This is a genomic window from Streptacidiphilus cavernicola (genome assembly GCF_042510955.1).
In the GTDB taxonomy this organism is placed as follows: Bacteria; Actinomycetota; Actinomycetes; order Streptomycetales; family Streptomycetaceae; genus Streptacidiphilus; species Streptacidiphilus cavernicola.
Map to the genome: position 1 here is coordinate 173,571 of NZ_JBHFAB010000008.1, position 56,374 is coordinate 229,944.

Genomic DNA, 56,374 nt, shown 5'->3' on the forward strand with positions numbered 1-56,374 from the left:
CCCCGCTGCTGGGCACTCCGGCCACGCCCGCGACGGTGAGTTTGACGGTCTTGCGTGCGCCGACCCGGGCCTTGGCCGCACCCAGCCCGGACCGGGTGTCCAGGATCCGCGACGGGCCGACCGGAACGAAGCGGCTGTCCGGCTTGGCCGGGGCGGCCGCGGTGACCGTATAGGCGTTGGGCAGGTACCCCTGCGAGGGGACTCCGGAGGTGTAGCCGACCGTGTCCAGGGCCAGGTCGTAGTGGCCGGGCGCGAGCCCGTAGGTGTTCAGCGGAACGGTGATCGAGGCGCCGTCGGCGGAGGCGGACTCGGCCACCCCGGAGGACACCCGGCTACCGTCGCTGGCGAGGATCAGTCCGGTGCCGAGGTTCAGGCCCTTTCCGTGCACGACCACCTGGTTCACCGTCCCGGCCGGGCCGGAGGCCGGGGTGACCGAGGTGATGTCCGGGATCACCGGGGGAGTGGCGCAGTTGTTCTCGCACACCCCCTGCACGGTGTAGGTGACCGGCGTCGGCGACGCCCCCGGCGTGACCAGCATGACCGCCTGGTCCGTGCTGCTGGACGGCGTCTTGCACTCGACCGTGAAGTGCGATCCTCCGCCGTAGGGGCAGAGCCCGAGCTGGCTGGTCCAGTCGGCGCTGTCGTACATGTTCAGCGCCGGCGCGCCGGTGCCCGTCGGTTCGACGATGCCGAAGCCGAGCATCTCCTGGGGCGGCATCGGGACCACCGCGCAGTAGGCGGTGGTGGTGTCGGTCAGCGAGCCGGTCTGCGGGCCGAAGCCGTTCGCGGACAGCTGGTGCGCCGTGCACTGGGAGGCCCAGCCCGCGGCGGTGCCCACGCGCCAGGTGTCCACCCGGGCCGGGATGGCGATCCCGGCGTAGTTGCTGGCGATGACGATCACCTGGTACGAGGTCGATCCGGTGAGCCGGCAGGCGACCCCCTGCCGGTAGCAGACGATGTGCCCGGTGGCGTCGGTGACCTCGACCACCGTCCCGGCCGGTGCCGGGACGTTCGCCCTGGCGGTGGTCCAGATCTTGTCGGTGGCCGCCGCTGTGATCCGCACGCACGCCGCGCTCAGCGACGAGGTCAGCGCGACGTTCGTGGAGGGGCCGCCCACCGTCGTCGAGGCCGGGGCGGAGCAGCTCGCCGTCTTCGACACGTCGCGCCGCACGATCCGGTAGGTGTCCGGGCCGTTCAGTTCGACGCCCTGCACCAGGGCGGTGTAGGCGACGCCGGCGGTGTAGGAGCAGACGGTGCTGCTGGCGCCGGTGCAGACCTGGGTGCCGGTCGCGTCGTTGACGGTGATGTTCCCGTTGACCTTGTTGGCGTCGTTCGTGTAGTCGATCATCTCCCCGGTGGAGTGCTGGTTCGCGGGGATGCTCAGGCACTTGACGTTGGAGCTGGGGGTGAGCGGGACCTGTGCTCCCGGTGATCCGCCGAACCCGGACTGCGGCCAGACCGCGCAGCCGGCCGAGGAGTCGGTGCGCTGCACCAGCAGCTGGTAGTCGGCGACGGCGGCCTGGGCCGACAGGACCGCGTGGAACGGAGCAGTCCCGGCGAGCGGGCAGACCTCCGTCATGACGTCGATGTCGGCGCACTGCTGGGTCCCGGTCGCGTCCAGGACCTTCACGGACGGGCTGCTGCCGTCGGCGGTCGGCTGGTCGAAGACGTAGTCGGACTTCCCGGAGGCGGTCGGCAGGGTCAGGCAGACCTCCTCGCCGATCCCGCCGAAGTGGCCCTTCGCGGGGCCGGTGGCGAAGTCGGTGTCACCCGTGGCGGTGCAGCCGCGGCTCTCGTCCGCCGCGATGAAGACCACGCCGAACGGCAGCAGGTCCGGCGGGTACAGGGTCGCCACGTAGTCGTAGGCGCCCGGGTCCAGTTGGCAGGTGGGGCCGGAGTTGGTGCAGGCCGCCGTGCCGTCCGGGTGGTACAGCGAGCCGGTGACGCCGCCGAAGCCCGCGGTCGCCGCGTACACCTGGTACTGCCCGGCGGTGGTCACGGTCAGGGTCCGGCAGCCCACGGTGGAGCCGGCGTCCGGCACGGTGCCATAGGTCTGCTGAGCCACCGTCAGGCACCCCTGCGGCCGGGTGATGCTGTTCAGCAGCAGGTCGTAGCTTGCCGCCCGCCCGTACTGGTCGGTGGCCAGCACCCGGTAGGGGGCGGTGCCGGTGAGGGTGCAGTTCCCCAGGTTGTCGACGCAGACCTGGGCGCCGGTCGCGTCGTAGACGACGACGGACGTCTCCTGGTACGGGTCGGAGGACAGGCCGACGTGCAGCACGTCGCCGGAGGCCATGGCCAGCGTGTAGCAGTTGCCGGTGGCGCCCGCGGCGACGGAGCCGTGGATCTCCGGCGTGCTGAACGAGGGGTCGGCGGCGGCGCAGGAGGTGTCGGACAGCAGCGCGGTGTAGTCCAGGGTGAAGGCGCTGCCGTTGTCCTGGACCTGCACGGTGTAGCCGCCGGCCTGGGTGGTCGCGCACTGCGGGACCTGGAACCAGTAGGGCTGCTGGCAGCTGACCTGGCTGCTGTCGGGCGCGGTGACGGTGATCGGCAGCTGGGAGCCGTCGGTCGTCTCGGCCCGCACCAGGAGCAGGTCCGCCGGGTCGGGCAGGGTCAGCGTGTAGCTGTCGGTGCCCGCGGGCGCGGTGCAGGGGTAGACCGTGTCCGCCACGACGGCGCCGGAGCAGGTGCTCGGCACGTCGCTGTGCGCGATGGCGCTGCGGACCGCGGCGGCGCGGAGGGTGGTGGCCGTGCCCGCCTCGGGCGCGGCGGGGACCTTCGGCTTGACCGGAGCAACCGGCTTGGTGACCGGCTTCGCGGCGGCCTTCGGCTTCGCCGCGGCGGACGCGCTCGCGGACCCGGTGGTGGACGAGCTGTGCGCCGGGCTCGGCTTCGCCGCGGCTCCCGCGGGCCGGGACGTGGCCGCGTAGGCGGCGCCGGTCGGGCCGATGAGCGCGGCCAGGACGGCGACGAGCAGGGTGAGTATCCCCCACGCCCGTCTGTGCCTGGACCTGGATATGGCAATTGCTGGCATTTGGCCTTTTCCCCCTCTGATTCTGCTGCTGCCCCCCGGGGCAGCCGGAGCATAGCAAGCCCAGTGAGCCAAAAGAGGGGTCGTCAGAATGCCGGAATTAATATGATATGGGAGGGTCAATCGGGTAGCTGTTGTCAAGAGCTGACCGGTCGACCATCCCCCGGGGGGCGGTGTCCGCAGCGGTCTGGAGGCGGGCGGGCGTGGCCAGGACTCCTCGGGGTGCGGCGGCGGTGCTGCTTCTGCTGGGCCCGGTGATCCCGCTCGGGACCGGCCTGGTCCTCGAAGCGGCCGGTCCGGCGCAGGCCGCGCCGGTGGCGAAGTGGTCCCCTTACGGGAACGGCGGGTTGCTGGTGCACCTGCCGGACGGCGGGGTGCTGCGGCTGGTGCTGCCGAGCGGACAGCCGTCCGAACAGCCGTCCGCGGCGGACCCGTCGAGCGGGCCGCCGTCGGCCGCGTCGTCGGGCGACCCGGTGTCGCCCGCGGACCCGGCGTCACCTGCGGACCCGACGCCCGCGCCCTCGTCCCCGGCCCCCGCGGACAGCAGCGCCGCGGCGAGCCCGGCCCCCGACCGCAGCCCCTCGGGCGCGCCCACCACCCCGCCGGTGTCCGTGTCCGACCTGCCGATACCCGTGCTCGACCAGCTCTACCCCACGCCCGCGGCGGGCTCCTCCAGCGGGCCGGCCGCCGCGCCGGTGGCCGGGTCGGCGGGGGGCGGGTCGGGCAGCGGGTCCGCGCCCTGGCAGTCCCAGAACCAGGACTGGCTGCCGGTCGGTGACGGACCGCCACCGCTCGGGCCGCAGGCGCTGGCCGGGCCGAGGCCCGGGTCGAAGGCCGCGCCGCTGCCGTTGGCCGGGGCGGGAGGCGGGGCCGGGCCTGGGGGCGGGACGCAGTCGCAGGCGGCGCGCTGGGAGCAGAAGCAGCGGCTGCTGCCGCTGGGGGTCGGCCTGGCGCTGATCGGCAGCGGCGCCGCCCTCTACGGCTGGCGGCTGCGCCGCCCCTAGGGCCGGACGGCGGACACCGCGGCGCGCGGCGCACAGCTGTTCTCCGGGGTGGCGCTCCGAATTCCCTCGCTTGGGGCAGAATGACGACCATGAACAGCCCGAACGCGCGGCCCGAAGAAGGCCCCCAGGTCCTGATCGTCGGTCCCGACGGGATGCCCGTCGGGGGCCTGCCCGGTGGCGCCCGGCGCTCCTCGCTGGGCGAAGGCGGACAGGGGGGCGACGGCGAGCCCCGTGAGCTCCCGATCACCGAGATGGTCGAGCAGCCCGCGAAGGTGATGCGGATCGGCAGCATGATCAAGCAGCTGCTGGAGGAGGTCCGCCAGGCGCCGCTGGACGAGGCCAGCCGGGTCCGCCTCAAGGAGATCCACGCCAGCTCGGTCAAGGAGCTGGAGGCCGGGCTCGCGCCCGAGCTGGTGGAGGAGCTGGAGCGGCTCTCGCTCCCGTTCACCGAGGAGACCATCCCCAGCGAGGCCGAACTGCGGATCGCCCAGGCCCAGTTGGTGGGCTGGCTGGAGGGCCTGTTCCACGGTATCCAGACCGCGCTGTTCGCCCAGCAGATGGCGGCCAGGGCCCAGTTGGAGCAGATGCGGCGGGCGCTGCCGCCCGGTTCCGGCGGCGCGGGGCCGGACGAGCCGGACGACGGCCACGACATCCGCTCCGGGCCGTACCTCTGAACCCCTGAGGCTCCGCCACCAGCGGTGCGGCGGTCACAGAGCGGGATCGGAACGGGTGTGCGGGGACACCCGTCCGTGTGGCCCGCTAGCCTAGCTCCTGATGGCTCACCGTAAGGCTCACCGACAGGCGGCGCCGGTGTGCGCTTCGGTGTGCCGTGGCCGTGGGGGAGAAGAGATCTGATGACTGAGCAGGGCGCGACCGGGCAGGACGGCGGGGGAACGGGGCAGACGGTCGGGCACGGCCGCTACCTGCTGCGCGATCTGCTCGGGCAGGGCGGCATGGCGACGGTCCACCTCGCCGACGACACGGTGCTGGACCGCCCGGTGGCGGTCAAGAGCATGCTCGGCGACATGAGCAGGGAGCCCTCGTTCCGCGAGCGCTTCCGCCGTGAGGCGCAGGCCGTGGCGCGGCTGAACCACACCAACATCGTCGCCGTGTACGACAGCGGCGAGGACGTCGACGGCGACGGCGTGCACGTCCCCTTCATCGTGATGGAGTACGTCGAGGGCGGTTCGCTCAGCTCGGTGCTGCGCGAGGACATCGCCGCGCACGGGGCGATGCCGACCGACAAGGCGCTGAAGATCACTGCCGATGTGCTGGCCGCGCTGTCCGCCTCGCACGAACAGGGCCTGGTGCACCGCGACATCAAGCCGGCCAACGTGATGCTGACCCGGCGCGGCGTGGTCAAGGTGATGGACTTCGGCATCGCGCGGGCGATGCAGTCCGGCGTCACCTCGATGACGCAGACCGGGATGGTCGTCGGCACCCCGCAGTACCTCTCCCCTGAGCAGGCGCTCGGGAAGTCGGTGGACGCCCGCTCCGACCTCTACTCGGTCGGCTGCCTGCTGTTCGAACTGCTTACCGGGCGGCTGCCGTTCGAGTCCGACTCGGCCCTCGGCATGGCCTACCAGCACGTCCAGGAGACGCCCCCGGCGCCGTCCACGCTGAACGCGGCCGTTCCCCCGGCGGTGGACGCGCTGGTGGCCCGCGCGCTGCGGAAGGACCCGGCGCACCGGTTCCAGACCGCGGACGAGATGCGCGAGGAGTGCGAGCGGCTGGCCGGAACCGGCGGCACCGGCGCCAACACCCCGCTGATCATCGGCGGCGGACCGCGGGTCGAGGGCGGCGGCGGGTGGCGGGTGGGAGGTTCTGGCGCCAACGCGGTGTTCCCGCAGGCGCAGGGGCAGTTGGGGACGATGCCGCCGCAGCAGCAGCCGGGTCCCTACCAGCAGCCGTACCCGCAGCAGCAGCGCCCGGGGGTGCCGGGGCCTGGAGTACCGCAGACGCCGCGCCCGTACCAGCCGGTGGGGACGCCGCCGCCGGGGCCGCAGGCGTTCCAGCCGCGCCGCCCGGGGACCCCGCCGCCGGGACCGCGTCCGTACCAGCCGGTCAGGACCGGCGCGCCGACCCCGCCGCCCCGGCCCACCCCGCGGCCGACGCCCCGGCCCGCGCCGGTGCCGCCGCGGCCCACCCCGCCGCCGCGGCCGACCCCGCCGCGCCCCTACGTCCCGGCGCAGGCCGGGCCCGGCGCGCGGCCCAACAAGGGCTGCGGGACGGCGGCGGCGATCATCGGCGTGGTGGTCGGCCTGGTGGTGCTGGGCATCCTGATCCTGGTGCTGGTGGTGGAGAACCAGGCGAACAAGGACAACAGCAGTTACAACGGCTCGGCCGGCGCCGGTCCGGTTGCCACCGGACTGCGCTGACCGGTCGTCACGGCTACCCGGCGTGATGATCGACCGGCACATCACCGCCGCGAAACCGGTAGCGTGCACCTGCTGGGCCGCACCCTCCCGCACGCGGGTCGGTAATCGACCGGGTGAGAGCGGGTACACGTCCGGACCCGGGCAGGACCGGGGAGCGGCGCACAGGCGAAGGACCGACGGCGGAGAGTAATGGCAGACAACGAGCATGCCGACGGCGGGAACGGCGCGGGGTTCGGCGCCGGGGACGTCACCCCGGCGGACGGGAACCCCACCGTCGCCCGGCCCTCTGTCGGCGGGACGCCGGACGGCGGGGCGTACGGTACCGGCGCGACGCCGTACCAGGGCGGCCACCAGGGCCCGGAGGAGCCCCCGTTCGAGCCTGCCGTGGTCTCCACCAGCGGCTTGGCGGTGTTCGGCGAGGGCCGCTACCGCCTGACCGGGCGGCTCGGCCGCGGCGGCATGGCCGAGGTCTTCGCCGCCCGCGACGTCCGGCTCGGCCGCACCGTCGCAATCAAGGTGCTCCGGCCCGAGCTGGCCGAGGACGGCACCGCGCGGGTCCGGTTCACCCGCGAGGCGCACTCGGTGGCCTCGCTGAACCACCACGCCGTGGTCGCGGTCTACGACACCGGCGAGGAGGCGCACGCCGGGGAGACCGTCCCCTACATCGTGATGGAGCTGGTCGAGGGCCACACCGTCCGGGAACTGCTGCAGGGCGACGAGCCGCCGCCGGTGGACCAGGCGCTGATCATCACCGCCGGGATCCTGGAGGCGCTGGCCTACAGCCACCGGCACGGCATCGTGCACCGCGACATCAAGCCGGCCAACGTCATCATCACCAGCACCGGTGCGGTCAAGGTGATGGACTTCGGCATCGCCCGCGCGCTGACCGGCGCGTCCAGCACGATGACCCAGACCGGCATGGTGATGGGCACCCCGCAGTACCTCTCCCCCGAGCAGGCGCTGGGCAAGGCGGTGGACCACCGCTCCGACCTCTACGCCACCGGCTGCATGCTCTACGAGCTGCTGACGCTGCGTCCGCCGTTCACCGGCGACACCCCGCTCTCGGTGGTCTACCAGCACGTCCAGGACCCGCCGGTGCCGCCGTCGCAGGCCAACTCGCGGGTGCCGGCCGGTCTTGACCCGCTGGTGCTGCGCTCGCTGGCGAAGGACCCGGACGACCGGTTCCAGAGCGCCGACGAGTTCCGGGCGCACCTGCAGCACGCGCTGCGGACCATGCACCAGGCGACCGGCCCGACCGAGCTGCTGCCCAGCGCCGCCGCGGCGGCGGCGATGGCCGCGCCGACCGTGCTCACCCCGGCGGTCACCCCGCCGATGGGCACCCAGGTGATGCCGCCCAACCCGGGCAGCGCAGTCCCGCCCCGCTACGACGACCCGAACGACCAGTACGACCGGACCGACGACGAGCGGCCCGGCGGGCGGCGGGCGGTCTTCGCGGTGATCGCGGTGCTGGTGGCCATCGCGGCGATCACGGTCGGGGTGACCCTGGCCCTGCGCGGGCAGCACGGGACCACCACGCCCCCGCCGGTGACCAGCAGCGCCCCGGCGCCGACGCTGACCACGGACCAGCCGACGCCGACCCCGACCACGGAGTCGCCGACGCCCACGCCGACCACGCAGTCGCCGACGCCGAGCTTCAGCCCCACACCGACCCCCACGCCGACGCCGACCGCGACGCCGACCCCCACCGAGACCCCGACGCCGACCGCGACCCCGACGCCGACCGCGACCGCCACGCCGACCGCGAGCGCCACGGCCAGCGCCCCCGGCGACACCGGCGGCCAGCCGGGCACCTGACGCCCCGTCGGCTCCGACGGGCGGGTGCTCAGTCGACGCAGGCGTCGAGCACCCGCCCGTACTCCGCGCACCACCAGACCGTCTGCGCCGCCGCGGCCGGGAACAGCGGGTCGGCCCGCTCGTCCCGGCGCTGGTAGCGCCAGCGGAGCATCCAGAAGTCGTTCAGCCGCTCCCACCAGACCCGGTGCACCCCGGCGGCGAGCTCCTCCGGGCTGCTGCCGGAGGCCTCCCGGTAGCCGCGGGCGTAGTGCCGCAGCCGGGTCAGGTCGAGCACCCCGGTCTCCGGGTGGTGGAAGAACAGCGTGGCGGCCCGGACCGCCTCCTCGGCGCGCGGCTTCAGCCCGAGCCGGTCCCAGTCCAGCACCGCGACCGGGGCGGCGCCCCGGTAGAGCAGGTTCAGCGGGTGGAAGTCGCCGTGCACCCAGCCGGTCGGCGGTGCGTCGGCGGGCCCGGGACGGCGGTGCCGGTGCGCGGCGAGCAGGGTCCGGCGCTCCCGCAGCCGCTGCCGGGCCAGGGTGTCGAAGGGCTGCTGCGGATCCCGTCTGCGGGAGCGTTCCAGCAGGTCGGCGATGGTGCGCTCGGTGTCGTCCGGATCCGCGCTGGGCACCGCGGCGGGCTGCTCGACCGGCGGGTGCAGCGCGGCCAGGACGCTGTGGATCCGTCCCAGCAGGGCGCCCAGGTCGGCGCACTGGGCGTGGTCCAGCGAGCGGCCGGTCCGGTGCGCCCCCTCGACCCAGGGGAACAGCGCGTAGCGCCGTCCGCGCAGCAGCACCGAGCTGCGGCCGTCCCGGGCGGCCAGCGGCGGGGTGGTCGGCAGGCCGTGCTCGCGCAGTGCGGCGATGACCCGGTGCTGGGCGGCTATGGCCGAGCCCGAGGCGTGGCCGACGTCGTCCAGGTACTGCTTGAGGAACCAGCTGCCGTGCGGGCCGGTCAGCCGCAGGCCCCGGTTCAGCAGGCCCTGGCTGACCGGTTCGACGTGGAGCGCGTCGAAGGGGTCGGCCAGCGGGTAGCGCTCCAGCACTCCGGCGACCGGGATTCCGCGCACCCGCCGCTCGACCGGCAGCTGACTCTGCGTCATGGGGCTGATGGTACTGGTGTTTCAGGGGTGTTCCCGGATCGCTTGACTCAGCGATCCTCGGCGTGCATCCGGGCCACATAGGCGGCGGCCTGGGTGCGCCGCTCCATGCCGAGCTTGGCGAGCAGGCTGGAGACGTAGTTCTTCACGGTCTTCTCGGCGAGGTGCAGTTCGCCGCCGATCTGGCGGTTGGTCATCCCCTCGCCGATCAGGTCGAGGATCTTCCGCTCCTGCGGGGTCAGTCCCGACAGCCGCTCGTCCTCCTCCCGGCCGCCGCCGTCGCGCAGCCGGGCCAGCACCCGTCCGGTCGCGGCCGGGTCGAGCAGCGACTTCCCCGCGGCGACGTCGCGGACCGCGGAGACCAGGTCCGTCCCCCGGATGGCCTTGAGCACATAGCCGGACGCACCAGCCATGATCGCGTCGAACAGCGCCTCGTCGTCCGAGTAGGAGGTGAGCATCAGGCAGCGCAGCGCGGGGTCGTTCGAGCGGACCTCCCGGCAGACCTCCACCCCGCTTCCGTCCGGCAGGCGTACATCAAGGACGGCCACATCGGGTCGGACGGCGGGGATCCGGGCGAGCGCTTCGGCGACCGTCCCGGCCTCGCCGACCACCTCGATGTCCGGTTCCAGGGACAGCAGCTCGTGCACCCCGCGACGGACGACCTCATGGTCGTCGAGGAGAAATACTCTGATGTGTCCGCTCTGCACCATGGATCAAGATTGGCACGCGGAAGCCCCGCGGACGCGGCAGATTGTCCGTGAATATCCCGTTTTATGGCAGCTATGGGTACGTGGACGTCCTACGACAGAAGCGGTAAGCCCTTCCGCTGGGTAACGTTCTCCTGCAGGATCAGGGCACATCCACCGCCGATCCGCATGACGCGCACACCCCGCGCTACGAGTGAGGATCGGCGACCGGACCGGTGGCCGGCAATCCCGGAGCCCGGACAGACCGAGGAGTGAACGTGACCGTCACAAGCGCGGCGGGGGCACCTACAGCTGCCCCGGAACTGGTGCAACTGCTCACCCCCGAGGGAGAGCGGGTCGAGCACCCGGACTACTCCCTGGAGACGACGCCGGAGGAGCTCCGCTCCATCTACCGCGACCTGGTCCTGGTCCGGCGCTTCGACGCGGAGGCGACCTCGCTGCAGCGCCAGGGCGAGCTGGGCCTGTGGGCCTCGCTGCTGGGCCAGGAGGCGGCCCAGGTGGGGTCCGGGCGGGCGATGCGCCCCGGTGACTACGCCTTCCCGACCTACCGCGAGCACGGTGTGGCCTGGTGCAAGGGCGTGGACCCGCTGAACCTGCTGGGGATGTTCCGGGGGGTGAACCACGGCGGCTGGGACCCCAACGAGAAGAACTTCCACCTCTACACGATCGTGATCGGCTCGCAGACGCTGCACGCGACCGGCTACGCCATGGGCATCACCAAGGACGGCGCGGACGACGCGGTGATCGCGTACTTCGGTGACGGCGCCTCCAGCCAGGGCGACGTGGCCGAGGCCTTCACCTTCGCCTCGGTCTACCAGGCCCCAGTGGTGTTCTTCTGCCAGAACAACCAGTGGGCGATCTCCGAGCCGACCGAGAAGCAGACCCGGGTGCCGCTCTACCAGCGCGCCTCGGGCTTCGGCTTCCCGGGCGTCCGGGTGGACGGCAACGACGTGCTGGCCTGCCTGGCGGTCACCCGGTGGGCCCTGGACCGGGCCCGCAACGGGGAGGGCCCGGTGCTGATCGAGGCGTTCACCTACCGGATGGGCGCGCACACCACCTCGGACGACCCTTCCCGCTACCGGATCGCGGAGGAGCTGGAGTCCTGGAAGCTCAAGGACCCGCTGGAGCGGCTGAAGGCGCACCTGGTCCGCGAGGGCTGGGCGGACGGCGAGTTCTTCGACGCGCTGGAGGCCGAGAGCGAGCAGCTGGCGCGGCGGATCCGCGAGGGCGTGCGGACCATGCCCGACCCGGACCCCTCGTCGATCTTCGACCATGTGTACGCCGAGGACCACGCCCTGGTGGCCGAGGAGCAGGCGGGCTACCTCGCCTACGCCGCCTCGTTCGCCACGGGTGACGCGGACGGGTTCGACGAGGACGGGGACGAGGGCTGATGGCCGCCGAACATGCTTTTGACCGCCCCAGCACCATGGTGCAGGCGCTCAACGAGGCGCTCCGGCGCTCGCTGGACGAGGACCCGAAGACCCTGGTGATGGGCGAGGACGTGGGCCGTCTGGGCGGCGTCTTCCGGGTCACCGACGGGCTGCACAAGGACTTCGGCGAGGCCCGGGTGATCGACACCCCGCTGGCCGAGTCCGGCATCGTCGGCACCGCGATCGGACTGGCCCTGCGCGGCTACCGGCCGGTGCTGGAGATCCAGTTCGACGGGTTCGTCTACCCGGCGTTCGACCAGATCGTCACCCAGCTGGCCAAGATGCACGCCCGTGCGCTGGGCCACGTCAAGCTGCCGATCACCATCCGGATCCCGTTCGCCGGCGGTATCGGCGCGGTGGAGCACCACAGCGAGTCGCACGAGGCCTACTTCGCGCACACCGCCGGGCTGAAGGTGGTGGCGCCGTCCAACCCGGTCGACGCCTACACGATGCTGCGCCAGGCGGTCGCCTCGGACGACCCGGTGGTCTTCCTGGAGCCCAAGCGGCGCTACTGGGACAAGGCCCTGCTGGACCCGGACGCGGCCCCCGAGCTCGGCCTGCACCAGGCCAGGATCGCCCGCCCCGGCCGGGACCTGACGCTGATCGCGTACGGCCCGATGGTCAAGGTCTGCCTGGAGGCCGCCGAGGCCGCCGCCGAGGACGGGCTGAACCTGGAGGTGGTGGACCTGCGGTCGCTGTCCCCGGTCGACTTCGACACCCTGGAGCAGTCGGTCAAGCGGACCGGCCGCGCCGTGGTGGTGCACGAGGCCCCGGTCTTCCTGGGCATGGGCGCGGAACTGGCGGCGCGGATCACCGAGCGCTGCTTCTACTCGCTGGAGGCGCCGGTGCTGCGCGTCGGCGGCTACTTCGCCCCCTACCCGCCGTCGCGGGTCGAGGACGCCTTCCTGCCGGATCTCGACCGGGTGCTCGACGCTGTCGACCGCGCCCTGGCCTTCTGAGGGTGTGAGGAGACGTCATGAGTACCGCAGTGGAGACTGTGCGTCAGTTCAAGATGCCCGACGTGGGCGAGGGCCTGACCGAGGCCGAGATCCTCACCTGGTACGTCCAGCCGGGGGACACGGTCGAGGACGGGCAGGTGGTCTGCGAGGTCGAGACCGCGAAGGCGGCGGTGGAGCTGCCGATCCCGTTCGACGGGGTGGTCCGCGAGCTGTTCTTCGACGCCGGGACGACGGTGGACGTCGGCCAGGTGATCATCAGTGTGGCCGTGTCCGGCGGCGCGGGTGCGGCCGAGCCGGAGGAGGTGGCCCCGGCGGCCGGCGCCGCCGCGGGTGAGGCCGAGCCCGAGCGCCGCGAGGTGCTGGTCGGTTACGGCCCGCGCAGCGGCTCGGCCAAGCGCCGCCCGAGGAAGGTCGCGGTCACCCCGCCGCCCGCGGCGTCCCCGTCGCTCACGGCAGCCGGGCCGGGCGCCGTCGCCGTGGCCGCCCCCGCCGCTACCCCGGCCGGGTCCGGGGCACCCGCGGGGCTGCCCTACGGCCCGGCGGGCGGGGCCCGTGGGCCGGTGGCCGCCCCGGCTGCTTCGGCCGCCCCCGCGGCGTCCCCGGCCGCCGCGGAGGCCGCCAGGCCGCTGGCCAAGCCGCCGGTGCGGAAGCTGGCCAAGGACCTGGGCATCGACCTCGCCACGGTCACCCCGACCGGCCCGCACGGCACGGTCACCCGGGAGGACCTGCACGCCAGCGTCGCCGCCCCGGCCGCGCCCGCCGCCCCGGCGGCCCTGGCCGAGCCGGTCGCCGCCGCCGAGGCCGTTGCCGCCGCCGCGCTGTCCGCCGAAGGCGACCTGCGGATCCCGGTCAAGGGCGTGCGGAAGATGACCGCGCAGGCCATGGTGGCCTCCGCGTTCACCGCCCCGCACGTCACCGAGTGGGTCCAGGTCGACGTCACCCGCACCATGAAGCTGGTGGCCCGGCTCAAGGAGACCGGCGAGCTGGGCGAGGGCGTACGGGTCAGCCCGCTGCTGCTGGTCGCCAAGGCGCTGCTGGCCGCGATCCACCGGCACCCGGAGGCCAATTCCAGCTGGGACGAGGCCGCCCAGGAGATCGTGGTGCACCGCCGGGTCAACCTCGGCATCGCCGCGGCCACCCCGCGCGGCCTGCTGGTGCCCAACATCAAGGACGCGGGCGCCAAGTCGCTGGCCGAGCTGGCGGCGGCGATGACCTCGCTGATCGCCACCGCCCGGGAGGGCAGGACCGCCCCGGCCGACATGCAGGGCGGCACGGTCACCATCACCAACGTCGGCGTCTTCGGCGTCGACTCGGGCACCCCGATCCTCAACCCGGGCGAGGCCGCCATCCTGGCCTTCGGCCAGGTCCGGGCGATGCCCTGGGTGCACAAGGGCAAGGTCGTCCCGCGCCAGGTCACCACGCTGGCGCTGTCCTTCGACCACCGCATGATCGACGGGGAGCTCGGCTCCAAGCTGCTCGCGGACACCGCGGCGATCCTCGAACAGCCCAAGCGGCTGATCAGCTGGGGCTGACCGAGGGCCGTCCCCGTTCGGGTGAAGCCGTCGGGGTGACGACTGGCGGTGCGGAACGGGTGGGTACTCCTTCGCGGACGTGAGTTCCCGAGGGGCGGAGGAGTACCCCGTGCGGCGCAGGCTGTGTGTGTCCTTGCTGATGGCAGCGGTGCTGACGGTGGCGCTGATGCTGTCGCCGTCCCGTCCGGCCACCGTCCAGGCGGCCGAGGTCCGGTCGGCCGGCGCGCTGCTGGCCGACAACGGCGACGCCGCCGACAGGATCACCCTGGTGCTGCTCGGCGACGGCTACACCGCCGCCGAGCTGCCCCGGTTCCACGCCCAGGCGGCGGCGGCCTGGACGGCGCTGACCTCGGTCGAGCCGTTCCGGACCTACCAGCACTTCTTCGACGTCCGCCGGGTGGACGTGGTCTCGGCCAGGCCGGGGCTGCGGTCCGGGTCGCCGCTGGGGATGCACTTCGGCTGCGACGGCCTGTCCCGGCTGCTCTGCGCCGACGACGGCGCGGTGGACCGGCTGGCGGGCGGCTCCGGCGGCCCGCAGTACACCATCGCCCTGGCCAACTCCAGCCAGTACGGCGGCGAGGGCGGCACCGGCACGACCACCCTCGCGGCGGGCTCGCCGGACGCGGGCCGGATCATCCAGCACGAGATGGGCCACACCGTCGGCGGCCTCGGCGACGAGTACGACGCCGCGCCCGCCGACGCCGACTACCCCAACCTCGCCTCCGTCAGCGCGGCGCAGATGCGGGCGTCGCAGCAGAAGTGGTGGCGCTGGCTCGGCGCGGCCGACCCGACCGGCGGCACGGTCGGCGCGTACCGGAGCGCCAACGGGCTCTACCGGCCGACCAGGGACTCGATCATGCGGACCCTGGGCGGGGTCTACAACCTGCCCTCGCGGGAGGCGATCATCGAGTCGGTCTACCGCCAGGTCCGCCCGGTCGACCGGACCGTCCCGGCGGCGGGCCCGGTGGACGGGCAGCCGGTGCTCCGGGTCTTCCCGGTCCCGCTGGCGGGGCCCCGGCAGCTCCGGGTCAGCTGGACCGTGGACGGCCGCCGGGCGCCGTACGGCGCGGTCCGCGGCGACAGCCTGGACACCGGGAGGCTGGGCCTCGCGCCCGGCAGCCGGAGCACGGTCTCGGCGACCGTCGAGGACACCACGCCCTGGGTGCGGGACGAGGCGTTCCGGCAGTCCCGGATGACCGAGACGGTCAGCTGGACCCTGGGCGGGTGAGCGGCGGTGGCGGCCGCGGTCGCGGGGGCCGCCCGGTGCTGTGGTCCGCCACGACGGCGCTGGTCCTCGCGGCGGCGCTGACCCCGCTCGCGGCACCGCGGGCGGCGGCGCGGCCCGCGGTCCGGCCCGCAGCCCGGTTCGCGGCTCGGCCTGCCGCCGACAGCGAGGCCGCGGTCCGGCGGGAGCCCTCGCCGGGGGCGGCGGCGGTGGCGGAGTACTGGACGGCGGCGCGGATGGCCGCGGCGACCGCCGAGGACGTGGGCGGCAAGGACCTGCCGCTGCCGCGGAGTCCCGCGCCGTCCGCGGTGTCCCCCTCGGTCGCCGGGATCCCCAGCGCCTACCCCAACGGCCGCCCGTCGATCGGCGTGCTGTTCTTCCGGGGACGGGACCTGCGGGCGCACTTCTGCACCGCCTTCGTGGTGGCCAGCCGGACCAGGAACCTGGTGATGACCGCCGCGCACTGCGGCCCCGGCAGCTCGCAGGCCTTCGTCCCCGGGTACCGGATCCACGGCCGCACCCCCGCGCCGTACGGGATCTGGCCGGTGCTCAGGTCGTTCACCGACCGTCGCTTCCGGCGGACCGGCGGCGGCACCGACTTCGACTACGCCTTCGCCAAGGTCGCCCGCAGCGCGGCCGGGCGCCAGGTCGAGGACCTCACCCACGGCAACACCCTGACCGTCACCCCGGCCTTCGCCAACCGCAGGGTCGGCGTGACCGGCTACCCCCGGGCCTCCGCGGCGCCGCTGAACCGGCCGGTCACCTGCTGGGCCCCGACCCGGCGGCTGGGCGCCCGGCGGCAGATGGTGTTCCTCTGCGACGGCTACTACGGGGGCACCTCCGGCAGCCCGTGGCTGATCGGCTACCGGGCCGGGACCAACACCGGCCGGGTGATCGGCCTGATCGGCGGGGTCGGCGGCGGCGGGCCCAACGCCTGGACCAGCTACAGCCCGATGTTCGACAAGAACACACTCAGGCTCTACGCCTTCGCCGTCGCCCACTGAGCGGCGCGAGGGGCGCGCGAGGGGGCCGCTGTCGGGGCTGAATTCATCCCACCATAGGATGGCCTCACCATGACTGCCGACCCGGCCGCCGCTCCCGTCCAGCCCGTCAGCCCTGACAGCGTCGTCAGCCGAGTCCCCGCGCCACGCGACGGCACCGCCGTGCCCGCGTCCGCACCCATGCCCACCCCCGCGTCCGCCCCCGTCTCCGGCTTCGACCTGCCCGCCGCGGCGACCATCGCCGCCTCGACCACCCCGCCGACCGCCGGGACGACCGCGGCCACTCCGCCGCCGTCCTCGGCCGAGGCGCTCCTCGGGGGCCGCGGCGCCTGGTTCGCCTGGGGCATCGGGGTCACCGTCTACGTCCTCGCCGTGGTCCACCGGACCAGCCTCGGCGTCGCCGGGCTGGACGCCGCGGCCCGGTTCGGCATCGGCGCGTCCGCGCTGTCGACCTTCTCGATCCTCCAGGTCCTGGTCTACGCCGGGATGCAGGTCCCGGTCGGCCTGCTGGTCGACCGCCTCGGCCCGCGCCGGGTGCTCAGCACCGGCCTGGTGCTGCTCACCCTCGGCCAGCTCGGCTTCGCCTTCTCCACCGCGTTCACCCCCGCGCTGGTCTCCCGGGCCGTCCTCGGCTGCGGTGACGCGATGACCTTCGTCAGCGTGCTGCGGCTCGGCGTGCGCTGGTTCCCGGCCCGGCGCAACCCCTTCATCGCGCAGCTCACCGGCCTGGTCGGCACCCTGGGGAACCTGGTCAGCACCGCCGTGCTGTCGCGGGTGCTGCACAGCGCGGGCTGGACCGCGACCTTCGGCACCACCGCGCTGTTCGGCGTCGCGGTGCTGGCCCTGGTGCTGCTGTTCCTCCGCGACTCCCCGGACACCCCGGCCCGTGCGCCGGTCTTCCGCCGCGCCCCGCTCACCGCCGCCGCCCCCGGCGGCGCCCCGCTGCCGCCGCGGCTGCCGCTGCGGGCGCAGATCAGCGCCGCCTGGGCGCAGCCGGGCACCCGGCTCGGCCTGTGGGTGCACTTCACCTCGGCCTGTCCCGCGTCGGCCTTCCTGCTGCTCTGGGGGATGCCGTTCCTGATGGCGGGTCAGGGGCTGTCCCGGGGGACCGCGAGCGGGCTGCTCAGCCTGCTGATCGTCAGCAACTGCGGCTTCGCGCTGCTGTTCGGCCAGCTGGTGTCGCGCCGCCCCGGGCTCCGGATGCCGCTGGTGTTCACCGTGGTGCTCGGCACCGGGGCGCTGTGGGGCGCGGTGCTGGCCTGGCCGGGCGCGCGGGTGCCGATGTGGCTGCTGCTGGTGCTGGTCCTGGTGATGGGCAGCAACGGGCCCGCGTCCCTGGTCGGCCTGGACTTCGCCCGCCCGGCGAACCCGCCGGAGCGGATCGGGACGGCCTCCGGGATCGTCAACATGGGCGGCTTCATCGCGACCGTGCTGGCGCTGTTCGGCATCGGCCTGGTGCTGGACCTGCTGACTCCCGGCGGCGGCCCCGACTACACCCCGCACGCCTTCCGGCTGGCCTTCTGCGTGCTCTACCTGCCGATGGCGCTGGGGATCAGCCAGATCCTCCGGCTGCGCCCGCAGGCCGCCCGCCGCGAGGCGGAACTGCGCGCCGCGGCGGGGTGAACCCGGGCGGCCCGGTCCGGGGTTGCAGCCGGGTCCGGGGTCAGGGCTGGGCTCAGCTCCAGGGTCGGGCTCAGGGCGTCACCGAGAAGTTGTCGAGGATCCGCCTGGCCAGCGCCTCGTCGCCCTCGACCTTGATGTCGATCGCGCCCGCCGGGCTCCGTCCCGGGACCAGCCGGCCGCAGGCCAGCCGGGCGTAGGTCTCCCAGTCCGTGGTCAGCTGCACGTCCGGGGCCAACGGGACGTGGGCGTCCACGCTGCCGCGCCCGTTCTCGTCCACCCGCACCGTCCGCATGAACTCCAGCGGGCCGTGCACCTCCAGCACCACGGTCGAGCCGGCCGGGGCGCCGGCCAGCTTGGCGACGGCCCGGGGGAGCATCTCGACCAGGTAGTCGCGGGTGATCTGCGCGGCCGGGGTGTCTAGGTTGCCGGGCCTGCGCAGGGCCCGGCGCAGGTCCTGCTCATGGGTCCAGACGTCGAACACCCGGCTGCGCAGCAGCTGGTGGTACGGCACGTCCCGGCTGTACGGGCCCATCGGCCAGCGGATCTCGTCGTTCGGGCCGTAGCGGCTGTTGTCCCGCAGCGCGCGCGAGCGGCGGATGACGGTGTACTCCAGCTCGGCGGTCATCTCCGGCGCGGTGTGGCAGCGCCGCTTGTCGACCGGGACCTCGCAGTAGCGGGTGAACTCGTCGACCACGTGGTGCAGGTCGCGCGGCAGGGTGTGGATCGGGCGGGGGTCGCCGAGCAGTTCCAGCTCCATGGCTATGACATGCGAGACGACGTCGCGGACCGACCACCTGGGGCATTCGGTGGGCCGGTTCCACTCGCCCTCGGTGAGCGGCGCCACCAGTTCGGAGACGGCCTCGATGGACTGGGTCCAGGCGTCGGTGTACGCCTGGACGATCTGCGTGTCGGTCACGTTTTCGACCCCTTGGCCCATGCGCGGGCTGACTCACGGTGTGGTCGCACCGGCACCGTCCGCCGGATGCGCTAATGGCACGTTACGCTCACCCGTGTCAGCCGGTCAGGGCTTTCACGGGCTTGACCGTAATGATCACAGAGATCCACGGGCCCTTGTCCAGGGAGGTCGGCACCATGCGAGTCTCGCTCATCCAGCTCGACGTCGATCCGGCGGAGTCGCCGGACGCCCGCCGCTCCCGCGCGGCTGCCCTGGTCCGCCGGCAGCACGGCTCCGACCTGGTGGTCCTGCCGGAGTTGTGGCTGCTCGGCGGCTTCGCCTACGACGCCTGGTCGGACGGCGCCGAGCCGTTGGACGGGCCGACCGCCGAGGCCATGTCCGAGGCGGCGAAGGACGCCGGGGTCTGGCTGCACGCCGGTTCGATCGTCGAGCGCGACCCGGACGGCCCGATCTACAACACCTCGATGCTGTACTCCCCCACCGGCGAGCTGACCCGCAGCTACCGCAAGATCCACCGCTTCGGCTTCGACCAGGGCGAGGCCGCGGTGATGGGCGCCGGCACCGAACTGGTCACCGCCGGAACCGAGTTCGGCACGCTGGGTCTGGCCACCTGCTACGACCTGCGCTTCCCGGAGCTGTTCCGGGCACTGCTGGACGCCGGGACCGAGATCTTCGTGGTCCCGGCCGCCTGGCCGGCCCGCCGCCGTGAGCACTGGACCCTGTTCGCCAGGGCCCGCGCGGTGGAGGAGCAGGCCTTCGTACTGGCCTGCAACACCGCGGGGACCCACGGCGGGGTCGAACAGGGCGGCCGCAGCCTGGTGGTGGACCCGTGGGGGGCGGTGCTGGCCGAGGCGGGAGCGGGGGAGGAGGTCCTGACGGTGGAGTTCGACCCGGCCGAGGCGGCCCGCGCCCGGCAGGAGTTCCCGGTGCTCAGGGACCGGGTGATGGGCATCCGGGCCCCGGCCGAACGCGGCTGATTCACACCAGGTTTGACGGCTCGTCAACTACGGGTCAGGGAAAGCAGTTCGCGGGCCGGACCGGCCGGGTGGGTGCCGGTCGGCCAGACCGCCCGCAGTGGGCGGCTCAGGTCCAGGTCGGCCAGCGGGACCGAGACCAGCTGCCCCCGGGCCAGCTCGTCCGCGACCGTCAACTCGCTGAGCACGGCCGGGCCCGCGCTCAGCGCCGCCGCCTTGAGCGCGGTGGTGGAGGCCAGCACCAGCAGCGGTGTGGTCGGCCCCCCGTACGGGGCGAGGGCGCGGTCCAGCACCTCCCGGGTGCCGGAGCCCTCCTCGCGCAGCACCAGCGGGGTTGCGGCCAGTTCGGCGCCGGTGACCGGGGCGCGGCGGCGGGCCCAGGGGTGGCCGGTGCCGACCACCAGCCGCAGCCGGTCCGAGGCGATCCGCACCTCGTCCAGGCCGGACGGGGTCCGCAGCCCCTCCACGAAGCCGAGGTCGGCCTCGCCCGCGAGCACCTGCCGGGCCACGTCGGCGGAGTTCGCGGTGCGCAGGGTGACCGCGGTGCCCGGCAGGGCCTGGTGCAGGGCCATCAGCCAGCGCGGCATCAGGTACTCGGCGACCGTCATGCTGGCCGAGACCCGCAGCCGGGCGTCCCTGCGGTCGCGCAGCGCGGCGATGCCCGCGTCCAGCGCCTGGGCGGCGGCGAGGACCGGGGCGGCCCACTCGGCGACCAGCGAGCCGGCCTCGGTGGGGCGCGAGCCGCGCGGTGAGCGCTCCAGCAGCGGCACCCCGATGTTCCGCTCCATGCCCGCGATCCGGGACGAGGCGGCGGGCTGGGTGATCCCCAGCTCGGCGGCGGCCCGGCCGAGGCTGCCCAGCCGGATCACCGCCAGCAGCAGCTCCAGCGCCCCGAGGTCCGGCAGGCGCGGGGAGAGGGCGCTGGGTGCCGCCGACGGTGCTGCGGTGTGCGGTGCTGCGGGGTGCGGGGCGGTGCTCATGGGTCCAGCCTAAGGCCTGCTCATAGAGCGTGCTTATGAGCTCACAGCCCGGCACCCGCTACCGGCCGACCCCGGCTCCGGCGAACGTGGAGGCATGACCACCCTCGGCCCCGCCCTCGCCCCCGCCCGGACGGACATCCGAACGATCGGCCGTCCGGGTGTCCGTCCGAACGTCGTCCGGGCCTCCCGCCGCTCGCCGCTGCCCGGCCGCTTCGGCCCGAACTGGTACGCGGCGGTGATGGGCACCGCCATCGTCGCCAACGGTGCCCGAGGCCTGCTGAACGGCGAACTCACGTCCGCCTGACGGGGTCTGGTCCGACGTCAGGCCGACTCGGCGGTCTCCGGGTAGATGACCGAGGTGTCGGCCCAGTCCAGCGCGGTGATCACGGCGTGCCGCAGGGCCTGGGCGTTCCAGCCGGCGTCGAAGTGGATCGGCAGCACCGGGGAGACCTCCTCCAGGGTGGAGATCATCGGGCTGTGCGCCACGGTCTCGTCCACCAGCAGCACCACCGGCTTGCGCAGGGCGGTGGCCCAGCCCAGCTCCATGCCGACGCCGGCCGAGAGCGGCGAGCCGATGTAGGCGAAGGCCAGGTCGGCCGACTGCATGCCGCGGAAGGCGGAGGGCACGCGGTAGCCGGTGCCGAGGCCGCGGGTGGTCCAGCAGTCGTCGTGGTGCTGGCTGTAGACGGTGACGCCGGCGTCCAGCAGCGCCTCGCGCAGGGCGGTCACCCGTCCGCGCAGGGCCAGCGTGAACACTCCGTCGGCGGGGCCGGTCAGTCGCAACGAGGGGGCGGCGAGGAAGACCCGAAGACTGCGGCGGGCGTCGGCGGCGAGCTCGGCGGCGGCGACAGCAGCAGTGGCGGGGTCCACGCTCAGGCCGACGTCATGCAGCTCGTTCATGGTGGTCTCCATCGAGATAGTTGACCTCTGAACATCAAGTCCACTACCGTTTCAGAGGACTTGTGCCTGGGTTGTACGGCCGGAACCGCCAACCCTTCGGGGGAATGTCTCGATGGTGCACGGGCGTGCGACTGCTCGTCCATGCCGAACCAGTGGCATCAAGTTGCCTGGCAGGGAACTACCCGTTCGAATCCTCGATGAGCAGGCCCAACTGCGCTGCCTTGACTCCTGCCTCGAACCGGCTCTCGGCGCCCAACTCCTGCATCAGGGCCGCGATGTGGCGTCGGCAGGTACGGACGGACATGCCCAGCTTGCGGGCCACGCCCTCGTCCTTGAGGCCCTGGCCGAGCAACTGCAGGATGGACCGGCGCATCTCGTCCGACACCCCCTGGTAGCCGGGACCCTCAAGGCCGAACGGGACGGCGGTGAGCCAGAACTGTTCGAACAGTGAGCAGAGGAAGGACACCAGCACCGGCTCCCGGACGATGACCGCGCCCGGGGTCTGGTCGCGCTGGGACCACTTGGGTATGAACACGGTCTGCCGGTCGAAGATCAGCATCCGCTCGGTGAGCTGGTCCGCGGTCCTGACCTGCGCGCCGGCCCCGACCAGGGTGGACGCGTAGGAGTGCATCGGCAGGTCGGCCCGGACCGTGTGCTGGTAGAGGACCCGCATCCGGACGCCGCGGGTGATGATCTCCAGGTTCTGCGAGAGCGCTCCCTCCGAGGTCGTCGGATCGCGCCGGATGCTCGGGTGTACCGTCATCAGTTCCTTGGAGCAGCGGTCCGAGGCGTCCCTGATGAGGATGCGCACCTCCTCCGCGTCGGTGATGGTCTCGACCGAACGCTGTCCGGTCGGCAGGACGTCACCCGTCCTGGCGAGGTAGGCCGGCATCAGCTGGAGCACGCGTTCCCGGGTGCGCTCAGCGGACTGCCGGTAGGTTCGGATCATGTCCTCCATCGGCTCCACCACGCGGGCGGCGGCGACCTCGGGGTTGATCGGCAGCCAGAGGTCGGGGGAGCCGGCGGCCGGGGCGAGCAGCCGGTTCTCCACCAGTTGATTCAGGCTCCGGTCGAGTTCGGCGGCGCCGAGGCCGGTCTCGGAGCGGGCGACGTCCCTGGTCAGCTCGCCGTCCTGGATGGCGCAGAGGTACAGGGTGATGGCATAGCCATCCAGCTCGGGAGGGAGGTTCGGGTCGAGCGTGGTCATTTATTCACCTTTGCCCCATAACGTCCTCTGGCCGGAAGCGGACCGGCCACTTGTTGCCACCATCGAACACTGGGTCGGACGGCTGTCAGAAGCAATTCTGATACATGGCCTAGCCAAGGGGGAGGTCTACCGCCGAGAAGGCGGGTACGACCACACGACCCCTGGCAGTTTTTCAGTGAAAGGGGTACTCCGTGAGCAAGATACGTCGGTTGACACGGCTTGCAGCGATCCCCGCGCTTGCTGCAGCAGCATTGCTTCTGGCAGGTGGCGGTCAGGCGTTCGCAGCTACAGCAGCCGCGCCCCACGCCCGGCCTGTGGCCCAGCCTGCTGACGTCTACTGGTAGGCCGCACCCCCGGGTGTCGCAGGCCCGCTGCTGACTTCTTCGCACGGGTGAAGGGGCCGTGTCCGTCCGGACACGGCCCCTCACCCGTTTTCGGCCCCGCATGGTGGTCCGGTCGCCCGCAGCGCTGCGACTACTCGCTGCGCCGCCGCGGTCGCCAGACCACCAGCGCGCTGCTCTGCTGCACCTGCTGGTACGGGACCAGGTCGCGCCGGTAGGAGGCGTGCACCGCCGCCTCCCGCTGGGTCGCCGCGGCGCCCGCGCTGGCGACCTCGCCCTGGAGCTCGGCCACCCGCGCCCGCAGCGCGCTGACCTGGTTCTCCAGCTCGATGATCCGCTTGATCCCGGCCAGGTTGATGCCGTCCTCCTGGGACAGCCGCTGCACCTCGCGGAGCTGCTCGATGTCCCGGGCGGAGTAGCGCCGCCCGCGCCCGGCCGTGCGGTCCGGGCAGACCAGGCCGAGCCGGTCGTACTGCCGCAGCGTCTGCGGGTGCAGCCCGCTGAGCTGCGCGGCGACCGAGATGACGTAGACCGGGGTCAGTTCGGTCAGCTGGTAGCCGCCGCTCGGGCCCCCGCCCCGGGACGGGCGCGGGCCGCCGGGCAGCCCGCCGCCGAGCCCGACGCCGATCGCCGGCCCGGAACCGTGCGCGGAGCCGGGCCCGGACACGGAGCCGTGTCCGGGGCCGCCACCACTGTGACCGCCGTTGCCGTCCATCACCTCAGGCCTCCTCCGCCGCCTTGAACAGTGCTGACCGCGGGTTCTCCGCGGTCGTCGCCTCGCGGTACTTCTCCAGTGCCGCCAGCGCCTCGCCCTCGACCTCCTCCGGGACCGCGACCTCCACCGTCACCAGCAGGTCGCCGCGGGTGCCGTCCTTGCGGACCGCGCCCTTGCCGCGGGCCCGCATGGTACGGCCGTTGGCCGTCCCCGCGGGGATCTTGAGGGTGACCGCGGGGCCGCCCAGGGTCGGCACCCTGATCGTCCCGCCGAGCGCCGCCTCGGGGAAGGTCACCGGCACGGTCACGGTCAGGTTGTCGCCCCTGCGCCCGAACACCGGGTGCTCCTGGACGTGCACGGTGACGTAGAGGTCGCCCGGCTGGCCGCCGCGCTCGCCCTGGGCGCCCTTGGCCTTGAGCCGGATCCGCTGGTTGTCGGACACCCCGGCCGGGATCCGCACCTGCATCGTCCGCGCCGAGGTGGCGCGCCCGCTGCCGTGGCAGACCTCGCACGGGTCGTCGACGATCAGGCCGCGGCCCTTGCAGTCGCGGCAGGGGTCGGACAGGGCGAAGTTGCCCTGGCCGCGCTGGACGTGGCCGGTCCCGACGCAGGTCGGGCAGACCCGCGGGGTGGTCCCGGCCTTGGCGCCGGTGCCCGCGCAGGTCTTGCACGCGGCCTGGCTGGTCATCCGCAGCGGCACGGTGGTGCCCTCGACCGCCTCCATGAAGCTCAGCGTGACGTCCGACTCGACGTCGGCGCCGCGCCGCGGCTGCGCGGTGCGGGTGCCGCCGCCACCGCGGTTGAAGATGCCGCCGAAGACGTCGCCGAGACCGCCGCCGCCCCCGCCGCCGAAGGTGCCGCCCTGCTGGCTGCCGCCGAACAGGTCGCCGAAGTCGAAGCCGCCACCGCCGCCGGTGCGGAACCCGCCGCCGTTGGCGAACAGCGCCCGCGCCTCGTCGTACTCCTTGCGCCGCTTGGCGTCCGAGAGCACGTCATTGGCCTCGGAGATCTCCTTGAAGCGCTCCTCGGCCTTGCGGTCGCCCTTGTTGGCGTCCGGGTGGAACTCCCGGGCCAGCTTCCGGTACGCCTTCTTGATCTCCGCGAGTGAGGCGTCCTTGGGCACGCCGAGGACCTTGTAGTAGTCCTTCTCCACGAAGTCCTTGCTGCTCAACGGAATCGCCTCCTTCGCGCAGGGGTGGCAGGGGTGGCACTGGCAGCGGCCACGGTGATGGGACGGTGGGACCGCACCCCGGACTCACCGGCGTACGGTCCCACAGTCACCACCCGGTCAGTCCTCGTCGCCACCGTCGCCCTTGGCTTCGGCAGCGTCGTCGGTCGCGTCCGCGGCGTCCGCCGCGGCGCCGGGCTCGGGCTCCGCCACGGCGACCCGCGCCGGACGGATGATCCGGTCGCCGATCTTGTACCCCGGCTGCAGGATCTGCACGCACGTGGTCTCGGTGACGTCGGCGGAGTAACTGTGCATCAGCGCCTCGTGCAGCTGCGGGTCGAAGGGCTCGCCCTGCTTCCCGAACTGCTGCAGCCCCAGCTTGGAGGCCACGCTCTCCAGCGACTCGCCGACCGACTTGAAGCCGCCGGTCAGCTCGTCGTGGTCGCGCGCCCGGCCGATGTCGTCCAGCACCGGGAGCAGGTTCTCCAGGAGCGCGGCGACGGCGATCTCACGCACCGTCACCCGGTCCCGCTCGACCCGCTTGCGGTAGTTCTGGTACTCGGCCTGCAGCCGCTGCAGGTCGGCCGTGCGCTCGGCCAGGCCCTTGCGGGCCTCGGCCAGCTCCTTCGCGGCCGAGCCCTCGGCACCGGACGCCCCGGCCTCGGGGGCCTCGGCGGCCCCCTCGGCCTTGGCGGCGGAGTCGGCGCCGGGCTCCTTGGCGTCGCCCGTCGTCTTCTCCTCGGTCACTGCGCACCGCCCTCGCGCTTCTCGTCGTCGACGATCTCGGCGTCGACCACGTCGTCGTCACCGGCGGCAGCGGCGTCCTGCGGGGCGTCGGACGGACCGCCGGCCGCGGCCGCACCCTCGCCGGCCTGCGCGTAGAGCGCCTGGCCGAGCTTCTGCGAGGTCGCCGAGAGCTTCTCGGTGGCCGCGCTGATCGCGCCGCTGTCCTCGCCCTTGAGGGCTTCCTTCAGCTCGGCCACGGCAGCCGCGACCTCGTCCTTGACCTCGCCGGGGACCTTGTCCTCGTTGTCCTTGACGAACTTCTCGGTCGTGTAGACGAGCTGCTCGGCGGTGTTGCGGGTCTCGGCGGCCTCGCGGCGCTTGTGGTCGTCCTCGGCGAACTCCTCGGCCTCGCGCATCATCCGCGCGATGTCCTCCTTGGGGAGGGCCGAGCCGCCGGTGACGGCCATGCGCTGCTCCTTGCCGGTACCGAGGTCCTTGGCGGAGACGTGCATGATGCCGTTGGCGTCGATGTCGAAGGTGACCTCGATCTGCGGCAGCCCGCGCGGGGCCGGCGGCAGGCCGGTCAGCTCGAACATCCCGAGCTTCTTGTTGTACGCCGCGATCTCGCGCTCGCCCTGGTAGACCTGGATCTGCACGGACGGCTGGTTGTCCTCGGCCGTGGTGAAGATCTCGGAGCGCTTGGTCGGGATGGTCGTGTTGCGCTCGATCAGCTTGGTCATGATGCCGCCCTTGGTCTCGATGCCGAGGGACAGCGGGGTGACGTCGAGCAGCAGGACGTCCTTGACCTCGCCCTTGAGCACGCCGGCCTGGAGGGTCGCGCCGATGGCGACGACCTCGTCCGGGTTGACGCCCTTGTTGGGCTCCTTGCCGCCGGTCAGCTCGCGGACCAGCTCGGCGACCGCGGGCATCCGGGTGGAACCGCCGACCATGACCACGTGGTCGATCTCGGACAGCTGGATGCCGGCGTCCTTGATGACGTTGTGGAACGGGGTCTTGCAGCGGTCCAGCAGGTCCGAGGTCAGCTGCTGGAACTGGGAGCGGGTGAGCTTCTCGTCCAGGTGCAGCGGGCCCTCGGCGGAGGCCGTGATGTAGGGCAGGTTGATCGTGGTCTCAGCCGCGGAGGAGAGCTCGATCTTGGCCTTCTCGGCCGCCTCGCGCAGCCGCTGGAGCGCCATCTTGTCCTTGGACAGGTCGACGCCGTGGCCGTTCTGGAACTGCTTGACCAGGTGGTCCATCACCCGCTGGTCCCAGTCGTCGCCACCGAGGTGGTTGTCGCCGTTGGTGGCCTTGACCTCGACCACGCCGTCGCCGATCTCCAGCAGCGACACGTCGAAGGTGCCGCCGCCGAGGTCGAACACCAGGATCGTCTGGTCGTCCTTGTCCAGGCCGTAGGCGAGGGCGGCGGCGGTGGGCTCGTTGACGATGCGCAGGACGTTGAGGCCCGCGATCTCACCGGCCTCCTTGGTGGCCTGCCGCTCCGAGTCGTTGAAGTAGGCCGGGACGGTGATGACCGCGTCCGCGACCTTCTCGCCCAGGTAGGCCTCGGCGTCGCGCTTGAGCTTCTGCAGGATGAAGGCGGACATCTGCTGCGGCGTGAAGTCCTTGCCGTCGATGTTCACCTTCCAGTCGGTGCCCATGTGACGCTTCACGGACCGGATGGTCCGGTCGACGTTGGTCACCGCCTGGCGCTTGGCCACCTCGCCGACGAGGACCTCGCCGTTCTTGGCGAAGGCGACGACGGACGGTGTGGTCCGGGCGCCCTCGGCGTTGGTGATGACGGTGGGCTCACCGCCTTCGAGGACGCTGACGACAGAGTTCGTCGTACCGAGGTCGATTCCGACCGCACGAGCCATCGTGGAACCCTCCAGAGGGAAGTTGAGCTGAACAGGCTCAAGCATGCACGGCGGATCCCGCTTCGTCAACAGAGCTGAGTGTGAGGCGCTCAACTTTATGCAGCCCCTACGCCGAATGGGGCGATGTGACCGGGCGCATAGTGCGCGACTCCAGGGTGGGCGCGGTATCGTCCGCCTGATCGGCACCCCGCAGGTGCCCGTGCCCGACCCGTGCCCGGCCCGTGGGTGCCCGGTGGTGACCGGTTAAGTTACCGGCCGGTACTATCAGTGGAACGCTATGCCGCCAGCCTTAGGAGACGGAGCGATGCAGCTCGCCGCGATCGTGATCTCACTGGTCACGACACTGGTCGGTACCGCGCTGGCAGCGCGCGCCGCCCTGTACATCTACACCTTCGTCAAGCTCGGCGCCGACGTGCCCGCGGGCGCGCGCACCGGGAACCCGGCGCAGCGGGTGAAGACGGTGGCCAGGGAGTTCCTCGGCCACACCAGGATGACCACCTGGGGTGTGGTCGGGGTGGCCCACTGGTTCGTCGCCACCGGCTTCTTCTGCCTGGTGCTGACCCTGGTCACCGCGTTCGGCCAGCTGTTCCAGGCCGACTTCGCGCTGCCGGTGATCGGCCACTGGTGGCCGTACGAGCTGTTCGAGGAGGTCGTCGGCCTCTTCACCACGCTGGGCATCATCGTGCTGATCGTGATCCGGCTGCTGTCGCTGCCCGGGAGGGCCGGCCGCAAGAGCCGCTTCGCCGGGTCGATCGCCTGGCAGGCGTTCTTCGTCGAGTACGTGATCCTCGGCATCGGCATCTGCATCCTGGTGCTGCGCGGCCTGGAGGGCGCGCTCGCCGACGTGCACTACGGCGCGGCGTACGCGGTCAGCTACCCGATCGCGCTGGCGTTCAAGGGGACGAGCGCCTCCACGCTGGAGAACCTGGTCTACCTCTTCGCGATGCTGAAGATCACGATCTCCTTCACCTGGGCGATCACCATCGGGCTCAACCCCTCGATGGGCGTGGCCTGGCACCGCTTCCTGGCCTTCTTCAACATCTACTTCAAGCGCGAGGAGAGCGGGGGCGTCGCGCTCGGCGAGCTGCTGCCGATGAGCTCCGGCGGCGCCCCGATCGACTTCGAGGACCCGGCCGACGACGCGGTGTTCGGCGTCTCCCAGGTCGAGCAGTTCTCCTGGAAGGGCCTGCTGGACTTCTCCACCTGCACCGAGTGCGGACGCTGCCAGTCGCAGTGCCCGGCCTGGAACACCGGCAAGCCGCTGTCGCCCAAGCTGCTGATCATGAACCTGCGCGAGCACGCCTACGCCAAGGCCCCGTACCTGCTCGCGGGCGGCGGCAAGGACGCCGAGGGCAATGAGACCGCGACCGCGGAGCAGCTGGCCGGGGTCCCGGCGGCGGCGCTGGCCGAGGCCGAGCGCCCGCTGATCGGGACGGCCGAGGAGAACGGGGTCATCGACCCGGACGTGCTGTGGTCCTGCACCACCTGCGGCGCCTGCGTCGAGCAGTGCCCGGTGGACATCGAGCACATCGACCACATCGTCGACATGCGCCGCTACCAGGTGATGATCGAGTCGTCGTTCCCGACCGAGGCCGGGACGATGCTCAAGAACCTGGAGAACAAGGGCAACCCGTGGGGCATGGCCACCAAGGCCCGGCTCGACTGGGTGAAGGAGCTGAAGAAGGAGACCGGGATCGAGGTCCCGGTGATCGGCGAGGACATCGACCCGGCCGAGGTCGAGTACCTGTACTGGGTCGGCTGCGCGGGCGCGCTGGAGGACCGGGCCAAGAAGACCACCAAGGCGTTCGCGGAGCTGCTGCACACAGCGGGGGTGAAGTTCGCCATCCTCGGCAAGGAGGAGTCCTGCACCGGCGACTCGGCGCGGCGGCTGGGCAACGAGTTCCTGTTCCAGATGCTCGGCGCGCAGAACGTCGAGACGCTGAACACGGTGCTGGAGGACGCGCCGGTCAAGCGCATCGTCGCCACCTGCCCGCACTGCTTCAACACCATTGCGAACGAGTACCCGCAGCTGGGCGGGCACTTCGAGGTGATCCACCACACCCAGCTGCTGCAGCACCTGGTCGACGAGGGCAAGCTGGTCCCGGTCAACCCGGTCGAGGGCCTGATCACCTATCACGACCCGTGCTACCTGGGTCGGCACAACAAGGTCTACACCCCGCCGCGCGAGATCATCGCGTCCGTCCCCGGTCTCCGCAACGAGGAGATGCACCGTCACAAGGAGCGCGGCTTCTGCTGCGGCGCGGGCGGCGCGCGGATGTGGATGGAGGAGCGGATCGGCAAGCGCATCAACACCGAGCGGGTGGACGAGGCGCTGTCGCTGAACCCCGACATCATCTCCACCGCCTGCCCGTTCTGCCTGGTGATGCTGTCCGACAGCGCCAACGGGAAGAAGAGCGAGGGCGCGGCGAAGGAGGCCCTGCGGGTGGTGGACGTCGCCCAACTGCTGCTGGACTCGGTGAAGGCGACCCCGGAGGCGCAGGCAGAGGAGGAGCCGGAACCGGCCCCGGCGGGGTAACCGGCCCCGGCACCGGCGGGGTAACCGGCCCCGGCGGGGCACCGGCCCCGGCGGGGTAGGGGCCGGGGCGGGGCGGGGCGGCTCCGCTGGACTGGCTTCGGTGCCGTTGTCCGTTCGGGTCGGCTCCGTGTCACAACTCCGCTGCAAGGGGCCCGCTGAGATCCTCCGGAGGGAACAGCGGGCCCGCTGCGGGTACCGTCCCTGTGTGGGCAGCAACAGATTCAGCTTCGGGCGGGGCGGGGGCAGGGGCCGACAGGCCCCGACGCCCCCGCCCGGCGGCAGTGCGGGTGCGGCGAGCGGGGCAGGCTCGGCGGGCGGCGCCGGCGGTTCGGGTGGCTCGGGTGGTCCCGGCGGCCCGGGCGGCCCCGGTGGCCCTGGGGGCAGCAGGGGGACGGCTGGCGGTGGCTCGTTCGGACGCGACGACGAACCGGGCTACACCCGCGCCTTCACCATCGGCGACGGCAACGGCAACGCGAATGGCGACGGCAACGCGAACGCGAGTGCGAACGCCGACGCGAGCTACGGGGACTACGCGAACTACGGGACACCGGCCGAGGGCTACGGCCCGCCCGAGTCCTACGAACCCCCCGTCGCGGCCTCCTCCGCCTCCGCTTCCTCCTCCTCTGCCTCGCAGCCACCGTTCGACGACGGGACCAGGGTCACCACCTACCGGGCCGGGCAGCGGCACCCGGAGGTGGGCAGCGCCCGCCTGGCCTGGCGACCGCTGCTGGCCGGGATCTACCGCCACCCGGACCGCACCTTCGCGCAGATGCGCTGGCACCAGGTGTGGGGCCCCGCGCTGACCGTCTCCGCCGTCTACGGCGCACTCGCGGTCTTCGGCTTCGCCGACACCCGCAGCGAGGTGGTGGACGCCACCTTCTCGTTCGCACTGACCATCGTCCTGTCCAGCGCGGTGGGCATCATCATCGCCGGGCTGATGTTCGGCGGCGTCACCCACGTCATGGCCCGCAGACTCGGCGGCGACGGCGCCTGGGCGCCGACCATCGGTTTCGCCATGATCATCGCCTGGACCACGGACGTGCCGAGGCTGCTGTTCTCCTTCTTCCTGCCGTCCGACAACGCCTTCGTCCAACTGCTGGGCTGGGCGACCTGGCTGCTCTGCGCCGGGCTGCTGACGGCCATGGTCCGCCAACTCCACGACCTGCCCTGGGGCAAGGCCCTGGGAGCGGCAGCCCTGCAGCTGATCGCGCTACTGATCCTGATCAAGCTCCCCACCCTGAGCTGACCCGCGGCAGGGACCAGCCCTCCGTCCCGTTCCCGCCGCTTGCACGCCGACTCCTCCGTCGCCTGTCCCCGGCCCCGCGTTCGGCCGCGCCGTACCGCATTCCACACCCGCACCCGAAACGCCGACCCTGGAACGCCGACCGTCCATGCCCCGGAACGCCAACGCTCCCCACTCGTCAGGGAAGATGGAGCCGTCGCTCCGTCCCCCGTCCCCCCGTCCCGCCAGGAGATCCCCGCCATGCCCCTCCCCACCACGTCCACGCAGGTGAGCTTCCCGGCCGGAGCCGTGGACGGCCGCTCCACCGTCCTCGCCGCCGAGCCGCTGCCTGAGGGCGGCCGGTACGGCAGCGGCTGGGCGATCGTCACCGCTGCCACCCCGTTCCACCCGCTGGACCACAGCTGGCCCGACCAGCCGGCCGACACCGGCACCCTCGGCGGCGTCCCGGTCCGCGACTGCGCCACCGGCGCGGTCGCCCTCGACTCCACCGACGGCCCCGCTGCCGCGGCCCCCCTCCTCCTGGGCGCCGACATCCCGGCCCGCCGCGGCGAGGAGGGCTGGGCCTGGCTGGTGGTCCACCTCACCGACGAGCCGGTGGCCGTCGGCACCGAGGTCGAGCTGCGGGTGGACGCCGACCGCAGGTCCGCGCTCAGCGCCGCGCACACCGGCTGCCACCTGCTGGCCCTCGCCCTCAACGAGGCCCTCGCACCGCGCTGGCGCAAGGACCCGGGCCGCGCCGACGCCCTGGGCCACCCGGACTTCGACAGCCTGGCGATGGACTCGTCCCGGATGGACGTCCAGGCCAGCACCGACGTCTACCGGATCGGCAAGTCGCTGCGGAAGAAGGGCTTCACCGCGGACGACCTGGCCGCCGACCTGCCCGCGCTGACCGAGGCCGTCAATGCCCGTCTCGCCGCCTGGGTCGCATCCGACGTGCCGGTCAGGATCGAGGCCCCGGGCCCGGAGCTGACCGCCCGCCGCCGCTGGGCCTGCGACCTGCCCGAGGGCGCCGCGTCCATCCCCTGCGGCGGCACGCACCTGCACCACCTCGGCGAACTGGCCGAGCTGCGCACGGAACTGCGCCTCAGCGACGACGGCGCCGAACTCACCGCCGTCACCACCCCGAAGCGCCGCTGAGCAGAACGGCGCTTGTGCCCGCTGCGCGCGTCCTACCCGCTGCCCGTCCCCGCCCGCTCTCTGCCCGCTCTCTGCCCGTTCCTCGTCCCCGCCCGGACCGGTCGCCCTAGTTCGCAATCTTCGACTGATGGAAGTTGAGGAACGAGCGGGACGGAGTCGGCCCGCGCTGCCCCTGGTAGCGCGAGCCGTACTTCGCCGAGCCGTACGGGAACTCCGCGGGGGAGCTGAGCTGGAACAGGCACAACTGCCCGATCTTCATGCCCGGGTAGAGCTTGATCGGCAGCGTGGCGACGTTCGACAGCTCCAGCGTCACATGCCCGCTGAAGCCCGGGTCGATGAAGCCGGCGGTGGAGTGCGTCACCAGACCGAGCCGTCCGAGCGAACTCTTCCCCTCCAGCCGCGAGGCCAGGTTGTCGGGGAGCGTGATCACCTCGTACGTCGAGGCCAGCACGAACTCGCCGGGGTGCAGGATGAACGCGTCGTCGCCCTCGGGCTCGACCAGCCGGGTCAGGTCCGGCTGCTCGACCGAGGGGTCGATGATGGAGTACTTGTGGTTCTCGAAGACCCGGAAGAACCGGTCGAGCCGGACGTCGATACTGGACGGCTGGATCATCGCCGGGTCGTAGGGGTCGATGACCACGCGACCGGACTCGATCTCGTTCCTGATGTCCTTGTCTGAGAGCAGCACGGCACGAGGTTACGTGCACGGACGGGCCCCCGCCCAATCGCAGCAACCCGTCCGGCTGCGCGAGGCCTCCGTCCCCGGGCTCCGACGTCGTCCGACCGACCTCCGACTCAGGCTCCGGCCAGCCCTCGACCCAGCCCCCTCCCGACTTCCCCGACTCAGGCCAGGAACTCCACGGCCTCCCGCCGCAGAGCGAGTCTGATCTGGTCGTCCGTGAGGGCACCGAGGTCGGCCAGTACGGAACTGCGCAGCCGCGCGCACAGCGGACAGCGGATCAACCGCCCGGGGCCGATCCGCTCAGGCCCGAGATTCTGCAGCGGGAACGTGGCGGTGCTGAACAGGTGCCCCTCGGCACAACGGACGACAGTGCGCTCCATTGCTTCCTTCCCCATCGGACGACTCGCCGCGCAATGTTCCCGCACGGACAGCAGCTGACCCGGACCGACTCACCGAGGTCTCCGCCGGTTACCCGGCCGGACTGCCCGCCCCAGGGGGCACGGCGTTGTCACATTAGGGGATGTTCCGGACATAGAGCCCAATGACGCGCCGACCACGACCACCTCGGAAACCGCCCGCCACAGTACGCCCGCGTCCCCGCCCCGCACCACCACCGCGCACCCGCCCCACCCGCGCCCGGCGCCCCACGGCAGCCCCGCTGCAACCGCCCCCGCCGATGGGGTAGAGTAAAGCCGTTGGCCATACCTGACGGCCGATCACGCGGGTGTAGTTTAATGGTAGAACATGAGCTTCCCAAGCTCAGAGCGCGAGTTCGATTCTCGTCACCCGCTCCACAAGAAAGCCCCAGGTCAGAGACCTGGGGCTTCGTTGTTGTCTAGACCAATGGCACGCCGCCGTGCCAGTTGCGTGCCAGATCGACGCTAACGGACGGTCAGATTCGATCAGAAATGGTCACCGTTCGTGCAGTGGCGGTCGATTGGCATGCGATCGTCCCAAATGGCGAGACGGACTTTCTGTGACCTGCGCCACTTCGGCTGACGGTGTGAGAGCAGGGGCTGGACCAGGTCGGGCACGTCGGCCCGGCCCCCGTTCTTGTGGAAGTCCCACTATGAGGCCGCAGTTCCGCGCTGCCGCCTGCTGCGGATGTCGACGACGGCCGCGCTGATGCCGTCGGCGATCTTGCGCTGCTGTTCGGCGGTGGCGTGCTGGTAGATCATCGCGGCGCGTACCGAGGCGTGCCCCATGTGGGCCATGAGGTCGGCGAGGCTGGCACCGGTGTTGGCGGCCAGGGTGTTGCCGGTGTGGCGGCTGTCGTAGAGGCGGAAGTCGGGCATCCCGAGTTCCGTGCGGGCCTTCCGCCACTTGCGGCCGAAGGTGGAGCGGCGGAAGGGGGCGCCGCGCTCGCCGAGGAACACCAGTCCGTCGGGCTCCGGGGAGGCGTAGAGGGCGAGGTGGTGGTCGATGTCGGGCAGGATCTCTGGGGGTATGACCACCGAGCGCTTGCCGGCCTTGGACTTCGGGTCGCCCACCACGCGCTTCCCGTTGCAGAGTTCTGGTGCTGCTCGGCGCACCCAAACAACCCCGCGGGCTCGGTCGATGTCCGGGCGTCGGAGCTCGGCCAGTTCCTCGGGGCGCAGGGCCATGAATGCGGCCATGAGAACCAGGAGCTGCCAGCGCGGTCCCATGCGGTGGGCCAGTTGCAGGACTTGCTCGATGGAGGCGACGCCGCGCTCCTTGGCGTTCTCCTTGCCCGCTCCCTTGATCCGGCAGGGGTTGCGGCGGAGCAGCTCGTCCTCGACGGCGGTGCCGAGGATGGTCTTCAGCAGGCGGTACGCCTTGGCGGTAGTGGTGGCCTTGCCGGTGGCCAGGAGGTCGGTGCGCCAGGCTCGGACGCGCGGGGCGCTGATCTCGTCGAGGTTCCAGACCCCGAAGACCGGGGCGAGGTGCAGGCGCAGCAGCCGTCGGTACAGCTCCTCGGTGGTGGCTCCGAGGTCGCGCTCGTTGATCCAGGTCTCGGCGTAGAGAGTGAAGTTGACGGCTCCGGCGAGGGGGTCGCGCCAGTCCCCGCGCGCGAGGTCGGTCTCGACCTCGGAGAGCCAGGCGTTCGCCTCGCTCTTGTTGGCGAAGGTCTCCTTGCCGGTGCGCTCCAGGCCGTCCGGGCCGAGGTAGCGGGCTTGGAAGCGGCCGGAGGGGAGTTTGCGCACGGAGCCGAAGCGGCGGCGGCGACCAGTGGAGTTGGGCATTCAGACAGACCTCCGGAGAGTGGTGCGGCGCGGGGAGGCGGGCACCAGGTTGGCGGCGATGTAGGCGTCGAGCGCGCTGCGGGCTATGCGGACGTGCTTGCCGGCCTTGAGGTAGGGGATGCGCCGTTCGGCGATGAGTCGGCGCGGGAATCGCTCGGTGGTGCCGAGGATCTCGGCGACCTGGGCGACGGAGAGGTAGCAGTCGGTCAAAGAGGGGAGCCTCCGGCGACGGCGGGGGGCGGCGCCGTCGCGTTGGTCGGGAAGGGGAGGGGCGGTGGGGGCCGCGGGGGCGTGGCGAGGCTGGGGCCAGACCTTCGCCGTGGGGCAGGAGACGGCGGGGTGGGCTGGGGGTGCTTCAAGCCCGGCCGGCCGAGGGTGCCGTTAGATCGCTCTGCCGCGAAGGCGGCCGGATGCGCGGCAGAGCGTGGCTGGGCATGGGCCAGCCACTGTCCGGGCGCGTCGGGGGTGCTCACCGACGATGGACGGCAGGTGGCCGTCGGGGTGCGGGTCGTGCGTGGGCGGTGTGCCCTTGTCGTTGGTCAGTAGTAACTGCCTTCCGTGATGTGGTTCCAGAGCCCCTGTGCCTCGCGTCCGTCGCCCAGAATGCGGATGAACTGGGCGAGGAGGTTCTCCCCGGCGTCGGGGTGGGCCGTGAGATAGGTGGCGGTTGCGACGACCCCGTGGTGCAGGCGGTCCTCAGCTGCCTGCGTCTCGGTGAATGCCTCCACCACCTCCTGGACGAGTCTTCTGGCTTCGATGTCGAGGTTCGCCAGAGGCGGGGACATGAGTTCTTCGAGGGGCAGCTCGAAGACGCGGGCGAAGCCGAGGGCCTCGTCGAGTGTGATCTTGCGTCGGGGGGTGCCGTTCTCGATGCGCCAGACGGCGGTCTGGTTCATGGGGACGCCGGCGCGGGTCATGCGGGCGGCCAGCTCCGTGGTGCTCCACCCCCGCACTTCCCGCTCAAGGCCGATGCGCGCGGCGGCGTTGCCCTCGCTGAACAGCAGGGGCGCCCTCGCTGACTCCGCTTCCCACATCCCGACCTCCTCTGAGCGGTCTTGTCACTCTACCGGCAGCGTTCCCGTTTGAAACGCCTCCTCTCCGATTTGCATACGCGTGGTCCGCATGGTACACATGATGCATGAGGGAAAGCAAGCTAGTCAAACAGGAAAATCGGAGCACTGGCTCCGCCGCCACCGGAGTGGCCCGCAGCGAGGTGGGTGCTGCGGTGCGGCGTGGAGTCTCGGAAGGCATGGCTCGGAGTGGCCACTGCCAGGAAAGGAGGCTGTCGGGGGTGGTCGCATCGGCAACCTGATATGTGATCAGGGTCTCTACGATCATGCCGAGTTGCCCCTGAAACGGGTGGTACTGTCCCTGGTCCACGAACTGAATAGGCGACCCCGGCGGCGCTGGAACGCCCCGGGGTCCGGCACCAAGGAGCTCGAACTCCCGATGCGCGTACATCGTAGCCGCCACCTGAGCGGCTTCACCGTCCTGCCCAACGCCCTCCTCCAGGACCGGCGGCTGTCGTATACCGCCCGTGGCCTGCTGGTCGATCTGCTCTCGCGCCCCGACGGCTGGTCCGAGGACGGCCGGCGGATGGCCGACACCAGTCCGCAGGGCCGCCACACCGTGGCCAAGGCCCTGCGCGAGCTGGCTTCTGCCGGGTACTACCGGGTCGACAGGGTCCGCCGCGACGACGGCACCTTCGTCAGCGAGGCCCAGGTCTGGGACACCCCGCAGCAGGCCGGTCCGGGTCTCGCCCGTCCGGGATCCGGTTCTGCGGCATCCGAAGGCGCGGGCTCCAACCCCGTAAAGGACCTGGAGAAAGAACCCTCCCTCCCCCGCAGCCGCAGCGCGCGCGCCCAGGCGCACGAGCACCAGCCCGGCTGCACCGAGCCGGGAGGGAGGGCGGAGGCGACTCCCCATAAGACCGACTCGACGGCTCCGACGGATGCGGCCGTCGGAGCAGTGGTCGCCGCCCTGTTCCGGGTGATCCGGCCCGAGCCGCGTCTGCGCCTGGGCACGGTCGAGGCTGCGGAACTCGCTCCGCTGGTGGCGCAGTGGCTGGAGCGCGGCTGCACCGAGCGCGACCTCGCCGCGGCGCTGCTGCCGGGGCTGCCCGCACGGATGCACTCGGCCGCTGCGGTGCTCCGCGACCGGCTGCTGCGCAAGCTTCCACCGGCCCCGGAGCCGGTGGAGGCCCCTGTCGCACTGCAGTGGCACGAGTGCGCCCGATGCGCCGACCCGGTCGCACGACCGGGCCTGTGCCGCCCGTGCGAGGGCCTCGGCGAGCGCACGGTGAAGGTCGGCGGCGGCGAGACCAGCACCGCTCGGGGGATCGCCATGGTCCGCGCTGCTATGCGCCCCGCCACCCGCATCCCCGCACTCAGCGCGATCTGAAGGCCGCCCGGACACACCGTCTGGAGCGGGCTCCATAGCTGGCCCCCATGCCCGGGGCCGTCCAGCGCAGCTGGTCTGGTCCCCGTCCCCGTCCCCGTCCCCGGTCCCCGTCCGCGGTCCTGGTCCTGGTCCCCGTCCCCGTCCGCGGTCCCGGTCCTGGTCCTGGTCCTGGTCCCGGTCTCGGTCCCGTCCCCGGTCCTGGTCCTGGTCTCCGTCCCGGTCCCCGGTTTTGGTCCCCGGTCCGGTCCGGAGAGCGTTCCAGTCCTGGTCCGGAGCGTCGTGGTCCGGAACGACTTCCGGACCACCCCTACCCGACCCGTGCGACCCGCTCGCCTTCCCAGACCATCCGTCTCGCAGTGGACTGGACATCCCACCGAGGACCAGGCACCGCGTCCGCACGTACCACCCGCCTGTATGCCGAACCCTGGAGCCGCCCATGACCGACCGTCCCGAACACCACCCGTCAGCCCTCGACGCCGATGCAACTACCCTGGTCAGCAGTGATGCTGATGGCCCGTGCGCGACCGGCGGAGCCAGCAATAGCCGGCGACCCTCCTACGGGGGTTCGCAGGCGCAGGCCCCCGCCCAGGGGGGCGGGGGAGCTCCGGCGGGGGCGCCGGAGCTGGGGGTCGCGGCCGAGGGCAGCCGCGACCAGCAGGAGGGGCCACGCCCTGCCGTCCCGCCGACCGTCGCCGCTGCTGCTCCGTCGTCCAAGCCGCTCGTCGTGCGTGCGTCCGACGCCGCCGCCTCGCGCCGCAAACCGAAGCGCCGCAAGCGCGACGCCGCCGATCCCAAAGAGCCCGTCAGTGTGCGCTTCAGCGCCACCGAGCGACAGCAGCTGCGGGCTCAGGCCAAGGCCGCCGATCTGAGCCTGGCCCACCTGATCGCCCGCCGCGCCCTGGCCGACCAGAGCACCGGGATGAGCGCCGACGCCCGGGTCGAGCAGCTGGACTCGGCGATCGACGAGCTGGCCGCCACCCGCAGCGAGCTGGCAGCCTGGGGCAACAACCTCAACCAGGTCGCCCGCCGCCTCAACACCGATGGGACCTTCCTCGCCGGCCCCGCGAGGGACTTCCTCGCTGCCGTCCCCGCGCTGCTGGACCAGGTGCGGGCCGAGGTGGAGCGCCTGGACGAGGCCGCGTTCCGCATTGCTCGCCGTCGGGGCCGCGCATGATCGCCTCCGTCACCCGGGGGGACCGCACCCGCGGCATCCTCGCCTACGTCTACGGCCCCGGAGACGAGGACGAACACACCGACCAGCACACCGTCGCCGCCTTCGAGCCCCTGCTGTTCGACCCGGGCCTTGCCGCCGATCCCGAGCGGGCCCTGACCCGGCTGGCGAAGATCCTGGACCTGCGCGTGGTCCAGGCCGGCAAGGGTGCCCCGAAGGACCACGTGTGGCACTGCTCGCTGCGCACGGCACCCGAGGACCGGCAGCTGTCCGATCAGGAGTGGGAGCAGATCGCCCGGCGCGTGATGCACGCCGCCGGCATCGCCCCTGCCGGTGATCCGGACGGCTGCCGGTGGGTGGTGGTGCGCCACGCCGAGGACCACGTCCACATCGTCGCCACCACCGTGCGCGCCGACCTGACCGGCGCGCGGCTGCACAACGACTGGCAGCGCGTCATGGCCGAACTCACCCTGATCGAGCGCGACTACGGCCTGCGCCAGGTCGAACGGGCAGCCTCCGGCAAGCGGACTGCGCGGACCACGGTCAAGCGGCCCACCCGGGCCGAGATCCACAAGGCCAGGCTCCAGGGGCGGCCCGAGCCAAGCCGCGCGGTGCTGCGCACCGCGGTGCGCGAATCGCTGGCCGGGGCCGCCAGTGAGGACGAGTTCCTCGGCCGCCTGGCCGGGCACGGGGTCCAGGTCAAGGTCCACCGGCTGCCGTCGGGCGACGCGAAGGGCTACTCCTTCCACCTGCCCGGCGACCGCAAGACCGACGGGCAGCCACTCTGGTACTCCGGCAGCAGCCTCGGCCCGGACCTCACGCTGCCCAAGATCCGCACACGCCTTTCGATCACCGCCGACGAACCCTTCCCCGCCATCGCGCAGGACAGGAGTGCTCGTCCCGCCCTCCAGCAGGCCGGGCGCCTGGCCGACCAGGCCCTGGACTCCTTCACCGCGCCGGCCCCCGGCGAAGAGGAATCCGAGCAGGAGGTGTGGCGGGTGCGGGCGGCGGGGTTCGGTGAGGTCCTCGACGCCTTTGCGCAGACCCACCGCGGATCCCAGCGAGCCCAGATCGCGGCTGCCGCGAAAGCCTACGGACAGGCCGCCTACCTCCACGAGCGCGCCGCAGACCAGGAGATGCGGGCGCTTCGCTCGATGGCCCGCACTGTGCTGGCCGGCGGCCCCAGCCACGGCGCCCTGGACGGGGATGCCATCGCCGCGTTCCTCGACGTGCTGATCCTGATCGCCGTGGTCCTGCACCGCAGCCACCGAGCCGCTGGTCACACCCAGCAGGCCCGCATCGCCCGGGTCACCGCGGACCAGCTCCGTGCCGCTTACGCCCAAGCCGCTGTACGTCCCCTGGCTGTGCTGAAGGCCCAGGGTGAGCGACTGCCTCCGACCGTGCGCGACCAAGCCACCGAAGCCGTGCACCAGGTCCTGCCCGCCGCCCTGGCCGGACGGGTCCTGGGCGGCAAGGACTGGCCCGCACTAGCCGCCACCCTCACCCAAGCAGGGCAGCTCGGGCACAGCCCCGCCGCGCTGCTCCAGCAGGCCCTGGGCTCACGGGAGATGGACAGCGCGGACAACCCGACCGCCGTCCTGCTGTGGCGCATCCGCCGCACCGCCGACCTCCCCGCACCCGCCACCGCGAAGAAGCCGGCCAAACCCAAGCTCGCCACACCGTCCGCACCGGCCTCGGCCCCGCGACCGGCCACCGCGCCCACACCGCCCGCCACCCGCAGGCGCTGAACCACCACAGGGGCGGCACCACACGGTGCCGCCCCCATCCGCCTCCGCCCCCAATACCGCCCAACTCCTGGAGATCCCCCATCCCCACAACGCAGCCACAGCTCGCCCAGTGACTGGGCGTTCAGCTGCTGAACAGCGGCTCCGTCCAGCTCCTGAACACCCATGACGTTCAGCAACCGAGCACCAGTTCACTCGGCACACCCTTGTCCAGTTTCTGGACACCGGCCTCGTTGCGAAGCTGAACACCGGCTCTGTCCCGTTTCGGGACACCAGCCTTGTCCCGAAACGGGACAGAGCCGGTGTCCCGAAACAGGACAAGCACCAGCCTGAACACGACCACCATTGCGGCACTTCGGGTGGGGTGGATGTCGTTTCGGTGTTGTCTTCGCTGATGGGGAACTTTTGGCGACCGTCGGGCCTTGGTGTCGTTGCCCCAACGCCAAGGCCCCGGGAGGCCCGCTTGACCCAGCCGCAGCAGCCCGCCGACGACCCCGCCCCGCGCATCCCCGACTACCCCGTCGAGATCCCCGACCTCCTGCCCGGCCAGGTCCTCACCCGCACCACCACCCACAGCGGGGAACTGCGCCCCCGAGGCTTCCTGATCACCTGCGCCCACTGCCTCGCCACCCGCGACTGGCTGCTCGTCGAGGTCCACGGCAAGGTCTACATCCGCTGCCGCTGCACCCACGAATGGCTGGAGCCCGACCTCGACCTCGACTCCTTCAACGACCTCTTCGGCGAAGCCGACCGCGTCTGGGACAGCCTCACCGACGTCATCACAAGCCTGGGCTTCGACGGGCTCCTTGCCGGGACGACCTGGACCTGACGAGCGGTATTCCATCGGCTGCGACAATTCGCCATGGCCTGGTCGGGCCATTGTCGCAGCTCGGCCGAAGTGGAGGCCATCAATGCGCGCCCTGGCTGCGACGTCGACCTGCTTCTCTTGGCCCGATGCATCAATGTTGCAGCCGATGCAACAGATCCGCATCTGGTCTGCCAGTCCTGCGCCGGGGCCGGGCCGGGGCGTGGCTTGTCGGCCGGTGCCTCGGTGTGCTGGCGCTTTGAGGGGTCGGTGGTGTTAAGGGTTGGATAAGGTGGGTCCACGGTGTGCCGGGAAGTCTGGTCGGCTCGGGGATGGATCTGCGGCGCGTCAGCTGCGGGGACCCCGGTGATGATCCGGGGTTCCCGAAATGCGTGCGGTCGGCACTGTTCTTGTTCTTGTGGTCCTGGCCACGGTGGTGGCCACCGGTGCGCGCCGGTGGCGGATCCCGGCCCCCTCATTGCTGGTGATCGCGGGGCTGTTCGTGGCTCTGATACCGGGCACCCCGGCGTTGCACATCGCCCCGCAGACCATCGCCCTGGTGGTACTGCCGCCTTTGCTGTACGCGTCGGCTGAGGAGATGTCGCTGCGCGACCTGAAGATCGTGTGGCGGCCGGTGACGGTCCTGGCCCTGGGGCTGGTGCTGGCCTCGGCTGCCGCCGTCGGGTTCCTGGCGGTGGCGCTGACGCCGCTGACCGCGCCGATGGCGCTGGTGCTGGGCGCGGTGCTGGCCAGTACCGACCCGGTCGCGGTCACGGCGCTTGGGCGCCGGTTGGCGCTGCCGGGGCGGGTGCAGACGATGGTGCAGGCGGAGAGCCTGTTCAACGACGCCACCTCCCTGGTGCTGTTCAAGGTCGCGGTCGGGCTGGCCGTTGCCTCCAGTGTGGTGAGCTGGCCGAAGGCGGGTGGCGAGTTCTTCCTGCTGGCCGGCGGCGGCAGCCTCATCGGCGCGGCTACCGCCGGGATGGTGGCGCTGATCCGGGCGCGGACCACGGATCCGGTGCTGGAGACCGTTATCGCCCTGGTCACCCCTTATGCCGCGTACGTGCTCGCCGAGGGCGCGCACACCTCGGGAGTCACCGCTGTGGTGGTGGTGGGTGTGGTGCTGGGCCGTTCCGGCTACCGGCTGACCGACGCGCGGATCCGGCTGCAGTTGCAGGCGGTGTACTCGGTGGTGGTGTTCCTGCTGGAGAGCGTGGTCTTCGCGATCATCGGCCTGGAGCTGCCGACCATGGTCCGCGACCTGCCCGCCGGCTCCGGGGCCTGGCCGCTGCAGGCACTGGCGCTGGCCGCGGTCCTGATCGGGCTGCGGGTGCTGTGGGTGTGGCCGCTGTCCAAGGTAGTCAAGCCCGTGGAGGGGGCCGCGTCGTGGCGGGTGGCCGCGGTAGTGACGTGGGCCGGTACCCGGGGCGTGATGCCGCTGGCCGCGGCCCTGTCGATTCCGCTCCTTGCCGATGACGGCAGCGCGCTGCCGGGACGCCCGCTGGTGCTGGTGCTGACCACGGCGGTGGTGGTGTTCACCCTGGTCGTGCAGGGGCTGAGCCTGGCCCCGCTGGTCAACCGCTCCGGGTTGGCCCTGGAGCCGCAGGACACCGCCCGTGAGCAGGAGAGCGCCCGCCAGCAGATCGCCCGCGCGGGCCTGGACCACCTGGACCAGCTCGCCGACCTCGGCGCCGCCCCCGACGCGGCCCTGAGCCGGGTACGCCTGTCGCTGGACGCGCGCCTTCGCCACAGCCAGGCCCAGAACCCGGACGAGGACCACAGCGCCGGGGAGGCGTCGCTGTTGCAGGTCTACCAGCAGCTGCGGCGTGAAGTGATCGTCCTGCAGGGCACCGAGCTGCAGCGCATGTACGAGACGCACCAGATCAGCGACACCACCCGGCGCCAGCTGCAGTACGACCTCGACCTGGAGGAGTCCGGACTGAGCGGCGGCCGATAGCCGCACCGCCCGGCCCCCGGACCCCTCCGCGCTCCACGGCCCGCCCGCCCACAGCCCCGACCTGACCTGAGGGGGAAGCAGCCCATGACCTACCAGGACCGACGTGCCCTGCACCTGCACCCGGGGGAACCAGGTCAGCTGTTGGCCAGTGTGCACGGGGTGGTGACCGCGGACTTGGCGCAGCGGATCGCGGACCGGCTCATAGGGGCGATGGTGGCCGGCATCCGTGAGGTGCACGTCGATGTCGACCAGGGGAATCCGCTGAGCGCGGCTTGCGCCGCGGTGCTGTTCTTCCCGCTGCTGCAGACGGCCCGCTCTCGTGAGCCCGCCGTGGTGCTCACGGTCCACCGGGCTGATTCGCGTACCCGTTCGCGGCTGCGCGAAGTGGGCCTGGACCGGTTCCTGGCCTACAGCGAGCTGCCGGTCTGAGAACCGCGGTCAGGTGTCCGGGCCCGGTGCCGGGCCCGGGCTCGGGTGCGCTTCAGGGGAGGGCGCGGGGGCGGGGGCTGGTTGGTCAGGCGTCGATGATGACGGGGATGATCAGGGGTTTGCGGCGCTGGGTGCGCGGGGGCGCCGTCAGGGCGCAGGTGTGGTCAGGTCCGGCTCGCGTGTTTCTCCAGTTCGTCGAAGCGGCGCAGGTGGATGGTGCGGTAGCCGAGTTCGATGATGCTCTCGCGTTCGAGGTCGCGCAGGACCTTGTTGAGGCTCGTCCGTTGGACGCCGAGCATGGCGGACAGCACGCGTTGGGGAAGGCGGACGGTGCTGGTGTCGGGGTCGGCCTCGGTCAGGAGCAGCCTGGCGGTCTGTTGGGTGAGGGTGGCGCCGAGCAGGTCCATGATGCGGGTTTGTGAGCTGGTGGTTCGGCTGGCGACGGATGTGAGCCAGCGGCGGGCGATGGCCGGGTGGCTGCTGAGCAGGGCGTCGAAGTCTGGGGCGTGGATGAAGTAGGTGTCCAGGTCGCCGACGGCGCGGGCGGTGTAGGGGGGTGGCATGTCGAGGAGCAGTTGGATGTCGCCGTCGACGTCTCCGGGGTGGAGCAGGGAGACCGCGACGCGGCGGGCTCCGGTGCCGACGGTGAGTTCGGCGGTGCCGTCGCGGATGATCCACACGCCGGTGGAGGGGGCTGCGGCGTGGAAGAGGACGCTGCCGGCTTTCAGGGTCTGTGGTTGGACGAACCGGGACAGGGCGGTGAGGTCCTCGGGGTGCAGCGGGGCGTTCTGCCCGCGGCCCACGCAGCGTGCCATCCAGGCGGCTGCCCGCACGGCGCTTGGATCGGGGGCCCGAAGGCCCAGCATGTCTGCCATGGCTGCCACTGTAGGCAGCCCTATCGTGTATGCGAGCGCACAGTGTCGGCAAGCCGACAGTGTGTTGCGGTGCCAGGGTTCGCCGCAGTCGGTGGGTCCGGCGAACCTTCGCGTTGAACACAATGAGTAGTGGGACTGGCGGGAGCGGACACTGTCGGCTCGCCGACAGTGTCATGGCGGTCGGCTGCTGCGCGGGAGGAGGCTGAGCACGGTTCAAGACCAAGCCTCCGACCGCAGCCTTCGCAGGCTCTCGGCGGCCGGGGCAAGCCACTGCGAGGAGAAGCGCGTGTCCACTACTACTGTCGCCGTCGGTGCCGTACTGCGCAGCCGGGTCAGCAGGGCCGAGTTGGTGCGCGGCGCCGTCAGCGGCCTCGTTGCGGGGTTGATGTTCGCCGGTGCGACGATGTGGTTCCTCACCAGTATCGGCAAGCCCGCCGATACTCCACTGCTGATGATCTCCACGCTGGTCAAGGGCGACGGCGCGATGATGAACGGCACGGCGAGCGTGCCGGTCGGCCTTGTTGTGCACATGGTCCTGTCGTTGGCCTTCGGCATGGTGTTCGCCGTGCTCACCGCCCGGATCCGTACCAACGGGCTTGTGGCTGTGGCGGGCGTTGCTTATGGCGGTCTGCTGTACGTGCTGAACTTCCAGGTCCTGGCACGCGCCGCGTTCCATACGTTCTCGATGGCCGACCAGCCCTTCGAGCTGGTCGTCCACCTGGTCTTCGGGGTACTGCTCGCGTTCGCCCTCTACAACAGCGGTGCCCGCAGCAGTGGGCGTCCGGCGGCCACGTCATGACCGGGCGGCCCCAGGGCCACTGCTGCCAGGGAGGTGAAGTGGGATGATCCGTGCGCTGTGGAACGGTGTCGTTCTCGCTCAGGCGCCGCGCACTGTGGTGGTGGAGGGCAACCACTACTTCCCGCCCGAGACGCTGAACCGCGAGTACTTCTCTGACTCCTCGACGCGTACGCTGTGCCCGTGGAAGGGCCTGGCCCGCTACTACACGCTCACCGACGGTGGTGCCGCGAACCCGGACGCCGCCTGGTACTACCCCAAGCCCTCCTTCCTGGCACGGCGCATCAAGAACCACGTCGCGTTCTGGCGCGGCGTCAGCATCGAGGGCAGCCAGGAGCCGGAACAGTGAGCCGCAGCTACGACCTGGTGGTGATCGGCGCCGGCAGTGCCGGGCTGACCGGCGCCCGGCTCGCTGCCGATCTGGGTGCGCGGGTCGCGCTGGTCGAGCGGGGCAGGCTCGGCGGCGACTGCCTGTGGACCGGCTGCGTCCCCAGCAAGACCCTGCTGCACGCCGCAGCCCAGGTCCACGCAGCCCGCCACGCCGACCGCTACGGCTTCCCGGCCGCGACCGGCCGCGCCGACTGGACAACGGTGATGAAGCAGGTCCGGGGCGCGATCGGGCACATCGAACCGCACGACTCGGCCGAGGCCCTGGGCCAATTCGGTGTCGAGGTGCTGCGCGGGGCCGCACGGTTCACCGGTCCGCGCACCATCAGCGTGGACGGCCGGAGCCTGGCCTTCCGCCACGCCCTGATCGCCTCCGGTTCGGGCCCCGGCTTGCCTCCGGTGCCGGGGCTGGCTCAATCCGGGGCACTGACCTCCGACACGGTATGGGACCTGCCCGACCTGCCGGGCCGGCTCCTGGTGGTCGGTGGCGGGGCGGTGGGCTGCGAACTGGGCCAGGCGTTCGCCCGACTCGGCTCGACGGTGACGATCGTCGAGGCAGAGCAGCGGCTGCTGCCCGCGATGGACGAACACGCTGCGGACCTGCTCACGCGCCACCTCCTGGCCGAGGGGCTCCAGGTGCGCACCGGAGCGAGCCTGCGAACCGTGGGCCCCGGTACGGCCGAGTTGACCGGCGCCGACGGCACCGCGTCCCGTGTGGCCTACGACCGCATCCTGGTGGCCACCGGCCGCGAACCGCACACTGCAGACCTTGGCCTGGAGGCGGCCGGTGTCCGCACCGGCGCGCACGGCCACATCCAGACCGACGCCCGGCTGCGCACGAGCAACCGGCGCGTCTTCGCCGCCGGCGACGTCACTGGCCGGCTGCCGTTCACCCACGTCGCCGGGGCCCAGGCCGCAGACGCCGTCCTTAACGCCGTGCTGGGCCTACGCCGCCGCCTGGACTACGACGCGGTGCCGTACGCGGTGTTCACCGAACCGGAGATCGCCCAGGTCGGCCCCACCGCCGAAGCTGCCCGACACCTCCACGGCCAAGGGGTGCGCACCCGGTTGCTGCCGTACACACAGATGGACCGTGCTGTCACGGAGCAGGCTACCGACGGTTTCACCCAGCTCGTCCTGGACCCGAAGGGGAAGATCATCGGTGGCACCGTAGTCGGCCCCCGCGCCGGCGAGAGCATCGTCGAACTCGCCCACGCCGTCCGCCTGAAGTGGACGCCCAGCCAGCTCGCCGCCACCGTCCACCCCTACCCCACGCACGCCGACGGGCCCTGGCTGGCCGCCCTCGCCGAGGTCCGCCGCAACCTGACCACACCCCGTACCCGCGCGGTGACCGGCGCGCTGGTGCGCCTGCGCCGAGGGGTGCTGCGATGATCCTGCGGCTGCTCCTCGGTCTCACCTACACTGCCATGGCGGCCGGCCAGCTGGCCTCCTGGCCCGACATGCCGACCATCCTGGCCGCCTACGGTGCCGGCGGCCACCAGGCGACGACGGTCCTGGCCGCAGTCCTGATCGCCAGCGAACTCGCCAGCGGGCTCTGGTTCCTCGCCGCGCCGCGATCCCACGCCCGCATCCCCGTGTGGATCTACGCCGCCGTCTGTCTGCTCTGGGCGACACTCGCCGGGCAGGCGTTCGCCCGAGGGCTGGCCGTCGCGGTGTGCGGCTGCTTCGGCCGCTACCTGCCGCAGTCCCTGTCCTGGATCGTCCTGGCCGAGGACGCCCTGCTCCTGCTCTACGCCGTCCTGCTACTGCGCTCCAGCCGAGGCCCCGCTCAACCACGCGGACACGGCGGCACCTCACAGACTCCGGCCAGTTCCCACTGCGCCCCCTCCCGCACCGAAGGAAGCAGCCTGCGATGACGACGAATCCGGTACCGAACCAGAAGGTGGACCGGGACGAGGTGTTCCTGGAGTACACCAAGAGCATCTGCCCCGTCTGCAAAGTCGTTGTGGACGCCCAGGTCAACATCCGCCAGGACAAGGTCTACCTGCGCAAGCGCTGCAGGGAGCACGGCCCGTTCGAGGCCCTGATCTACGGCGACGCCCAGGCGTACCTGGACTCCGCCCGCTTCAACAAGCCCGGCACCCTGCCGCTGGTCTTCCAGACCGAGGTCAAGGACGGCTGCCCCACCGACTGCGGGCTGTGCCCTGAGCACAAGCAGCACGCTTGTCTGGGCCTGATCGAGGTCAACTCCGACTGCAACCTGGACTGTCCGATCTGCTTCGCGGACTCCGGCCACCAGAGCGACGGCTTCTCCCTGACCCGCGAACAGGTCGAGCTGATGCTCGACACCTACGTCGCCTCCGAGGGCGAACCGGAGGTGGTGATGTTCTCCGGCGGCGAGCCCAGCATCCACAAGCACATCCTGGACTTCATCGACGCAGCGCGCGCCCGACCGATCCGCAACGTCGTCCTGAACACCAACGGCATCCGCCTGGCCACCGACAAGCGCTTCGCCCCCGCCCTGGCGGAGCGCAAGGTCACCGTCTACCTCCAGTTCGACGGCTTCGAGCGCGAAACCCACCTCGCCATCCGCGGCAAGGACCTGCGCGACCTCAAAGCGCGCGCTCTGGACAACTGTGCCGCCGCCGGCGTCACCGTCATGCTCGCCGCCGCCATCGAACGCGACCTCAACGACCACGAGCTCGGCGCCATCATCCGCTTCGGCCTGCAACACCCCGCAGTGCGCGGAGTGGTCCTGCAGCCTGTCACCCATGCCGGCCGCCACCTCGAATTCGACCCGCTGAACCGGCTCACCAACTCCGACGTCATCAAGGCCATCGCCGAGCAACTTCCGCAGTGGCTGCGCGCGGACGACTTCTTCCCGGTCCCCTGCTGCTTCCCCACCTGCCGCTCCATCACCTACCTCCTGGTCGACGGCGAGGACATCGTCCCGGTCACTCGCCTGGTCCAGTTGGAGGACTACTTGGACTACGTCACCAACCGGGCCCTGCCCGACACCGGCATCCGCGCCGCGCTGGAGAAGCTCTGGTCCGCCTCCGCGTTCCCCGGCACCGAAGGCTCCGCAGCCCAACTGGAGTGCGCCACCTGCGGAATCGACCTGCCCCAAGCCCTGCGCGAAGCCACTGACAAGGCATTCATGCTCGTCGTCCAGGACTTCCAGGACCCCTACACCCTCAACGTCAAGACCCTGATGAAGTGCTGCGTCGAGATGATCACCCCTGACGGGCGCCTCATCCCGTTCTGCGCCTACAACTCCGTCGGCTACCGCGAACAGATCCGCGAACAGCTCACCGGTGTCCACGTCGCCGACGTCGTCCCCAACGCCGCCGAGCTCCAACCGATCCTCCACCCCTCACCGCACGGCTCCAAGATCGCCCGCGACCCCGCACCGGGCACCGGTCTGTCGAAGGACTCCACCAACGTCGGGAAGAAACTACGATGACCAACCCGCCACCGGCCGACCCGCAGACCCTCAAGTCCTGCTGCGCCACCGCCTACCAGTCCGACGCTGTCGCCGCGATCCTCGGCGACAGCTACCACCCCGGCGGCCTCACCTTGACCCGCCGCCTCGCCCGCGCACTCGCGCTCGGCCCCGGCACCAGAGTCCTGGACGTCGCCAGCGGCCCCGGCACCACCGCCCTGACGCTGGCCGCCGAGTTCGGCTGCGAGGTCGTCGGCCTCGACCTCGGCGAAGAATCCGTGGCCCGCGCCCGCCAGGCGGCCGAGCAGGCCCACCTCGCCGACCGCGTCACCTTCCACACCGGCGACGCCGAACAGCTCCCCTTCCCCGACGCATCCTTCGACGCCGTCCTGTGCGAGTGCGCCTTCTGCACCTTCCCCGACAAAGCCACCGCCGCCCGCGAAATCGCCCGGGTGCTGCGCCCCGGTGGCCAGGTCGGCATCACCGACATCACGATCACCCCCGGCGCCCTGCCTACAGAACTCACCGAACTGGCAGGGTGGGTGGCCTGCCTGGCCGACGCCCGCCCCCTCCAGGAGTACGCGGCCCTCCTCACAACCGCCGGACTACGACCCACCCGCACCGAACGCCACGACGACGCCCTACGGCGCATGGTTGAACAGGTCGAGGCCCGTCTGCGCGCCTACCGCATGACCGCCCGCACCGGGCCAGCGCTCACCGGGGTGGACATCGACAGGGCCCTGGCCCTGACCGCCCAGGCCGCACGCGCGGTCGCCGACGGCACCGCCGGGTACGCACTCCTGACCGCGCAGAAGCCGATGGAAACACGATGAACACCGCACACACGATCATCCTCTACGCGCGGCCGGGCTGCCCGTACTGCGCCAGGCTGCGCCGCGCACTCCGTGGCAGAGGGCTCGCCTTCACCGAGACCGACATCTGGTCAAACCCGCAGGCGGCAGCCTTCGTCCGCTCCGCGGCGAACGGAAACGAGACCGTCCCCACACCCACCGTAGCCGGGCACACGATGGTCAACCCCAGCGCCGCCGAAGCCCTGGCCGCCGTCCGCGACCACGCACCCCAGCTCCTGCCAGCCGCACGTGCGCCAGTACGGTGGCGGCGCCTGCGACTGCACCGGACCGCAACCGATCGACGAACCCTGCCATGACCTGGGACGCCTACCTGGACGCCTTCCACCGTCAGCACCCGGGCATCACCGAGGCCCTCCTGACCCGCGCACACAATGCGGGAACCAACCCGTACCAATGGCTGGCCGACGCCGCACCCGCCCAAGGACAGGTCCTGGACCTGGGCTGCGGCAACGCCCCTATGCGCACCGCCCTGCCCACCGCCGCCCGCTACCTCGGAGTGGACCGCTCGCCCAACGAGCTCGCCGCAGCCCAAGCCGGCCGCGCCGCACCTCTGCTGCGCGCGGACGCCACCTCCCTGCCGATCGCCGCCAGCAGCATCGACACCGTCATCTGCTCGATGGCCCTGATGCTGCTCACCCCGCTACCGCGCGCCCTGACCGAGATCCACCGCGTCCTACGCCCCGGGGGCCTGCTTATCGCCACCCTCCCCGCCTCCGGCCCGCTTCACCCACACGACTTCCTCACCGTCGGCGCCCTGCTGCTGGCACTGCGACGCCCCCTGCGCTACCCCAACGACGATGCCCTGCGTACCGTGCCCGCCGTCCTCGAAGCCGCCGGGCTCGACCTCCTCATCGAGGAGCGCCGACGCTTCACCCTCCCACTCACCGGACCAGCCGACGCACAACTGCTCCTGGACTCGCTCTACCTCCCCGCGCTCACCCCTGCCGGCCACCGCCGCGCCCTACGGACCCTGCGCTCGGTGGCAGCGGCCGGCATCGAGTTCCCCATCCCGCTCAAACGATTCACCGCGCGGGCCCGGTGACCACCCCCTGCGGGTCAGCAGGCATCGCGATCCCGGCCAACATCAGAGCAGCCGCCCGCGCGGCACCGATGAACCCCTGCCTATCCCCGGCGGTCGCTCGCGAGGTCTGCGGGAGGCGAGGGGCAAAGCGTGCGCAAGACTGGAGCCTCCAGCCCGGGGACAGGACTACCGTCCAAGACACGAGCCACAGACGGCAGGAGCTGAAAGCAGTGAAACTGACCATCCTGGCGGTCCCGGACTGCCCGAACGCCCCGCTGCTACGCCAACGCATCACCCACGCGCTGGCAGGACAACCGGCCACCGAGATCACCTGGCACGAGGTGACTAACCAGGAGCAGGCCGAGCGCCTGGGTATGCACGGCTCACCGACCCTCCTCATCGACGGCGTCGACCCCTTCGCTGCGCCCGGCCAACCCACCAGCCTGTCCTGCCGCCTCTACCGTGACCAGCGCACCGCCAGCGGCGCACCCTCGACCGACCAGTTGCGCGGCGTCCTGCAAGCCCAGCGCGAGTGAACCCGCGGCAGTTCCCGCCTCTCGTTGACCGCGCCCACGTGTGCCCCGACATCGGTGCAAGAAGCAGCACCGCTGCCCGTTCCTATGGCAACGCACGACCCAGGAACGACAGGGGCGAACACGCGATCCGGGTACCTTGTTGTGGCAGTGACGGCGGCCGTGGACTTCATGGCCATTGACATGGCAGGTCAGGAACGGGCCAGACGACGCAGCGCGACAAGCGCCTGCATAGCGGCAGCAGGGCGCAGGACCGCAGGATGCGGCCTTTCGATCAACTGGCCCCGAGCCAGGCTCGCGACGGCGATCGCGCCCACGGGAAGCGTCCAGAGGGCCAGTGCTGCGGCACGCACCACACGGCTGGGCTCATGGCGCACCGTCAGCCAGGTCCAGAATGCCGCGTCAGCGAGCGAATCAGCGTAAGCGCCGAACGGCGTGACGCAACCCCGGCGCCGGGCGAGCTGGCCATCGGCCAGGTCACTGGCCACAGCGACCACGCCGACCCACCGGCCGAGCCCGTCGCCCGCGACGGGGAGAAGGGCACGCGAAAGAGAAAGGGCGTTCGCGGGGCCCAGCGACCGACGGCCTTCGAGCATGCCCAGATGCGCAACGGCCAGCGTCCAACTTGTCGTCGTCCACCAGCGTCCTCGGCCACGGCCGACAACGAGTGCGGCCCCGTGCAGCACCGAGACCTCGACCAGCGCCCTCGGCCTGCGGGCGGCCTCCCGCAGCGATCGCTCACCAGCCAGGCCAACGAACCGAGCCCAGGCAGCCGGCCTCCAACCTTCCGTGCGCAGCAGTGCAAGGAGGGCGTCCGTTGCCACTCTGCTCTCACCGGTTCTCAGGACCATCTGTCGACGTACGGCAAAGTCCCCAGCCCCGCGCGAGGATCCCCACCAGACCACGGGCTGCGGCAACGGGGCCGACCCCAGGGGCATCACCGCTCGGTCACGCTCGTTGACCAACGTTCGGAGATTGGGTTTGGGCCTCATCTGTCAGACCCTAACAATCCGGCGAGCTGACTTCCTGGTTCCCAGACAGCCCCTTTGGCTGACTGCGGGATAGTGCAGTGCCGCTCGGGATTCGGTCACGACCATGCAAGGCTGGGCGCTGTCGGCACCCCTTGCATGGCCATGCCTCTTCGTGGGGTTCGCTGTGAGTCGACACGGGTCCGCCTTGCTCGGTGAACTGGGGGTCAGTGGGTTGTGACGGCGGTTTCGGCAGGTGCAGTGTTGCGGTGGTGGAGACTGGCCAGGACGGATTCGTAGGTGATCCAGCCGGTGAGTCGGGCGCGGGTGGGGTCCAGGACCGGCAGTCCGGCTCCGCCAGCGTGGACCAGGGCGTTCAGGGCGTCGGTGAGGTCGTTGTCGGCGGTGATGGTGGCGGGCCGGTGGGTGATGGTGGCCAGGGCGCTGGTGGCGTGGGTGCCCTCGGCCAGGGCCTGGGCGGTGCTGCGGGCGGTGGCGGTGCCCAGGTAGGTGCCGTCAGCGGTCAGGACGGGCAGGACGCCGTGCGGGGAGGCGGCCAGCCGGTCCGCCGCCTGTGTCAGTGCCATGGTTTCGGGGAGGGCTTCGGGGACGGGTTCCATGACCGTGCCGACGGTGATCCCGGCGAAGGGGGAGGTGTCGGGTTTGGCGTCGAGGTCGATGCCGCGGCGGCGCAGTTTGGCGGTGTAGATGGTGTCGTGGGACAGGGCGCGGCTGACGAGGGTGGCCAGGACGATGGCGGTCATCAGCGGCAGGATGATGGTGTACTCGCCGGTGAGTTCGAACAAGATGATCACGGCGGTGATCGGGGCGCGGGCGGCCCCGGCGAACACGGCGCCCATGCCGATCAGGCCGTAGGCGCCGACCGGTCCGGCGGTGCCGGGTACCAGGTCGTGGGCGGCTGCGCCGAACGCGGAGCCGAGCATCGCGCCCATGAACAGCGAGGGGGCGAACACCCCGCCGGAGCCGCCGATGCCGATGGTCAGGCTGGTCGCGACGATCTTGCCGACCAGGAGCATGATCAGGAATCCGATGACGTACTTGCCGCCGACCGCGTTCTCCAGGACCGGGTAGCCGACGCCGTACATCTCGGGCAGGATCAGCAGTAGCAGGCCCAGCAGCAGGCCGCCGACGGCGGGGCGGGCCCATTCGGGGCCGCGCCAGACCTTGTCGCAGGCGTCCTCGATCCGGTACAGGACCTTGCTGAACCCCACGCCCAGGGCTCCGGCGAGCAGACCGAGCAGCGCGAACAGCAGGTACTGGGACAGGTGCTGGACCTGGAAGGGCGGCAGGTGCAGGAACGGGCTGTTGCCCAGGGCCGCGCGGCCGATGACGGAGGCGGTGACCGAGGCCAGGACGACCATGCCGAAGGACTCGGCGGTGAAGTCGCCCAGGATCAGCTCCATCGCGAAGAACACCCCGGCCAGCGGCGCGTTGAAGGTCGCGGCGATGCCGCCGGCCGCGCCGCAGGCGACCAGGACCTTGAGCCGGTCCTCGGCGACCTTGACCCAGCCGCCCAGGCTGGACCCGAGAGCGGAGCCGATCTGCACGATCGGGCCCTCGCGGCCCACCGAGCCGCCGCCGCCGATGCACAGCGCCGAGGCCAGAGACTTGACCAGGGCAACCTGCGGGGCGATCTTCCCGCCGCGCCGGGCGACGGCGTACATGACCTCGGGTACCCCGTGGCCTCGGGCCTCGCGGGCGTACCGCTGCACCAGCGGCCCGTAGATCAGCCCCGCGACCACCGGGGCCAGGAGGACGAAGAACCGTCCCAGCCAGGGCACGTGCGGGTTGGCGGCGTGCCCGGCCGCGGCGTAGTCGGCGTGGCCGGACAGCAGCAGGGTGAACGTCTTGATCATCCAGCGGAACGCGACCGCGCCCAGGCCCGCGCCCGCACCCACCGCCAGGGCGAGGGCCACCAGGCCGCCCTTGGACTCGCGCAGCCCCACCCACAGGCGCGGCAGTCCGCGCTGGAGCGTGATCGGCGCGGCCGGGACTATGCGCCCAAGGGTCGGTCGGGGCTCGGTGTTCGCAGGCTCACTCATTCTTGCAGTATGCAATGTTTGCACTGTCAGAAGAAAGGCGGGGGTGCCCGCGGCGCCATGCGGGCGCACGTGAGGGGGTAGAACTGCTGTCATGTCTGAACTCCTGCCGTCCCAGGAACCCGCCCCGGTCAACGCCATGGTCGCCGCCGTGGTGACCGCCTCCCGCGTGTTGGTCGCCATCTCGGCGCGCTCGTTGGCGGCGGTCGAGGACACGCTGACCGTGCCGCAGTTCCGGATGCTGGTGGTCCTGGACACCAACGGCGCCACCAGCCTGTCCCGCCTGGCCGAACAGCTCGCGGTCAACCCCTCGACCGCGATGCGCATGGTCGACCGCCTCACCGCGGCAGGCATGGTCGAACGCACCGCCGACCCCGAAGATCGCCGAGTAGTACGCCTGGTTGCCACCGAGGCCGGAAGCCGGGTGGTCCACGCGGTCACCGAACGCCGCCAGGCCGAGATCACGCAGATCGTGGCCGCCATGCCCGACGAGCACCGCGGCACGATGGTCGCGGCCCTGCAGGCGTTCGCCGACGCCGCCGGCGAGACCCAGGTAGACCCCACCACCTACGCCGGACTCGCCCTGCCCGGCTGGACCTGAACCCCGACGCAGACCTCACCAGACCCCCTTGCAATGCGCCCCGCGCAGCGGCTGCACGGTCGGATGCGGTGCCACTGGCCGAGCAGGGCCTGCCGTCCACCGCGCCCACGCCCATATGCGCGAACTGGGCCTGGATCGCCTGCTCGCCCACAGCGATCAGCCGTTCTGAGCACCGGATCGACAAGGCCCCACCAGCCGTCGACAGTAGGAAGACGCGGGTACGGCCGACGCACAAGTGGCCTGGTGCAAACAAAGATCGACTACCGAGGAATACATCACGCCGGAATACGGTCTCTCCACCGGTACTTGATCATCAATAGGGTCCACGGGCTTCCCGCCCGGCTTGTCCCCCCACGGAACAAGCCGGGCGTTCCCATTCGAAACAGGGCAGATATTCCTCCATGCAACAAGCCGGGCACGATTCCCGGAGAACGGCCGCCCCCGCTGAAGCACTGCGTGGTGCCCGGTCTCACCGATGCCTGACCGATCTCGCCGACGAGCCAGAGTTGGTCTCATCGAAGGCTGACGGCCTTTCCGCGCTACTCAGCGTCGAGACTGCCAGTTGGGTTAGGAGTCTTCGAGCTTATGCCGGAGGCGTCGGGAGGGGTTGAAGGTGTAGAGGTGTCGAGGATGTCGGGGCTTGGTGCCAGGCCGGGGCCCCGGCCTGGCACAGGTGGCGATGTCGCTGGCGGCGTCGGCGTCATTGACCTCGTGTGAACCGAACCGGCTTCCCCCAGTGGGTGGCGCGGTGCCCGTGTCCGGGGCGCCGGGGCGCAGGGGCTGCTCAGAGGTCGGCGTGGTGGGTGAGCGGGGCGTGGGGGTCGGCGCCGTGCGGCAGGTGGTCGGTGTGGACGGTGGCGGCGGTGAGCCGGGGCACGGCGTGGATCAGGGCGTGCTCGGCGGACACGGCCAGGGCGTGGGCCTGGACCACGGTCAGGTGCGGGTCCACGATGATGTCGGCCTCGGCCCGC

General features: G+C 71.8%; 52 protein-coding genes and 1 tRNA gene (1 of these 53 running past the window's edge). 33 read left to right on the plus strand and 20 right to left on the minus strand.

Annotation, left to right across the window (positions count from 1 at the left end; translation table 11 throughout):
• A partial coding sequence (locus tag ACEZDE_RS13580) for a hypothetical protein (protein WP_380535966.1) occupies positions 1 to 2,668 on the minus strand: 2,668 nt, incomplete at its 3' end.
• Here ACEZDE_RS13580 and ACEZDE_RS13585 point away from each other — a divergent pair.
• From ACEZDE_RS13585 to ACEZDE_RS13605, 5 genes are all read left to right on the plus strand, one after another.
• Entirely contained in the window at positions 2,658 to 2,927 is a 270-nt protein-coding gene (locus ACEZDE_RS13585; protein ID WP_380535968.1) for a hypothetical protein, read from the plus strand. The genes ACEZDE_RS13580 and ACEZDE_RS13585 overlap by 11 nt on opposite strands.
• A 304-nt stretch (positions 2,928 to 3,231) precedes the next feature.
• Positions 3,232 to 4,032, plus strand: a complete 801-nt coding sequence (locus ACEZDE_RS13590) for a hypothetical protein (protein WP_380535970.1) — start codon at positions 3,232 to 3,234, stop codon at positions 4,030 to 4,032.
• An 89-nt stretch (positions 4,033 to 4,121) separates the two neighbouring features.
• The gene (locus tag ACEZDE_RS13595) at positions 4,122 to 4,706 is read left to right on the plus strand and encodes a bacterial proteasome activator family protein (RefSeq protein ID WP_380535971.1); all 585 of its coding nucleotides are present in this window, start codon (positions 4,122 to 4,124) and stop codon (positions 4,704 to 4,706) included.
• Between the two features lie 180 nt (positions 4,707 to 4,886).
• Complete coding sequence (locus ACEZDE_RS13600) at positions 4,887 to 6,410, plus strand: protein kinase domain-containing protein (protein WP_380535972.1); 1,524 nt, start codon at positions 4,887 to 4,889, stop codon at positions 6,408 to 6,410.
• 189 nt (positions 6,411 to 6,599) lie between these two features.
• Positions 6,600 to 8,225: a protein kinase domain-containing protein gene (locus tag ACEZDE_RS13605; RefSeq protein WP_380535974.1), complete on the plus strand. Its 1,626-nt coding sequence runs from the start codon at positions 6,600 to 6,602 to the stop codon at positions 8,223 to 8,225.
• A 28-nt stretch (positions 8,226 to 8,253) separates the two neighbouring features.
• Here ACEZDE_RS13605 and ACEZDE_RS13610 read toward each other — a convergent pair whose 3' ends face one another.
• Positions 8,254 to 9,303, minus strand: a complete 1,050-nt coding sequence (locus ACEZDE_RS13610) for a phosphotransferase enzyme family protein (RefSeq protein ID WP_380535976.1) — start codon at positions 9,301 to 9,303, stop codon at positions 8,254 to 8,256.
• 47 nt (positions 9,304 to 9,350) lie between these two features.
• The gene (locus tag ACEZDE_RS13615; RefSeq protein ID WP_380535977.1) at positions 9,351 to 10,010 is read right to left on the minus strand and encodes a response regulator; all 660 of its coding nucleotides are present in this window, start codon (positions 10,008 to 10,010) and stop codon (positions 9,351 to 9,353) included.
• A 248-nt stretch (positions 10,011 to 10,258) separates the two neighbouring features.
• On the opposite strand from ACEZDE_RS13615, the gene pdhA reads away from it, so the two are divergent.
• The 6 genes from pdhA to ACEZDE_RS13645 all read left to right on the plus strand — a co-directional run bounded on the left by pdhA (position 10,259) and on the right by ACEZDE_RS13645 (position 17,777).
• The gene (gene pdhA / locus ACEZDE_RS13620) at positions 10,259 to 11,398 is read left to right on the plus strand and encodes a pyruvate dehydrogenase (acetyl-transferring) E1 component subunit alpha (RefSeq protein WP_380535979.1); all 1,140 of its coding nucleotides are present in this window, start codon (positions 10,259 to 10,261) and stop codon (positions 11,396 to 11,398) included.
• The gene (locus tag ACEZDE_RS13625; RefSeq protein WP_380535981.1) at positions 11,398 to 12,396 is read left to right on the plus strand and encodes an alpha-ketoacid dehydrogenase subunit beta; all 999 of its coding nucleotides are present in this window, start codon (positions 11,398 to 11,400) and stop codon (positions 12,394 to 12,396) included. Before pdhA ends, ACEZDE_RS13625 begins: the two co-directional genes overlap by 1 nt.
• Before the next feature lie 17 nt (positions 12,397 to 12,413).
• Positions 12,414 to 13,928: a dihydrolipoamide acetyltransferase family protein gene (locus tag ACEZDE_RS13630; RefSeq protein WP_380535982.1), complete on the plus strand. Its 1,515-nt coding sequence runs from the start codon at positions 12,414 to 12,416 to the stop codon at positions 13,926 to 13,928.
• 109 nt (positions 13,929 to 14,037) lie between these two features.
• On the plus strand, positions 14,038 to 15,156 hold the full coding sequence (locus ACEZDE_RS13635) for a M64 family metallopeptidase (protein ID WP_380535984.1): 1,119 nt from the start codon (positions 14,038 to 14,040) through the stop codon (positions 15,154 to 15,156).
• Positions 15,153 to 16,157, plus strand: a complete 1,005-nt coding sequence (locus tag ACEZDE_RS13640) for a trypsin-like serine peptidase (RefSeq protein ID WP_380535986.1) — start codon at positions 15,153 to 15,155, stop codon at positions 16,155 to 16,157. Before ACEZDE_RS13635 ends, ACEZDE_RS13640 begins: the two co-directional genes overlap by 4 nt.
• Positions 16,158 to 16,226: 69 nt before the next feature.
• Complete coding sequence (locus ACEZDE_RS13645) at positions 16,227 to 17,777, plus strand: MFS transporter (protein WP_380535987.1); 1,551 nt, start codon at positions 16,227 to 16,229, stop codon at positions 17,775 to 17,777.
• Between the two features lie 70 nt (positions 17,778 to 17,847).
• On the opposite strand, the gene ACEZDE_RS13650 is transcribed toward ACEZDE_RS13645, so the two are convergent.
• Positions 17,848 to 18,693 carry a maleylpyruvate isomerase family mycothiol-dependent enzyme gene (locus tag ACEZDE_RS13650; protein WP_380535989.1) on the minus strand — a complete coding sequence of 282 codons (846 nt, stop codon included), beginning with the start codon at positions 18,691 to 18,693 and terminating at the stop codon, positions 17,848 to 17,850.
• 176 nt (positions 18,694 to 18,869) lie between these two features.
• Between ACEZDE_RS13650 and ACEZDE_RS13655 the strand changes: the two genes are divergently transcribed.
• Positions 18,870 to 19,670 (plus strand): carbon-nitrogen family hydrolase, encoded by an 801-nt coding sequence (locus ACEZDE_RS13655; protein ID WP_380535990.1) that lies wholly within the window; start codon positions 18,870 to 18,872, stop codon positions 19,668 to 19,670.
• Positions 19,671 to 19,693: 23 nt separating this feature from the next.
• Here the strand turns inward: ACEZDE_RS13655 and ACEZDE_RS13660 are convergent, their stop codons facing one another.
• A complete protein-coding gene (locus ACEZDE_RS13660) occupies positions 19,694 to 20,647 on the minus strand; it encodes a LysR family transcriptional regulator (RefSeq protein ID WP_380535992.1) in 954 nt (317 codons plus the stop codon).
• A gap of 94 nt (positions 20,648 to 20,741) precedes the next feature.
• On the opposite strand from ACEZDE_RS13660, the gene ACEZDE_RS13665 reads away from it, so the two are divergent.
• On the plus strand, positions 20,742 to 20,951 hold the full coding sequence (locus ACEZDE_RS13665) for a hypothetical protein (RefSeq protein ID WP_380535993.1): 210 nt from the start codon (positions 20,742 to 20,744) through the stop codon (positions 20,949 to 20,951).
• A 17-nt stretch (positions 20,952 to 20,968) separates the two neighbouring features.
• Here the strand turns inward: ACEZDE_RS13665 and ACEZDE_RS13670 are convergent, their stop codons facing one another.
• The 6 genes from ACEZDE_RS13670 to dnaK all read right to left on the minus strand — a co-directional run bounded on the left by ACEZDE_RS13670 (position 20,969) and on the right by dnaK (position 27,578).
• The gene (locus tag ACEZDE_RS13670) at positions 20,969 to 21,547 is read right to left on the minus strand and encodes a hypothetical protein (RefSeq protein WP_380535994.1); all 579 of its coding nucleotides are present in this window, start codon (positions 21,545 to 21,547) and stop codon (positions 20,969 to 20,971) included.
• 178 nt (positions 21,548 to 21,725) lie between these two features.
• Entirely contained in the window at positions 21,726 to 22,754 is a 1,029-nt protein-coding gene (locus ACEZDE_RS13675; protein WP_380535996.1) for a helix-turn-helix transcriptional regulator, read from the minus strand.
• 474 nt (positions 22,755 to 23,228) lie between these two features.
• Positions 23,229 to 23,810 carry a heat shock protein transcriptional repressor HspR gene (locus ACEZDE_RS13680; RefSeq protein WP_380535998.1) on the minus strand — a complete coding sequence of 194 codons (582 nt, stop codon included), beginning with the start codon at positions 23,808 to 23,810 and terminating at the stop codon, positions 23,229 to 23,231.
• Between the two features lie 4 nt (positions 23,811 to 23,814).
• Positions 23,815 to 24,981 (minus strand): molecular chaperone DnaJ, encoded by a 1,167-nt coding sequence (gene dnaJ / locus ACEZDE_RS13685; RefSeq protein ID WP_380535999.1) that lies wholly within the window; start codon positions 24,979 to 24,981, stop codon positions 23,815 to 23,817.
• Between the two features lie 117 nt (positions 24,982 to 25,098).
• Positions 25,099 to 25,725, minus strand: a complete 627-nt coding sequence (gene grpE / locus ACEZDE_RS13690; protein ID WP_380536001.1) for a nucleotide exchange factor GrpE — start codon at positions 25,723 to 25,725, stop codon at positions 25,099 to 25,101.
• Entirely contained in the window at positions 25,722 to 27,578 is a 1,857-nt protein-coding gene (dnaK, locus tag ACEZDE_RS13695) for a molecular chaperone DnaK (protein ID WP_380536002.1), read from the minus strand. Before dnaK ends, grpE begins: the two co-directional genes overlap by 4 nt.
• 304 nt (positions 27,579 to 27,882) lie before the next feature.
• Here dnaK and ACEZDE_RS13700 point away from each other — a divergent pair, with 304 nt between their 5' ends.
• From ACEZDE_RS13700 to ACEZDE_RS13710, 3 genes are all read left to right on the plus strand, one after another.
• Positions 27,883 to 30,114 carry a (Fe-S)-binding protein gene (locus tag ACEZDE_RS13700; protein WP_380536003.1) on the plus strand — a complete coding sequence of 744 codons (2,232 nt, stop codon included), beginning with the start codon at positions 27,883 to 27,885 and terminating at the stop codon, positions 30,112 to 30,114.
• A 205-nt stretch (positions 30,115 to 30,319) separates the two neighbouring features.
• The gene (locus ACEZDE_RS13705; protein ID WP_380536005.1) at positions 30,320 to 31,360 is read left to right on the plus strand and encodes a Yip1 family protein; all 1,041 of its coding nucleotides are present in this window, start codon (positions 30,320 to 30,322) and stop codon (positions 31,358 to 31,360) included.
• A gap of 237 nt (positions 31,361 to 31,597) precedes the next feature.
• Positions 31,598 to 32,494 carry a metal-dependent hydrolase gene (locus ACEZDE_RS13710; protein ID WP_380536006.1) on the plus strand — a complete coding sequence of 299 codons (897 nt, stop codon included), beginning with the start codon at positions 31,598 to 31,600 and terminating at the stop codon, positions 32,492 to 32,494.
• 106 nt (positions 32,495 to 32,600) lie between these two features.
• Here ACEZDE_RS13710 and dcd read toward each other — a convergent pair whose 3' ends face one another.
• Together dcd and ACEZDE_RS13720 are read right to left on the minus strand one after the other, a co-directional pair.
• On the minus strand, positions 32,601 to 33,182 hold the full coding sequence (gene dcd, locus ACEZDE_RS13715) for a dCTP deaminase (RefSeq protein ID WP_380536008.1): 582 nt from the start codon (positions 33,180 to 33,182) through the stop codon (positions 32,601 to 32,603).
• 155 nt (positions 33,183 to 33,337) lie between these two features.
• Entirely contained in the window at positions 33,338 to 33,556 is a 219-nt protein-coding gene (locus ACEZDE_RS13720) for a hypothetical protein (protein ID WP_380536010.1), read from the minus strand.
• Positions 33,557 to 33,896: 340 nt separating this feature from the next.
• Between ACEZDE_RS13720 and ACEZDE_RS13725 the strand changes: the two genes are divergently transcribed.
• Positions 33,897 to 33,970 (plus strand) — tRNA-Gly (locus ACEZDE_RS13725).
• A 273-nt stretch (positions 33,971 to 34,243) separates the two neighbouring features.
• On the opposite strand, the gene ACEZDE_RS13730 is transcribed toward ACEZDE_RS13725, so the two are convergent.
• From ACEZDE_RS13730 to ACEZDE_RS13740, 3 genes are all read right to left on the minus strand, one after another.
• Entirely contained in the window at positions 34,244 to 35,380 is a 1,137-nt protein-coding gene (locus tag ACEZDE_RS13730) for a tyrosine-type recombinase/integrase (RefSeq protein ID WP_380536012.1), read from the minus strand.
• Positions 35,381 to 35,590, minus strand: coding sequence for an excisionase family DNA-binding protein (locus ACEZDE_RS13735; RefSeq protein WP_370083588.1), 210 nt, complete (start codon positions 35,588 to 35,590; stop codon positions 35,381 to 35,383).
• Positions 35,591 to 35,919: 329 nt separating this feature from the next.
• Positions 35,920 to 36,414: a helix-turn-helix domain-containing protein gene (locus tag ACEZDE_RS13740; RefSeq protein WP_380536014.1), complete on the minus strand. Its 495-nt coding sequence runs from the start codon at positions 36,412 to 36,414 to the stop codon at positions 35,920 to 35,922.
• A 415-nt stretch (positions 36,415 to 36,829) separates the two neighbouring features.
• Here ACEZDE_RS13740 and ACEZDE_RS13745 point away from each other — a divergent pair, with 415 nt between their 5' ends.
• The 6 genes from ACEZDE_RS13745 (at position 36,830) to ACEZDE_RS13770 (ending at position 43,887) form a co-directional block, all read left to right on the plus strand.
• The gene (locus ACEZDE_RS13745; protein WP_380536016.1) at positions 36,830 to 37,780 is read left to right on the plus strand and encodes a hypothetical protein; all 951 of its coding nucleotides are present in this window, start codon (positions 36,830 to 36,832) and stop codon (positions 37,778 to 37,780) included.
• A gap of 436 nt (positions 37,781 to 38,216) precedes the next feature.
• Complete coding sequence (locus tag ACEZDE_RS13750) at positions 38,217 to 38,954, plus strand: plasmid mobilization protein (RefSeq protein ID WP_380536018.1); 738 nt, start codon at positions 38,217 to 38,219, stop codon at positions 38,952 to 38,954.
• Positions 38,951 to 40,699, plus strand: coding sequence for a relaxase/mobilization nuclease domain-containing protein (locus ACEZDE_RS13755; protein ID WP_380536020.1), 1,749 nt, complete (start codon positions 38,951 to 38,953; stop codon positions 40,697 to 40,699). Before ACEZDE_RS13750 ends, ACEZDE_RS13755 begins: the two co-directional genes overlap by 4 nt.
• 460 nt (positions 40,700 to 41,159) lie before the next feature.
• The gene (locus tag ACEZDE_RS13760) at positions 41,160 to 41,525 is read left to right on the plus strand and encodes a hypothetical protein (protein WP_380536021.1); all 366 of its coding nucleotides are present in this window, start codon (positions 41,160 to 41,162) and stop codon (positions 41,523 to 41,525) included.
• Positions 41,526 to 41,889: 364 nt separating this feature from the next.
• Positions 41,890 to 43,458, plus strand: coding sequence for a Na+/H+ antiporter (locus tag ACEZDE_RS13765; protein ID WP_380536023.1), 1,569 nt, complete (start codon positions 41,890 to 41,892; stop codon positions 43,456 to 43,458).
• Between the two features lie 84 nt (positions 43,459 to 43,542).
• The gene (locus ACEZDE_RS13770) at positions 43,543 to 43,887 is read left to right on the plus strand and encodes a hypothetical protein (RefSeq protein ID WP_380536025.1); all 345 of its coding nucleotides are present in this window, start codon (positions 43,543 to 43,545) and stop codon (positions 43,885 to 43,887) included.
• A 164-nt stretch (positions 43,888 to 44,051) separates the two neighbouring features.
• On the opposite strand, the gene ACEZDE_RS13775 is transcribed toward ACEZDE_RS13770, so the two are convergent.
• Positions 44,052 to 44,762: a Crp/Fnr family transcriptional regulator gene (locus tag ACEZDE_RS13775; protein WP_380536027.1), complete on the minus strand. Its 711-nt coding sequence runs from the start codon at positions 44,760 to 44,762 to the stop codon at positions 44,052 to 44,054.
• Positions 44,763 to 45,048: 286 nt separating this feature from the next.
• Here ACEZDE_RS13775 and ACEZDE_RS13780 point away from each other — a divergent pair, with 286 nt between their 5' ends.
• From ACEZDE_RS13780 to ACEZDE_RS13820, 9 genes are all read left to right on the plus strand, one after another.
• A complete protein-coding gene (locus ACEZDE_RS13780; RefSeq protein ID WP_380536028.1) occupies positions 45,049 to 45,561 on the plus strand; it encodes a hypothetical protein in 513 nt (170 codons plus the stop codon).
• A gap of 43 nt (positions 45,562 to 45,604) precedes the next feature.
• On the plus strand, positions 45,605 to 45,907 hold the full coding sequence (locus tag ACEZDE_RS13785) for a DUF427 domain-containing protein (RefSeq protein WP_380536030.1): 303 nt from the start codon (positions 45,605 to 45,607) through the stop codon (positions 45,905 to 45,907).
• Positions 45,904 to 47,337, plus strand: coding sequence for a dihydrolipoyl dehydrogenase family protein (locus ACEZDE_RS13790; protein WP_380536032.1), 1,434 nt, complete (start codon positions 45,904 to 45,906; stop codon positions 47,335 to 47,337). Before ACEZDE_RS13785 ends, ACEZDE_RS13790 begins: the two co-directional genes overlap by 4 nt.
• Positions 47,334 to 47,822, plus strand: coding sequence for a MauE/DoxX family redox-associated membrane protein (locus tag ACEZDE_RS13795; RefSeq protein ID WP_380536034.1), 489 nt, complete (start codon positions 47,334 to 47,336; stop codon positions 47,820 to 47,822). Before ACEZDE_RS13790 ends, ACEZDE_RS13795 begins: the two co-directional genes overlap by 4 nt.
• Complete coding sequence (locus ACEZDE_RS13800; RefSeq protein ID WP_380536036.1) at positions 47,819 to 49,369, plus strand: radical SAM protein; 1,551 nt, start codon at positions 47,819 to 47,821, stop codon at positions 49,367 to 49,369. The genes ACEZDE_RS13795 and ACEZDE_RS13800 overlap by 4 nt, the downstream gene beginning before the upstream one ends.
• Positions 49,366 to 50,181 carry a class I SAM-dependent methyltransferase gene (locus tag ACEZDE_RS13805; protein ID WP_380536037.1) on the plus strand — a complete coding sequence of 272 codons (816 nt, stop codon included), beginning with the start codon at positions 49,366 to 49,368 and terminating at the stop codon, positions 50,179 to 50,181. The genes ACEZDE_RS13800 and ACEZDE_RS13805 overlap by 4 nt, the downstream gene beginning before the upstream one ends.
• Positions 50,178 to 50,516, plus strand: a complete 339-nt coding sequence (locus ACEZDE_RS13810) for a glutaredoxin domain-containing protein (RefSeq protein ID WP_380536039.1) — start codon at positions 50,178 to 50,180, stop codon at positions 50,514 to 50,516. Before ACEZDE_RS13805 ends, ACEZDE_RS13810 begins: the two co-directional genes overlap by 4 nt.
• Positions 50,513 to 51,262, plus strand: a complete 750-nt coding sequence (locus ACEZDE_RS13815; RefSeq protein WP_380536041.1) for a class I SAM-dependent methyltransferase — start codon at positions 50,513 to 50,515, stop codon at positions 51,260 to 51,262. Before ACEZDE_RS13810 ends, ACEZDE_RS13815 begins: the two co-directional genes overlap by 4 nt.
• 209 nt (positions 51,263 to 51,471) lie before the next feature.
• Positions 51,472 to 51,777 (plus strand): thioredoxin family protein, encoded by a 306-nt coding sequence (locus ACEZDE_RS13820; protein WP_380536043.1) that lies wholly within the window; start codon positions 51,472 to 51,474, stop codon positions 51,775 to 51,777.
• 188 nt (positions 51,778 to 51,965) lie between these two features.
• Here ACEZDE_RS13820 and ACEZDE_RS13825 read toward each other — a convergent pair whose 3' ends face one another.
• Entirely contained in the window at positions 51,966 to 52,598 is a 633-nt protein-coding gene (locus tag ACEZDE_RS13825) for a CDP-alcohol phosphatidyltransferase family protein (protein ID WP_380536045.1), read from the minus strand.
• A gap of 371 nt (positions 52,599 to 52,969) precedes the next feature.
• Complete coding sequence (locus ACEZDE_RS13830; RefSeq protein ID WP_380536140.1) at positions 52,970 to 54,679, minus strand: chloride channel protein; 1,710 nt, start codon at positions 54,677 to 54,679, stop codon at positions 52,970 to 52,972.
• Between the two features lie 217 nt (positions 54,680 to 54,896).
• Here ACEZDE_RS13830 and ACEZDE_RS13835 point away from each other — a divergent pair, with 217 nt between their 5' ends.
• On the plus strand, positions 54,897 to 55,403 hold the full coding sequence (locus ACEZDE_RS13835; RefSeq protein WP_380536047.1) for a MarR family winged helix-turn-helix transcriptional regulator: 507 nt from the start codon (positions 54,897 to 54,899) through the stop codon (positions 55,401 to 55,403).
• A gap of 784 nt (positions 55,404 to 56,187) precedes the next feature.
• Here ACEZDE_RS13835 and ACEZDE_RS13840 read toward each other — a convergent pair.
• Positions 56,188 to 56,374, minus strand: partial view of a cation diffusion facilitator family transporter gene (locus ACEZDE_RS13840; RefSeq protein ID WP_380536142.1) — the final stretch only. It continues 788 nt past the right edge of the window; the window shows 187 of its 975 coding nt (coding positions 789-975); its start codon lies off the right edge, out of view; the stop codon is at positions 56,188 to 56,190.

Coding starts and splice junctions, on each gene's coding strand:
- ACEZDE_RS13745 (WP_380536016.1), top strand. CDS start 36,830: ATGCGCGTACATCGTAGCCGCCACCTGAGCGGCTTCACCGTCCTGCCC.
- ACEZDE_RS13805 (WP_380536037.1), top strand. CDS start 49,366: ATGACCAACCCGCCACCGGCCGACCCGCAGACCCTCAAGTCCTGCTGC.
- ACEZDE_RS13720 (WP_380536010.1), bottom strand. CDS start 33,556: ATGGAGCGCACTGTCGTCCGTTGTGCCGAGGGGCACCTGTTCAGCACC.
- ACEZDE_RS13775 (WP_380536027.1), bottom strand. CDS start 44,762: ATGGCAGACATGCTGGGCCTTCGGGCCCCCGATCCAAGCGCCGTGCGG.
- ACEZDE_RS13700 (WP_380536003.1), top strand. CDS start 27,883: ATGCAGCTCGCCGCGATCGTGATCTCACTGGTCACGACACTGGTCGGT.
- ACEZDE_RS13795 (WP_380536034.1), top strand. CDS start 47,334: ATGATCCTGCGGCTGCTCCTCGGTCTCACCTACACTGCCATGGCGGCC.
- ACEZDE_RS13595 (WP_380535971.1), top strand. CDS start 4,122: ATGAACAGCCCGAACGCGCGGCCCGAAGAAGGCCCCCAGGTCCTGATC.
- ACEZDE_RS13755 (WP_380536020.1), top strand. CDS start 38,951: ATGATCGCCTCCGTCACCCGGGGGGACCGCACCCGCGGCATCCTCGCC.
- ACEZDE_RS13605 (WP_380535974.1), top strand. CDS start 6,600: ATGGCAGACAACGAGCATGCCGACGGCGGGAACGGCGCGGGGTTCGGC.
- ACEZDE_RS13835 (WP_380536047.1), top strand. CDS start 54,897: ATGTCTGAACTCCTGCCGTCCCAGGAACCCGCCCCGGTCAACGCCATG.
- ACEZDE_RS13740 (WP_380536014.1), bottom strand. CDS start 36,414: ATGTGGGAAGCGGAGTCAGCGAGGGCGCCCCTGCTGTTCAGCGAGGGC.
- ACEZDE_RS13750 (WP_380536018.1), top strand. CDS start 38,217: ATGACCGACCGTCCCGAACACCACCCGTCAGCCCTCGACGCCGATGCA.
- ACEZDE_RS13730 (WP_380536012.1), bottom strand. CDS start 35,380: ATGCCCAACTCCACTGGTCGCCGCCGCCGCTTCGGCTCCGTGCGCAAA.
- ACEZDE_RS13670 (WP_380535994.1), bottom strand. CDS start 21,547: ATGAACGAGCTGCATGACGTCGGCCTGAGCGTGGACCCCGCCACTGCT.
- ACEZDE_RS13810 (WP_380536039.1), top strand. CDS start 50,178: ATGAACACCGCACACACGATCATCCTCTACGCGCGGCCGGGCTGCCCG.
- ACEZDE_RS13675 (WP_380535996.1), bottom strand. CDS start 22,754: ATGACCACGCTCGACCCGAACCTCCCTCCCGAGCTGGATGGCTATGCC.
- ACEZDE_RS13610 (WP_380535976.1), bottom strand. CDS start 9,303: ATGACGCAGAGTCAGCTGCCGGTCGAGCGGCGGGTGCGCGGAATCCCG.
- ACEZDE_RS13600 (WP_380535972.1), top strand. CDS start 4,887: ATGACTGAGCAGGGCGCGACCGGGCAGGACGGCGGGGGAACGGGGCAG.
- ACEZDE_RS13615 (WP_380535977.1), bottom strand. CDS start 10,010: ATGGTGCAGAGCGGACACATCAGAGTATTTCTCCTCGACGACCATGAG.
- ACEZDE_RS13710 (WP_380536006.1), top strand. CDS start 31,598: ATGCCCCTCCCCACCACGTCCACGCAGGTGAGCTTCCCGGCCGGAGCC.
- dnaK (WP_380536002.1), bottom strand. CDS start 27,578: ATGGCTCGTGCGGTCGGAATCGACCTCGGTACGACGAACTCTGTCGTC.
- ACEZDE_RS13680 (WP_380535998.1), bottom strand. CDS start 23,810: ATGGACGGCAACGGCGGTCACAGTGGTGGCGGCCCCGGACACGGCTCC.
- ACEZDE_RS13645 (WP_380535987.1), top strand. CDS start 16,227: ATGACTGCCGACCCGGCCGCCGCTCCCGTCCAGCCCGTCAGCCCTGAC.
- ACEZDE_RS13630 (WP_380535982.1), top strand. CDS start 12,414: ATGAGTACCGCAGTGGAGACTGTGCGTCAGTTCAAGATGCCCGACGTG.
- ACEZDE_RS13655 (WP_380535990.1), top strand. CDS start 18,870: ATGCGAGTCTCGCTCATCCAGCTCGACGTCGATCCGGCGGAGTCGCCG.
- ACEZDE_RS13625 (WP_380535981.1), top strand. CDS start 11,398: ATGGCCGCCGAACATGCTTTTGACCGCCCCAGCACCATGGTGCAGGCG.
- ACEZDE_RS13815 (WP_380536041.1), top strand. CDS start 50,513: ATGACCTGGGACGCCTACCTGGACGCCTTCCACCGTCAGCACCCGGGC.
- ACEZDE_RS13665 (WP_380535993.1), top strand. CDS start 20,742: ATGACCACCCTCGGCCCCGCCCTCGCCCCCGCCCGGACGGACATCCGA.
- ACEZDE_RS13785 (WP_380536030.1), top strand. CDS start 45,605: ATGATCCGTGCGCTGTGGAACGGTGTCGTTCTCGCTCAGGCGCCGCGC.
- ACEZDE_RS13660 (WP_380535992.1), bottom strand. CDS start 20,647: ATGAGCACCGCCCCGCACCCCGCAGCACCGCACACCGCAGCACCGTCG.
- ACEZDE_RS13765 (WP_380536023.1), top strand. CDS start 41,890: ATGCGTGCGGTCGGCACTGTTCTTGTTCTTGTGGTCCTGGCCACGGTG.
- ACEZDE_RS13770 (WP_380536025.1), top strand. CDS start 43,543: ATGACCTACCAGGACCGACGTGCCCTGCACCTGCACCCGGGGGAACCA.
- ACEZDE_RS13800 (WP_380536036.1), top strand. CDS start 47,819: ATGACGACGAATCCGGTACCGAACCAGAAGGTGGACCGGGACGAGGTG.